The organism is Methanosarcina sp. 2.H.A.1B.4, assembly GCF_000979385.1.
Lineage (GTDB): Archaea > Halobacteriota > Methanosarcinia > Methanosarcinales > Methanosarcinaceae > Methanosarcina.
In genome coordinates this window covers 1-57671 of the sequence record NZ_JJOV01000078.1, presented here as the reverse complement: position 1 = coordinate 57671, position 57671 = coordinate 1, and the positions used below count along the sequence as shown (strand labels likewise).

Genomic DNA, 57671 nt, shown 5'->3' with positions numbered 1-57671 from the left:
TAAATCCAGTACTTTACCGGGATTATTATTGCCCCGTATAATAAAGCGTTTTGAAACTTTAGCTCTTGTTGTATACACCTCTGCATTAAAGGAGTGGTTATCAACACATCTTCAATATAAAATTTTAATCTAAAAATGGAAAATCTCTTTAGATAAAAATCATATCAATTATATTACGAGCATTATATTTAAAGTATGATTCTGATCAGCATAACACAAACTACAGATATTATATTTAAATTATCAGAATAAGCAAAAAATCAAAAGATATAAAGCAAACGTCAGAGATATTCTAATGTTTTCAGCATAACTGAGAAACAAAATATCTGTTTTCACACCGAATAATATAAATGCCATGGGCTCAAAAGGGCGGACCAGCCGGCGGGACAGCATCTGTGATCTTTCAATCTGTATTTTCCCGATAATTACCCTCAAATTTTCAATACCCCTCATTTTTATGTGCCCCCATAATATTCAATGGCTTTTATTATTCAAGGGGAAGGAATTTTCCATCCCCCGGTAAAAATCTCATGTTTGCAAAAAGGCTGTGAACTTAAAAGGTAAAGATACAACAAATTTCCCCGGACCCTGAAATAAGAAGCCCGATAAAAATCAGGCCCATACAAAATATGGGGAAAACTATATTTTATCGGAAGAGAAAAAATTGACACTGGACTAAAAAGCACTGTCGGTTAAGCTATATACCATTGAGTTAATCTGTCAATAGTGACCATTTAAACCTGAAATGAAAGAATAACCTGGACTAAATTCAGGTGAAATTCCAGCCTGTACCGCGGCCGGAAGATTCTGATTTTCAGGAAAAATGGCCATATTGTGAATTAAGGAGTATATTATTGGATTTAGGGAATTGACGGGCTGTGGAACCCGTTAAGGATCTAAGTAAAAGTAGATAGAGATCCGGAAAAGCAGGACGAAAACTGGCTATCTGGGTCCGTCACTAAAAAAAAGGAGATTTTTCAATGGCAAAAGAAGATATTCTGAACGCTTTAGCTGATGCTGTCGTTGAAGGCGACGACGAACTTGCAGAAGAATTCGCACAGAAAGTCCTTGATGAAGACCTCGACGCATATGAAGCAATCGTTGACGGCCTTGCAAAAGGCATGAAGATTATCAGTGATATGTACGAGAAGGGAGAAGCCTTTGTCCCCAGCCTTCTGCTCGCAGCAGATGCAATGTATGCCGGAATGGACATCCTTACCCCTTACATTAAATTAGACGGAACCTCAGTCCCCAGAAATGTTATTATCGGTACCGTTGAAGGAGACGTACACGATATTGGCAAGAACCTTGTCAAGACCATGATGACCGCAGCCGGCTTCAACATGATCGACCTCGGCTGTGACGTGCCCCTTGACAAGTTCGCAGAAGCAGCAAAGGAAAACAAGGCAACTGCAATCTCAATGAGCACTCTGATGACCACAACAATGGGTGGCATGGAAACCGTTATCGAGCAGCTCCAGGAAGGGGGCATAAGAGACTCCCTCGTTGTCATGGTAGGCGGTGCACCTGTTTCCAAGACCTTTGCAGACAGCATTGGTGCAGACGGCACAGCCCTTGATGCAAGCGCGGCAGTTGAGACTCTTTCCTCTCTTGTAAGCGAGCTTCCTACCGATTTATGGAGCGATTCCTCAATTGCAGCAAGCAAGATGAAATACAAGGAATCCCTCGCACAGAAAGGCGGCAGGGAAAAGATCGATGTAGGTCTCATAACCGCTGAAAAAGTCAAAGCCGAATTCGACTCAGTGGTCCCGAAGTTCAAGGAAACCATGACCAAAGCAGAGAGATTTGGCTCTGCCTTCCAGGACAAGAAGGTCGACAGGCTCCCTGTAGCACCTCTCGCCTGCGGTGTATCCAGAAAGTTCGTGCCCTGCTCTTACAAGGACTACTCAACAAGTGCAGAAAAGTACGCAGACTGTGTCGAAGCAGGTATAAAGTACTTCAACATGGACACCTTCGTCGGCCTGACCGACCTCTGTGTCGACGCAGCAGACTTCGGTGCAACAATCAGGTACCCTGAGGAAGATACCCCTGCAGCAATCGGGCACCTCGAAGACTACGAGAAGCTTGAAATCCCCGAACTTAAGGAAGGCACCCGTGCATACAACCTTATCCAGGGCAACAAGATTGCAACAGAGAAGGCACATGCCCTCGGCGCACCCATGACTGCCCTGATCGAAGGCCCAATGGTCGCTCTGACCCAGATCATGGGAGCAACCCGCATCCTTTCCGACCTAAGGACCAACCCTGATGTCGTCCTCAAGGCCCTTGACAAGACCACAACCTACGTAGAAGAAATCATGAAGGGCATGTTCGAGGAAGCTCAGCCGGACAACCTCTGTATGGTTACCCTCTGGACCAACAACGTCATCCTCGGCGCTGACGAGTACATGAAGTCCGAAGGCCAGGTCATGCAGAACAGGATCGCTCCACTGTACAAGAAGTACAACAAGCCAGTCGTTATCCACAACTGTTCCGATGCCCCACACTGGGACCTCATCGACAAGTGGAACACGGAGTACTACAGCTACACCTTCTACCCCGACGAGGTCAACAAGGGTTCCAAGGACCACAAGTACCTGATCAGCACCCACGGAAAGGAAACCATGTTCGGTGGAGAGGTCAGCCCAATATTGTTCCTAGACAACAGCCCTGAAGGCATCAGTAAGATGAAGGCAGATACCATGGCTCTCCAGGAAAGCGTCCTGAACACTCTCAAAGAGAACGGTATGCAGTCCAAGTACATGATTTCAACAGGCTGTGAAGTGCCACCAGGCGCACCCTGTGACACCATCACCGCCCAGACATATACCGTGGCAGAGAAGGGTCCGGAACTCTACAAAAAGATCATGGGATAAACCTGCTGAAGCCATTTCCTGAGAAAAAGGTAAACATGGACTTGCCAGGTAGAGGATGGGCTTTCGGCCCATCCTCTTTTTATTTTATCACAATAAAAAATTCGGGTTCTCACTATTTCCTGTACCCTTTGCCTCAAAAAGTGCAAGCGAACTAAAAACGGTAGAAAAAGCATTGGGAAGGAAGAAAAACGAGAATAAAAAACGAATAAAAACACATTTGGGCCGAAAAACGTAAAAATTTCCGCAGAAGATGGCAGAGAACCTTTTCAATTATTCTGGTAAAAGAGGTGAAACCGGATGAGATATCAGAAAGTACCCGGAAATGATGAAAAAAGGTTTTATTCTAGTCCTGTACACCCTGCACCCTATAAGCTGGAGTTGAACCATTCATCTCAGAGGTTCCTCTTCCATTACTCAGTTATTGAAATAAGTCCTGTGAACTATGAATCGAGCTTAGCCCCGGGATCGATAGAATATACAGATGAATATACAGATATATACGCGGACTCCAGATGTTCCGATCTACCCGCAGATGTGGACCTTACAATGGAAGATCCTGATATCTATCTCGAATACACAGGAAGGCTCTCCGAATCATCAAAAATTCACAATTAGTATTAGTAGTAGAATTAATATAAATACTAATATTAATAATGCTTTATGAATATCAACCGCAGCAAATGGGAAAAACATGGCAAGCGAATTAAAAACACCTGACCTGGAAAGCCAGGATGGAATGGCAAAACTGGCCCGGACTATAAAAGACAAGATCCTCATTGACGAACCGGTAAAAGAAGGTGAGCTGGTAGACCAGCTCGAAAGAGCAGCCATAGAAATTGATGAGCTGCTGGGTTCATCTCTCGGGCCTAAGGGCATGAACAAGATAATAGTAAACCCTGTAGGGGACATTTTTGTTACTAGCGACGGGAAGGTAATTTTAAAGGAAATGGATGTACTCCACCCGATAGTAACTACCCTCAAAAAGCTTGCCGAATCAATGGATAAAGCCTGCGGAGACGGCACAAAGACAGCTGTTATTTTTGCAAGCAACCTTATAAAAAACGCAATCCAGCTTATAAGAGCAGGGATACACCCTACAACAGTTATAGAGGGGTATGAGCTTGCCCTTCAAAAAGCGTATGAAATGCTCCAGTACAGCATAAAGCAGGCCGGAGAAGAAGACGTACGCACGACAATTATGTGCTCTGCAACGGGAAAAGGAGTCGAAAGGTATCAGGCAGAGGCAATAACTGAAGTTGTCCTGAAAGTTGTAAGACATTTGAGCGAAAAACAGGACGGAAGAATTGACCTTAACAGGAACGTCAAAATCCTCAAAAAGAAAGGCGGACCGGAAATCGTTGCAATAGAAGGTCTGATCATGGATGAAAACCCGGCAAGGGAGGATATGCCGAAAAGTTTCCAGAACCCTGCCGTCCTGATCATAAATTATGACCTCAAGATTAAAAGCGGATACTTAAACCCTCAGCACAACCTGAAAATGGACTCGGTACAGACGGCGCTCCTGTATGAGGAGAGAAAGAAGGAGATGTGCAGGGAAATTGCCCACAAGATCATTGATTCGGGAGCAAACGTCCTTTTCTGTGAGGGAGATATCGACCCTTATATCGAAACTCTGCTCCGGGACAATGATATGCTGGCTTTCAAGAAACTGAAAGCGAAAGACCTCGATAAACTTGCAGAAGCAACAGGCACAACCCTGAAAGTATTTCAGGATGAGATTCTCCCTTACGACCTCGGAAAGGCAGACAGCATAAAGGTTGAAAGAAGGAACGGAGAAAACTTTGTTTTCATCGCCGTGAAAGAGAAGGCAATAGCCACCATCCTGATCTGGGAACCTGTCAAATATGGGCTTGACAAGGTCGAAGAAGCGATAGACGATGCCCTGAATAATGCGGCATTCCTTATGAAAAACAGGGAAATCGTGAATGGAGGAGGAGCAATAGAGTTTGAACTGGCGCACATGGTCAGGCTGTTTGCGGCAACACAGACCGGAAAGAAACAGCTTGCAATCCAGGCGTATGCAGAAGCCCTCGAAAAAATCCCCACGATTCTTGCCAGAAATATGGGAATGAATGCAATTGATGCAATGGCGCAGATGAGGAATTCATATTCAAGAGGGATAGAGGCAAGGATAGACCTCTCACGAAAGGTAACTGATAAGGGGCCGAAAGTATACGATTCTGCAACGGTCAAGAAACTCGCCATTATCGCAGGTACAGAAACGGCAAGAAACGTACTAAGAATTGATGAAATCATCCCGAAGAGATGATATCACACTGATTGCAATGCCTCACCCTCTCTTCTTGGCATTGTTATCATACCCAAAAAAGAAGTTAGACCTTCAATGTCTTTCCGGAAGACACAGATTTGCCATTTTAAATGTGCCTCCCGGAAAAAACCTATATCAAAAAATCCAAAAAAGGCGGCTGAGACCTGGTTTTGCCATTCTCCGGTCAAATGTCAGCCAAAAATCAGAAAATATGGTTCGGTGCTCCCAACTTCAAGCCTTATGGTAAGTAAAAGAGTACCGTAAGAATCAGGAAAAAGGTACTTTTCAGACCCTTTTTGCCATTTAAAGGGTTTAAGAGAAAAGACTTTAAAACCTGAGACCAGTAAGATCGGTATGCCCCCATGCCTGAATCATCATGGCAGGAAGGGGGCAGTCTTCCGATCATGTACAATAAGCCTTAAGAAAATTGGTAAACGAGAGAGAGTGTGATTTATTCGCCCTCATTACATTGATAAAAAAACTAATTCAATAGAGCAGGATGTGGAAGTTGACGCATTCCTTCCCTGAGCTAAAGACTCCGGGGTTTCCTGCTGAGGTTTTATGAAGTGCATGATAATCGGCGGCTTCCTTGGAAGCGGCAAGACTACTACAATAAGAAAACTTATCGAATACCTTGGAGCACAGGGGCAGCGAACAGCAATTATTGTTAATGAGATCGGAGAGATAGGGATAGACGGGGACACGATCTCGGAAGGTGGAGTGGAAACCAGAGAAATTACAAGCGGATGCGTTTGCTGTACTCTCAGAATCAGCATGGAGCACACCATAAAAAGCCTTAGAAATTCCTACCGTCCGGATACTATAATAATAGAGCCTACAGGGATAGCCTTTCCGAGACAGCTCAAAAGCAATATAGAAAGCATGGATCTGCCGGGGATAACCTTCGCTCCCATAGCGAACCTCGTAGATGCCAGCCGTCTGGGCTCCGACCCGGAAGACATCCCCAATTTCATGAAAAACCAGATAGAAGACGCAGAGATCCTTGGCATCAACAAAGTTGATCTCATCGGACCTGAGAAGCTCCTTGAGGTCTGCAGACTCCTGCGCAAACTGAACCCGAAATCAAGGATGGTTCATTTCTCAGCCAGGCAGGGAGGAGAAAACTTTGACAAACTGCTGGAACTGCTTGGAGGAGACAGCCAGGAAAAAACAGTTCCTGAAGCGAAAAACTCAATCGAGATGTCCGGAGTTTCGGCATATTCCTCCGAATTTGAGATCACTTCACAGGAAATTCCCCTTGAAACCGCGGTTTCTGTTTCCGAGCAGATCCTGGAGAATATAAGAAACAGAGCAAAAGAACTGAACCCCGAATTCGTAGGGCACATAAAACTTTCCTTTACCCACAACGGAACCTTTGTAAAGGGAAGTGTGACCTCAGCGCATGAAAACCCTGCAATAGAAGTGCTTAAAAAAGAAGGAAATCCCAGGTCAAGGATAAAAGTACTTTCGGCAATAACGTCCGTACCCAGGGAAGAACTGGTTAAAGCCGTGGATGTGGCAGTAACCGGGCAACTGGAAAACAGGCAACTTTCATATGTAAAGATGGAAAAAAGAGACCACGGACATCACCAGGCCACAATAAGCCCCTTTAAGCAGAGTAACCTCTGACGGAAATACGTTTCAGGTCAAGGGAAGCCTTGACCGGACATACAACAACTTTATATAGGATCGAATTGTCCTCGATCCTTACCCGAAAGAAACCCCTTATATAGAGAGGTAAAGTACTCTTTCAGCCGTCCGGAAAAACCTGGCTTCTGGAGGGCAATAAATTTACCGAAAATATTTGGAAGTTAGCATAAGAAGAAATTAAAAACAGAGATGCAATAACTTACCAGGGTAAAGTTCGCCCACATTTTAAAAAACGGCGGAAAAAAGGCAAAAAATAGGATTTAACCAGATTCAGGAACAATTTAAAGACCTGAACTTTGAAAATCCAGATATATATTGGGAAGAAAATAAAATATATCGAAAATGAAGAAAAACAATTGAGCATGTAAACTATACTTGCATGCGCTCAAGATAAAATCCAGAAGAACCTGATTTTGCCTTATTAAATATCCCAGAAAAATCAAATCCACTTGATTAACTTCCATAGCTCAAATAAAAGTCTGTATATCTTCAATATCCGCAATCAGAGATATCCCTGAAAAGAGGATAATTGCTCTATAAATTTTGATACCATTGATCAAATCAATGGAAACAAAAAAACAATCCTTTTTTATAAAATCATTTGCGGAGAAAATTGGAGTGACAACTATAAAATTATAGCTGCGCAAAAATTAGCATAGATGAAGGTATATGCGAGGAAATCTAACTTTAAATTGCAAGTGAATTCCCGAATAGTAAAGGGAGTACACCTTTCATAAGTTAACTGGGAAAAAAGGTCTACTGGCACCGGAAAAATAGGAACTGGAAATCCGGAAATCCGGGAAATCAGTAACATTCCTAAGGAGCCTGAAAAACAGGAAAATTGACCTGTAATTCAGCACTTTTGTGCAACCAGTACACCATCAAGAGGTTATCCATACCCCCGCAATGGAAAGAATTCGATCTGGAGGTTTTCGAATTCATTTACATTGTTTCAGAAAGTATTTCGGAAGAAATACCTGAAAGTTCAGGAAGATGCAACTTGCAGGATCGAAGATCTGAGCAATCTGAGATCTCTTCATTATAAAATGGAGGTTAAAATATGTTGGATTTGAAACTGGAAGACATCGATGGCATATTAGTACGCTACAACGTCGCCCTCGAAAAGGAAATGACTCCTGACGAAGCAGCAGAAGAGCTTTACCCGAAGGATGAACTCATCTACCCGATTGCAAAATCAATCTATGAGGGAGAAGAAGACGACGTGGTTGACGGACTCAAAGCCGCAATCGCTGCAGGCAAGAAACCAATCGACCTTATCAATGATGCTCTGATGGTAGGCATGGGTGTTGTATCCAAGCTCTACGACGATGGTATCATTTTCCTCCCCAATGTTATGATGTCTGCTGATGCAATGCTGAATGGTATTGAATTCTGCAAATCCCAGACCACCGAAGTACCCGAGCCCAAGGGCACAGTTGTCTGCCATGTTGCAGAAGGTGACGTGCATGACATCGGAAAGAACATTGTTGCTGCCCTCCTGAGAGCAGCCGGCTATGACGTAACTGACCTGGGCAGAGATGTCCCTGTTGACGAAGTCATTGAAGCTGTTGTAAAAGATAAACCAATACTGCTTACAGGTACTGCTCTCATGACAACCACCATGTATGCATTCAAGGAAATCAATGACAAGCTCCTTGAAAAGGGATTAAAACTGCCCTTTGCATGTGGTGGCGGTGCTGTGAACCAGGACTTCGTTGCACAATATGACCTCGGAGTTTATGGTGAAGAAGCTTCAGACGCTGTGAAGATTGCTGATGCAATCCTTGCCAGTGGGAACGACATAGAGAAGTTAAGAGCAGAATTCCACAAGCACTAAGGGAGGGAGCAAAATGGTAAAGAAATACACTTCAATGGCTTACGCTAAAGCAGATGACATGCTTTTCGGGAACTCAAAATACCCCGTAAAGGCAGGCCTTGGCCTCGAGATCGGTGCTGGATACACAACTCCTGAACTGAACTATGCCCCGAGACCTCAGGCAGGCAAATCTAAAGACAAACTCATTAAAGAATACGAAAGGATTACCACCGACGCAATGGCAAGAATGGTCCAGATCGGTGCACCTTCAATCGTACTCGAAACCGAACACGTCGAGCAGATGTCCAACAACCCCGACTGGGGAGGCGCTGTTGCACATGCCCAGAAGACCATCATGGAAGAATACCACGATGAATACGGCATAAAGTGCGCACTCCGCCACACAATCGGTGACATCCGTGAAGACCGTGACTATCTCCAGCTCAGAGGAGACAAGTACACAACCTTTATGGAAGCCTTTGAACAGTGTGCCCAGAACGGTGCTGACATGCTTTCCGTAGAGAGCATGGGTGGTAAGGAAGTATTCGACTACTCTATCCTCAGGAACGACACTGCAGGTATCCTCTTCGGTATCGGTGTGCTCGGCAGCATGGACATGGAAATGATCTGGTCCGACATTGCAGACATTGCAAAGAAGAACGGAGTAGTTGCAGCCGGTGACACAGACTGTGCCCAGGCAAACACTGCAATGTTCATCGCAGGCGGTCTGCTTGACAAGAACCTTGCCCACACAACTGCAATCGTTGCAAGGGCAATATCTGCATCAAGGTCCCTCTGTGCATATGAAGCAGGCGCAACTGGCCCCGGGAAGGACTGCGGATACGAAAACACCATCATAAAATCCATCTCTGGTGTCCCAATTGCTCAGGAAGGTAAGACTTCCACCTGCGCCCACTCTGACGTAATGGGTAACCTGACCATGCAGTGCTGTGACCTCTGGTCCAACGAATCCGTTGAATACCACGGTGAATTCGGCGGTACCACAGTTCAGTGCTGGTCCGAGACTCTTGCATACGACTGTTCCATGATGAACACCGCTCTGAAACTCGGAAAAGGAAAGGACCTCAGGGACATCCTCACACTCTCTGACAAGTACAGAGACCCACAGGGATATGTCCTCGCCTATGACAACGCCTACAAGGTAGGCCAGGCAATTGCAAAGGACGGAAACAACAACTACCTCCGTTCCAAGAACGCTGCAATTGAGTGCTGTAACATTGTAGAAGAAGGCATCAACTCCGGCAAGCTCAGACTTACAAGGTTCGAAACCAATGCTCTTGCAAAGGTTAAAGCCGACCTTGTAGCCCTTACCGATGATGCTGACAAGTTCATGAGTGAAAGCCTGACTAAATACAAACAGGAAGTTGCAGTTTTCAGACCTGAAAACTACGGGCTCTAAGCCCTAAACTTCTTTTTTTAATTTTTTAAAAAATGGCTTCAGGGGAATGATCATGAGCGAAAACGTAGGAACTTCTACCATAATAATCGACAAAACTGCAAATGCCGCCCCTCTCGGCTTTACCGGCCTGGGCCTCGCTGCAGTCCTGTTGAGTCTGAGCTACATCGGCGTATACCCTGTGGAGTCAATGATTGTCTCCATGGCAATATTCCTGGGAGGATTTGCCCAGGTGTTTGCAGGAATCATGTCCTGGAAGAAAGGAGATATTTTTGCAGGAACTGCATTTTCGGCATTCGGCCTTTTCTGGTTCTCACTGGCCGGACTGCTTGTAATGCCTGCAATGGGCTGGGCGGAAGCCTCTTCTGGAACCGCTATGGCCGCATATCTCTTCATCTGGGGTGTGTACACCTTTGTTATGTTGATCATTACAATGAAGATCGGAGTCAGAGCCCTTCAGTTTGTATTTGTGACATTATTTATACTATTTATGCTGCTTGCCGTTGTAAACGCAACCGGAAGTGCCGGGCTGCTTGTAGTGGCTGGATACGTTGGACTTATTATGGGTCTTGGATCTCTGTATACGGCTCTTGCCATGGTAATGAATGAAGTTCATGGAAAGACAGTTGCTCCACTCTGAAGATAAAGTAATGATAACATTACACCCTCAGTAAAATGAAAAACGGAATTGAGGAAAAAACCTACACCAACCTCGAAGACCTACAAAACCCATAAAAACGACAGGGCAAAAACAGGACAGAAAGCCCGAAAAAAATTTTCAACCCTTGAAAACACAGGTAATAAATCTGTGTTTTCAAGATACACACCCTCTCCGAGATATATTGATTATAGTGGCTGAAAATACTGTGTCATGTGCCGCGGCAGGGAAAATGTAGGCCTTCGAGGTCCTATTAAATTTTTAAAATTATTTCAATAATAAAGCAATCTCTTTTCAACCCGGTCAAATAGGCCCGCTTTATGAAGGAGGATTAAAACAATCATTACGGGGAATTTCGGATGAAAGCGGACAAAAATTTGAATAAACTCCGGAACATATCATATACCGGGCTTTTTTTTAGTCTCGTACTAACTTTTGTTAAATTGATTGCAGGACTGTTGGGAAACAGCACAGCACTTCTTGCGGATGCAATCCGTTCCTTTTCAGAGTTAATCGGCGAATCCGTAAAACTTCTGGAACATTTTATCACCAGCAAACCCGAAGACTGGAACCATAATTATGGATATGGAAAAATTACGACCCTCTTTACAGGAGCGGGAGCATGTGTGCTTCTTTTTACTGGAGTACAATCATTTACTCTAGCTTCAGGAGAGCTACTTATGTTTATACAGGGAAGAGGGACAGAAACCCCTGAAATGTTTGCACTCTACGCAGCTGCTTTTACCCTTGTATCAAAAGAAATTATTCATTTTTTTAATAGGAGAGCCGGAAAGCAAACTGAGGGTATTTCCTCAGAAATTGACTCTTATACCAGAAAAACTCACATTAGAAGTCTATTTTTTTCATGTTTTGTTACTCTGGGCATAGGATGCACGTTTCTCCCCGGAAAAAATTGGGCTATAGCTGATTCTCTTATTGCAGTTCTTTTAAGCCTTTACCTTCTCGGAACCTCGAGCAAGCTCCTCTACGGTACTGCCAACGAACTCATAGAAGCTTCCCTTGATGAAGAAAACAATCGGAAGATCAGGGAGATAATAAACAGAACCGAAGGAGTACTGGATTCTGGCGAGCTTAAAACAAGGAGGATAGGAAACGGGATAGCAATTAATGCTTGTATTACTGTAAATAACTCTCTGAACATTCAGGAAGTTGCAGAGATTGCAGACCTGGTAGAAACGAGACTGAAAACAGCCTATGGGTAGGGCATATATACCCTTATAAAAGCAGAACCTGCCCTTGAGAGAAATTGTTTTTTCCAGAAAAAGATAAGAAGTTCTGAAATCAGATATCCATTTAGCTACTACATGTTTAACAACTATTCAGATTAAAATAATAATAACAAGCTTTAACCAGCCGGAATCTAACCATGAGCCAGAGCCCAAAAACTGGCCAGGTTGTTTTAATAGTATCTTAACAGAAACATTACTAGAAACTAATAACTTTCCGAAACGCCTGAAGAAGCCGCTATCCAATTCACAAAAGAGGTAAGTAAGAAAATGCACTTCAGTCTTGGAATCGATGCAGGGGGCACCTATACTGATGCCGTTATCATAAGGGATTCTGATGGAGAAGTAGTTGAGGCGAGCAAAGCTCTGACGACCTACCCCGATCCCCTGCCGGGAATGAAAAATGCAATCGACAGACTGGACCCCGGCTATCTTAAAGACATAAAGCTCGTATCCGTCTCCACCACCCTGTCCACAAATACGATTCTGGAAAACACCGGATTTCCGGTAGGGCTGATCATGATCGGAGACTATGTGATCCCGGAGAACCTGCCAACAGACTACTGGGTAGCAGTCTCAGGTGGGCATAACAGCGATGGAGAAGAACTAAAAGCCCTGGACCTTGGTTCCGTAGAAGAATTCGCCCTCAAAGTACAGAATAAAGTTTCTGCTTTTGCGGTTTCTTCGTATTTCAGCAACCGAAATCCCGAGCACGAGCTTGCCGTCAAAAAAGCTGTAAAGGAACTTACCGGGCACCCGGTTGTTTGCGGCCATGAGCTATCCCAGGATCTTGGAGCCTATGAAAGGGCCATAACTGCTTTTCTGAACGCTCAGCTAATCCCGATTACCCATAAGTTTATCCAGTCAATAATCAAAGAATTTGAAAGCCGCGGGATCAGCGCAAACATGCTGATGCTAAAATGCGACGGGTCAGTAGTTGGAATCGAAGAGGCTCTGGAAAAACCCATTGAAACTATCTTTTCAGGGCCTGCCGCGAGCCTTGTGGGGGCCTCTCACCTCAGCAGGCTTGACACATGCGCTGTTATTGATGTTGGGGGCACGAGTACGGACGTAGCCATGATGCAGAACGGGCTCCCACAACTCAGTAGCGCAGGTGCGGTAGTCGGAGGCTGGCAGACCCGTGTAAAAGCTATCCGTATGGAGACCTCAGCAACCGGAGGAGACAGCCATATATGGCTTAAGGGCGACCGGATAAACTTAGGTCCCCGCCGGGTTATTCCTCTCTGCAGGGCTTCTGCCATATATCCCGAATTCAGGGAGAAACTTAAGCATAACAGGGTAGCAAAAGGTTATCTCTGTGAAAACATCCAGGTAACGAAATTTTTTGTTCGTACGGATTTCAGGCCTATTGAGCTGAAAGCAGGAGAACGTGAGATATACAGGCATATCGGAAAAGAGCCTGTTTCCTTCGGAGACCTGCTAATAGCACTGAAAAAACGCCCCTCGCCTTCAATGCTCGATTCACTGATACAGAAAAGGCTGATTCAGGCTATAGGTTTTACACCCACCGATGCCCTGCATGTCCTTGGGGAATATACCGAATGGGATATGGAAGCTGCAAGGATAGGGGCTTACATACTCGGGAGGTCACTGAAGCTAAGCCCGGAGGCTTTCAGTGCTGAAGTAAAGCGCAGGGTTGCGCACAACATTGCCGAAGACCTTATCGCATATCTGATAGAGGGAATGCCCAGAAACGAGATTGACAGAGTACTTATAGGAAAGAACTTTACGCGGTTTAGAATAGAAATTCCTGTGGTCCTTCTAGGAGGGCCTGCATGGGCATATGTGGAAGAACTGAGTAGACTGATTAATGCCGGGTTCATAGTTCCCGAACATGCTGATGTTGGCAATGCAGTTGGCGCCCTTGTTGGGAAAGGAATCAAAAGGGTAGAGATTCTCATAAAAACAAGACTTGTTTCCAGGTCCGGGGAAGAAAAACCTGAAGATGATGAGGAATACGGCATAGCTCCGGAGAGTGAAATTATAGAAAGTGCTCTTCGGCAAGAAAAGAAAAACGAGTTTATTGTATTTTCCCCTTCAGAAAGGAAGAAATTTGAAATATACGGCGAAGCTCTGGAATATGCAGAAAAGCTGGGGAAACAGCTTGTCATGGATTACATGATCAGTGCAGGGCTTGAAAAAGAGGACATAAAGATAGATGTCAGCAGGAAGCACCTGGCGCCCAGCGGCTGGACAGATGTGCCTCTGGAAACAAAACTTGTTTTTGTAGGGGTCGGCGTTCCGAAAAACACAGTAACAGGCTGAAAGGAAAAGAATAAAACAAACTTTCGTGATAGAAATTTATAAGCAGGGATATATATATCTGAAGCAATATCTTAATACATCCGGCTAAAAAGAGAAATGAATACAGCTAAAAAAAGATATAGATCACTTAAAATATAGTAAAAAATGGGGCTGTTTTGACAATGCAATATAGTCTGGGTATTGACGCAGGTGGAACATACACTGATGCGGTTATCTTAAGGGATTCGGATAGCCGGGTCCTTGATACAAGCAAAGCGGTTACCACCTATCCGGACCTTATGACCGGAATTCGAAATGCAATGGATAAGTTGAATCCGGAATACCTGAAGAAAGTAAAACTTGTGTCGGTTTCCACAACTCTTTCAACAAACACCATCCTGGAAAGGACAGGGTATCCTGTGGGCCTGATCCTTGTAGGAGATTACACAATCCCCAAGGAACTCCCAGCCGACTACTGCATTACGGTTAGAGGCGGACATGATAGCAACGGAGAGGAACTCCACCCGCTTGACATAACTGCGGTAGAACAGTTTGCTGTGAGTATGAAAAAGAAAGTCTCTGCATTTGCCGTTTCTTCCTATTTCAGTACCAGAAACCCGGAACATGAGCTCAAGATAAAGAATGTAATCCTTAAACTGACAGGGCATCCTGTGGTCTGCGGGCATGACCTATCCCAGGAACTGGGAGCCTACGAAAGGGCAGCAACCGCGGTCCTGAACGCCCAGTTAATTCCCATAACCTATCAGTTTATCCATTCAATTATCGCCGAAGTAAAGGAAAGAGATCTTGATGCGAAGGTCCTCATGCTGAAATGTGACGGCTCAGTCATAGACATAAAAGGAGCAAAACTGCGCCCCATCGAAACGATATTTTCAGGCCCTGCTGCAAGTATTATGGGAGCCTCACACCTTTCAGGACTTGACACATGTGCCGTAATCGATGTAGGCGGGACAAGCACCGATGTATCTATAATAGAAAACGGAATCCCTAAACTTTGTGAGAGAGGCGCCATCGTGGGAGGCTGGCAGACCCGGGTAAAGGCTATCAAAATGGAAAGCTCTGCAAACGGGGGAGACAGCCATGTATGGTTCAAGAAGTGCGTGAGGATAGGCCCAAGGAGAGTCATGCCCCTCTGCTTTGCTGCAGTAAAGTACCCCAATTTCAAGGAGAAACTTGAAAAAAACCCGGTACCCCTTAGAACCATGCTCAATGAGCATATCCAGCCAACAAAGTTCTTTGTCAGCACCGGTGTTACACCCATCAACCCCACCGAAAGTGAGAAGAAATTACTGGAAGTTATAGGAAACGAACCTCTTTCCATTCATGATATCCTAAATAAAATGAAACGTTTCCCCTCTCCTGCAGTTCTCGACTCACTGATGCAACAGCGGCTGATCCATGCAATAGGCTTCACACCTACGGATGCCCTCCATGTCCTTGGGGAATATACGGAATGGGATGTCGAAACCGCACAGATAGGAGCCAAAAAACTTTCCCGCTTTACTCAGATGGGGGTCCATGCTTTCTGCAAAAAAGTGAAGCAGCAGGTTGCCAGAAACATGGCTTACAGCCTGATGTCCTTTATTATGGAAGGAAGGGGAAAAGACGGAATAAAGAAGATGCTGGAGGGAGAAGTCCCCGCCCAGTATAAGATAAATATCCCCATCGTCCTGCTGGGAGGGCCGGTAAAAGCCTATCATGAAGAACTGAAGACTCTGATTGATGCAGAAATCATAGTCCCTGAACAGGCTAGAGTAGGCAATGCGGTTGGAGCCCTTGTGGGAAAAGGAATCAAAAGAATTGAAATAACTATAAGGCCCAATTTAATGGAAAATCCGGACCAGAATTTTCTGGTGTTTACCCCGGCTGGAAGGAAAAAATTCGAGCAGTACAGGGGAGCAGTGGAATACGCTCACAAGGTCGGAGAAGAACTTATTCTGGATTCAATGAAAGATTTCGGGCTTCCGGCCAGCTCAATAAAGATAGACACCAGCATAGAGTATCTCTCTCCACCCGGCTGGAAGCATACGCCAATGGAGACAAAGATGACCTTTGTAGGAGTCTGTGCACCTGGTTTTTCAAAGGATTAAAATTGACAATTCTGTATCCCCGTGTAAAAATGATTGACTTGAAAAACTCCGGAGAAATGCGGAAGTTGACATTGAACAGCCAAGAAGCAGCCTGCCGGGAAAAAGGATCGGCGGCATATAGCAAGATAGTACACCACAGGAAGTAAGGAGATATGGAATCTTCACTTATTGATCTTGTTTTCCGCTCCGATAAAAGAAAAAACCTTCTTATACTGCTGGATGGAGGCTCAAAAAGCATTGATGAGGTCAGGACAGAACTTGATGTTACCGCCACGTCGATTCTTCCACAGATAAAGAAACTCATAGACAGTGACCTTATAGTGCAGGAAGACAGGATGTACAAACTCACAGTGCTGGGAGAGTTTATCATCAAGAAGGTAAAGCCACTGATAAGTGCCCTTGAAGTCGTGGAAAAAAATAACTGTTACTGGACAAACCACGACCTGAACTCAATCCCCCGCCATCTTCTGGAGCGAATATCCGAGCTTGGAGATTGTATCCTTGTCGAACCCGACCTGAATCACATATATGAACCATCTCCGAAAATAATAGATAGTATGGTCAATGCAAAGCGAGCTTCGACCCTTGCTTCTTATTTCAATCCTGCCTATCTACCCCTGTATGTTGAACTCGGAAGAAAAGATGCCGAGATTTCTCTGAATTTCACACCGTCAGTCTGGGACCATCTCTCAAACGAGCACTCAAATATGATAAAAGAAGTAATGGGCATGGATAATGTAAGTCTGTATGTTTCCAAAGAAGGAGTAAAAATTACAGAAATTACAGTAACTGACAGAATAATGCTCCTGGGGCTCTTCGATAAGAATGGAAAATTTGACCAGCAATTTATTATGAGCTTTGAGCCCAGCGCTCTTCGGTGGGGCCAGGAATTATTCGATTATTTCAAAAGGCTTTCCAGGCAGGTAAAAGAGATCTGATCTGAAGAAGACCCATAAAAGAGAAAATATGCAGATGAACCCTACAACTAATAAAGATAATGAAAAATAATTATATTAGTAATCCGTTGCATAAAAAAATGGCAATTTTCGATCTGTCCCCGCGCTCATGCTCTGAAAGCCAATCTATGGAAAGAATATCAATTTTGCGAGTAAAGCATGACAGGTGCACAGATTCTGGGTATAGAGATATATACAATGTTAGATATAATAAGATGAAAAATAAGAGAGGGAATTAGATGGAGTCATCATTACTGGATGTTCTCTTTCTTTCAGAAAAAAGGAAAAACCTCCTTCTACTGCTTCTGGACGGACCAAAGAACATCGAAGAGATTAAAAATACACTCGATGTGCGCTCAAGCCCCATAATGACCCAGATAAAGATCCTGATGAAGCAGGACTTAATTGTCGAAAACGACCGGCTCTACAAACTTTCCAGTATCGGAGAGATTCTTGTCCCCAAGATGAGAGCAATCCTTGAAACTTTTAATGTCTTCGATAAAAACCACGATTACTGGATAAACCAGGATATGACGTCAATTCCTCCTGAATTCCTGGATAGTATCGGAAAGCTTGGAGATTATAGTGAAGTAAACCCTGACCGAAACCATGTGTTCGAGTACCCAAAAGAAGTCGTAAAACACCTTTCCGAATCCGAGAAGGTAATGATCTCATCTTCATTTTTCCTTCCGATTTATCCTTCGCTCTGTATAGAGCTTGCAGCAAAGGGTACGGATATTACACTTGTATTCACGGAGTATGTTTATGACAGGATGCTCAACGACTACAAAAAAGAGCTTGAACATTTCCTGAACTTAAAATACACTAAACTCTATGTCTGCAACAACAATAATATGAAAATCGCATCAAGCATAGTTACAGAGAAATTTATGGCCCTATCCCTCTTTTGCAATAGCGGGATCTATTACAACCATAACCTGGTAAGTTTTGACGACAGCGCACTTAAATGGGGAAAAGAACTTTTTGACCATTATAAAGGCATGGCAAGGCCGATTACAAGGGTCTGAGAGGAATCTCACCTCCATTAAAATTCCAGATTAAATAACTCTTTAAACAGATCAGCGTTTAAACAGATCAGCTCTTAAAAGGTACTGCCCCCGCAAGCAGTAGAAGGCTCCTTTTCCGAAGAGAGCTTTAAGAGAGCTTTATTAAAACAATCCTCTAATGCTTTTTTTCATATGGGTTCATAAAAAGCCTGATACTTCGGCCTGTGAACGGGTAGTATGACGGTCATTCATCTGTAATTATTACTGGTTAATCCTGAAACTCTGCCTCATAAAACTTTGCCCGACCGCGCAGAAGACGGATATCAATAGAAAAAAAGCGGTGTTTTTAAAATAAGGGAGAACAGAGGTTCTCAGTTCACCCTGATAGTTACGTTCATTTCCGGAGTGTCTTTTACAGTGAAAAGGTAGGTTCCAGGTTCATTAAAGGTATAGCTGTAAGGGGCTCTGTAAGCAAGTTTCTGATCTGGAAAGAGATCTTCTTCACTTACCAGAACATAAGACCCCTGTCTTTTCTTGCTCCACCAGGAGACTGTATCCCCTGCCGAAATATCCAGTTCTGAACGCGTTACTGATTGCATTGTCGCATTATAATATTCAAGGTAGATAATATTATTATTTCCAGACCCTGAAGCAACATTTTCCTGCGACATATTTTCTTGCGTTTCTGCTGCGGCTTCCGAAGCATCGGATTCTTCAGTCGCAGACCCCGAGTCCTCCTCGGCACAACCGGAGGCAAACAAAAACACAAACACCAGAAGTAAAACCAGAATTTTCCCTTTCATGAATATCACCATCTTTTAGCCTTTATTTATAAGGGAACTGATATTCATTATCTTTTTGATAGACTTAAGAAATTAGTGAGAAAGAAGCGGGAAAAACAAGGAATAAGATCAAAAATTAGATAGAAAGTAAGGGAATTTCAGGAGTTTTAAACCAAAAAATTCGGTACAAAAGATAAAAGAAAAAATACAGGGTGCAGGGCTCCCACCTTCAATACCACATTCCCCAAAGACTGCGCCAAGAACAATTGCACGACCGATTTCAAGGGTACCGGATTCGGGTTCGATGCTGGCAGGAGAGAGGAGATACTCGTCTTCGGAGTCGGAAAGCCCGTCCCCGTCAGTATCTTCAGAGAAGGGGTTCGTTCCAAGTTCATATTCTTCCAGGTCGTCAAGGAAATCATCATCGCTATGTTCTGTGGTCGGATCGCTGAATAGTTGGAAGTATTGTTTGCCGTCACAATTGGCGAGTTTACCGGCTTCCTCCCCGTCAAGCAGTCCGTCCCCGTCAGTATCAGGATTCTCAGGATCAGTGGTGTACCAGTTGCCAAAGCCGTCCCTGAAACCGGTGGTTTCGGTGATGTCGGGAATGCCATCATCATCTGTATCTGTTGGCTCGATTTCTTCAGAGATCGTCCGGAAGACGTCAGGCAGGTCTTCGGCAGTCGAAACGGAGAAATACTGTCCGCCTGTGGCCGTTGCAATGCCTGTGAGTAAAGCGGTGTCCACATCGCTACCAAGGCCGACGGTGTAGACGGTGATGTTGTTAGCGATTGCCTGCTGGGTGTAGGAATCACTGTAGGAGCACTACTTATCTGGTGTGAATAAAAAAGAGATTGCAGATCCAATTTCAATTGAAGTTGAATCTGTTTGTTCAATTTGCAATACATAGGCTTTTAGTCGTGAAGTTGGCCCGAAAGTGCCTGAAATCCGAAGGTCCTTACAAAACTCTTTTTTAAATCAAAATATCAGTTTTCCTTTTTGACTTTACGAGCATCCAGACGCCCTTCAGCTTTTACATAGTCACCAATTTTGAGATCCGATTTTTTGGGGATTTGTACTGCGACAAAAATCCCGCAATCGACGATTCCATGCTTGTAACCTGTTGCCTCTTCATCGTACCAAATACCGTCCTTATAATACTTGTAAATTATTGGGAAAAACTCCTTTATTTCTCCTGACAACCTGCAATGAGCTTCAAAATGCTCTGTAGAAACAATATTTTTTTCTCCACAATTTATTATATCAAGTTCAGTTGTCATTAATGACAATTGTATCTCCGTCATTTCTCCTTTCACAAAATCTCCTTCAGTAAGGTAATCAGAAATGAAACAATTCAGTTTAAAGGTATTTATTCCAATTACGATTTCCTCTTCATAGGTTTCTTCATTTTTATCCACTTGAAAAATTTTTACATTCACTCCATATTGTTTCATAGTAATTATCCACCATATTTTCTTCCTGGATTCCCAAAATTTAAGCGCATGTATCTATTCTATAAGCATATTAACTCGATGTCAATAGAATTTTTGCACCTAAAAAGGGGCAGAAGTTAGGTTTATCGTGTAATTAATCATCTGCGTGCGCAGTCATTACTCTACCAGGGCTTATACCAGTTGACCTATCACTTACACCTACACTAAACGGTGCTAATACTCCATTTTTATCGGGGAATTCTTTTGTATATGTTATGCGATCTCCGGGGACATATTTGGTGACCTGCCCATCTTTCATTGTCTCATAAATCATTTGTTCAACCTTTTCTAGTGGTACTGGTCCAAATTTATCTCTTATTTGCTGCAATCGTTTCTCTCTAATAATATGCAACCACCCCCATGAATTTTCAAGTCCTTCTCCAAGCCATGCAAGTCTTCCATCGCAAGCCCTCAAAACACCCATAGTTTTTTGTAAGTCGACTCCTCGTTCAGCTAATACTATCAAATCATCTACATGTGCCCCAAGGTTCAAATTCAGTAATCTCGTAGCTGCATTGTCAAACAGAACATCAAGAATAACCTTTTTCGCCTGATTCAGTGGCACATACTTAAGAAGTGGGACCACTACTTTCTGGACGTCATTGAGCTTCGAAGAATACTTCCCGAGGAAAAGAGTGAGTGCTGCCCCTGTTTTTACTCCATCTCCTATACCTGATAAAGCACCTGCCGCATTCAGGGCTGCACCAAGCTCGTCACCATTAATTAGAGCCTGTACTGCATCCCGTAGCGTACTTTTAATAAAATGATATACACCGGGTAAGGGTAAACAGAATATTTTCTGTAACCCACAATCATCAATTTATATGCAGCCACCAATATTTGGCAGGGGCAAATGGTTCATAAGAAGGGTATTCGTCAAGACCCATACATTTTAAAATGTCATCAAGGTCCTTTTTGAAAATATTATCCATTTCTTGGACTTTGTTCTTTAATCCTTCAATGTTGAGTTTTCCATCCAAATATTCAAATAATATTTCTATATACGTTCTAACGCTAATTAGTATGTCAAATTCATACTCATCAGCAAAAAATAGTCCTTTATTCCTATTGAGAAAATATTCTTTATATAATGGATCGAGTTCTTCGTTTGCCCTAAAAATATCTTTATATTTTTGAAAATCCGAGAAATATTCTTCGTACGTACCAATTAAGCCCTTTAAATCATTGTAAAGAGGATTTAAAAAATCCTCTTTATAGTCTTTCTCATAAGCCTTAAACTCTTCATCTATTTTTGATACTTCTCTCTCAAATTGGCTTGTGTTACATCCTATTTTCCCAAGAGAATCTAATATCCAGAATATTCCTTTTCTATTGTATAATGGAAAAAATGGAGTTTTAACTCCATAGGGTCCCACTTTTTTTGGATCTGTTTTCATTTCAGTTATAGAATCCCGATAATACTCTAGATATCGTCTAAGCGCATCTAAGAGATACTTTTTGTCCATTTATTCACCTTCATATAAGCCGAATAAATCTGTTTGGATTGTTATCTATTTCCTTGGCAGCTCTTATAAACAGGGTTGCAATCTGGCCGTCTTTATTTCCTGCTACGAATTTTCCCGTGGAACGTTCGTACACCCCTAATGTGCCATGCAAAGTATCATAGTATTTTTCCACACCGACTTGTTCATTGATCAGTGCCATCGCCATATCAACATACTGTTGTTTCCCAACTAGATCAGACGGATTTCCGCTTAAACTGAGTTTTTGCCCATGTTTTGCAAAATGATAATCCAGATTCGCAGCTGATCCTATATTTCCAGGTGACCAAACACCTGTATACACTTTTTCCAGTAAAGTTCGGACTTTATTCAGGTCCACGCCTTTATCGAAAAGTTTTATGAGCGTATCGACTGAAACGCTGTGAGCAGTATGCAAAGCAGAAGCTGCATCATCACACAGGGAATCCATTACTTTTAATGCAGTATAGGGCGGCAAATCATCAAGAACTTTACTCAGTACTTTACAGACCTCAAAGATTTTTGTGGGATATTTAGAAACGAAGAGACTGATGGCTGCACCTGTTTTCACCCCGTCTCCTACACCTGACAATGCACCTGCGGCATTCAGGGCAGCGCCCAATTCGTCACCGTTGATGAGAGCCTGCACAGCATCTCTTGCATCAGCTACAGCCCCGGCAACCGGAACCAGTGAAAAGCCAATCCAGCCCACAAGGTAGTATGCAGAAGATGCGATCTCACTATCAACAAACCCAGCTAAACTTCCGCCTTCAATGCCGCATTCCCCGAAGACTGCGCCAAGAACGATTGCGCGGCCGATTTCAAGAACTCCGATTTCGGGTTCGATGCTGGAAGGGGAGAGGGGATACTCGTCTTCAGAGTCGGAAAGCCCGTCCCCATCCGTATCTTCAGAGAAGGGGTTCGTACCTAGTTCATATTCTTCCAGGTCGTCAAGGAAATCACCATCGCTATGTTCTGTAGTCGGATCACTGAATAGTTGGAAGTATTGTTTGCCGTCACAATTGGCGAGTTTACCGGCTTCCTCCCCGTCAAGCAGTCCGTCCCCGTCAGTATCAGGATTCTCAGGATCAGTGGTGTACCAATTACCAAAGCCGTCCCTGAAACCGGTGGTTTCGGTGATATCGGGGATGCCGTCTCCGTCGGTGTCGGTTGGCTCGATTTCTTCAGAGATCGTCCGGAAGACATCAGGAAGGTCTTCGGCAGTTGAAACGGAGAAATACTGGCCACCTGTGGCAGTTGCAATACCTGTGAGCAGAGCGGTGTCCACATCGCTACCAAGGCCGACGGTGTAGACGGTGATGTTGTTGTTTATTGCCTGCTGGGTGTAGGTATTGCTGTAGGTGCCCTGACCGTCGGTGAGCAGGATTACCATCCAGGCGTGTTCGGAATCCCCGGAATTGATAAGGTGGCTGTTTGCGGTGTTCATACCGGCGCCGATGTTCGTTCCGCCGGAGGCATCAAGGCTGTTTATGGAAGAATTTACGGCATCGAAGTCGCTGGTAAGGGGACGGATAAGCCTTGAATAAGAGTCAAAGTCGACGACTCCTGCCCGGTCCCCGGGGAGGAGAGCCCCAACGAAATCCTTTGCAGCGGTTTTCCGGTAACCGTAGGGGTCGTTCCAGCTCATGCTGCCCGAACTGTCCATTGCAAACATGACGTCCACATAGACCACATCGACTCCACCGCCTCCTCCCCTGCCAAGGTTCATCTCGGCGTCGAAAAGGGCGTTCCAGGTAGGGACATAGAAGATCGCAAAGGTAGAGAAGTGGGACGTGAGACCTGTTACGGTGTGGTTTGCCGGGTCAACCGTGGATTCCACGGGCTCGAAAGTGCCGGCGCTTTCATTGAAGTAAAATACGGACAGGTTTCCCGGGTCAGGCACTTTTGCAGGGTCGTAGGGGATTGTTACCTGTGCATTCTCAAAAGTCCTGTTCTCCAGGCTCAAGTCCACAACAGGGCTCACAAGTGCCGAAACGTTGGTAAACAGTTCCGAGGTTTCCTCGTATATGACAACTTCTTTTGCAAGGTCTCCAGTGCCCTCTATTTCGACCATGACTCCGAGTTCGTCATCAGTCAGGGAGGAGACATAAGTTTCATTCCCGTCAGGTATCCCATCCCCATCGCTGTCAGGGTTCAGGGGATCGGTCCCGAGGCGCAATTCACTGTCGTCGGAAAGCCCGTCGTTGTCAGTATCCGGTAAAAGCGGATCTGTACCCGAGGAATTTATCTCAAAGCCGTCGGAAAGCGTGTCTTCGTCGCTGTCCGGGTTCAGGGGATCGGTTCCGTACTCCTGCTCTTCCAGGTTAGTAAGGCCGTCCGAATCAGGGTCTTCCTGCGCATCAGACACTCCGTCTCCGTTTGAGTCCCCTAAATTTACATCTGTCAGGAGACCCAGTTTCATAAGTTCGAAATAATCTGAAAGCCCGTCGGAGTCCGTATCCTCTTCAAAGGGGGAAGCTCCTATACGGGACTTTACAAACGCAGGTAGCTGGCCGCCAAGCATTTCCATCCCGTCAGAAATCCCGTTTCCGGCCTCGTTTTCAGGGGTCATGGTTGAGTCGGAGTCGGGGTTCAGGGGGTCAAAGCCCAGCAGGTATTCATAAGATTCCGGCAGCATGTCCCCATCAAGCAGGAGAGTTGCCGAGTGCACCCGGCCAGCGAGATCGCTTCCTGAAACAGTAATATTAGCGGGGCCTGTAAGGTTCAGTTCGGTAGAGAAATTCCCGTTTTCCAGAGGAAGAACAGAAGTTATTCCATTGAAGGTGAGACTAATATCGGAAGTTATTAGAGTGTCAACAAAACCCGAAACATCAACAGTTCCGGAGGAAAACGTGTCATCGGAAGGAGAATTAATCGTAATAAAAGGAGATTCGTCTTCTATCCAGAGCGTAATCTGGCTTCCGGGAACACTCCGCATTTCAACTTCAATATTAATGTCGTTTTCAGGTTCAAGAGATATACTCTTCTGGATCAAGTCTACGTTCTGGTTGAAGTCTGCCGGCCCGACTACGGGGACCCCGTTCAAAAAAATAAAAGAACTGCTGCTTGTATTTATTGCTCCGTCACCGTTTCTGATACAGAGGGTATAATTCTCATGAACATGATCCAGTGAAAAACTATCGTTTACTCTAACGGGTTTTCCATCCTCTCGTTCAAATTGTGCAGGCCCGTAGACTGTTGAAGCCATTACTGCGGGACTGAAAATAGAAACCATTATTATCGCTGCTAGTGCCAGCGCAGAGAACGCATTGGGTTTCATTCTTGTTGCTCCGGTTATACAAAAAAATCTTATAGTATTGAGAACTGCTGCAGAGACTGTTTTATGAAATTTACATCAAATCTCGAAAAGTTTTATATGTTTTAAGCATAAAAAGTATCGTCAGATATTTTAAATAAAAATAGTTTTTGTTAATAAAAAGAAAAATAATCACCATTTAAGCAATTTTTATAAAAAAATAACACGGATTTGTTCAAAAAAGATAAATACTTAGATAAATAGAAGTAAATACCGTCTTAAAATTCAAACAAATTTTACAATTGAATAACTGGTGACGTTGATTTTAAATTCAAACCGTAAATCATTTCGAAATCCATGCACATATAATCTTAAGGAACTCCCTGATTAATTGGCAGGTACTATTCCGAAATGACTGCAAATATGATCTCACGTTTTATCTCGCCCTCAGCGCAAGGTTTCCCTCGCCTGCGTACAGTTGAAAAAAAAACTCAATAATCTTGCTGGGAGCTTTAATACCGAGATATCAACTACATAGCGAAGACGACCAAATCAAAAGATCCGGTAAAAAAGTAGTAAAAAGAATAGCAGGGTACAAAAAGTCATAAGAGACAAAAATCCAGATGAACATGCGGTGAATAATCAAAGAAGAATAAATGAAAATAAGAATTTACGTCCCGACTGAGACTTGAACTCAGGTCTAAGGCTCCGCAGGCCTCAAGGATATCCACTACCCTATCGGGACGCAAGCGAGTACCATTGATAAGCACATTCTAGCATATAAACTTTGTTACTCAAGATACGGCTGAATCTGCAACACATCTGTCTGTTTTCCCAGAAAATTGAGGAAAAAACCCTGTTTCTAAGGCTTCAATATCAATAAAGATTAAATGCAACAAGTTCGTTTTTATAATTTATGTCGATGACCATAGGCCTTGCAGGAAAGCCCAATGCGGGCAAATCCACCGTCTTCAAAGCAGCTACCCTCGCAGATGTTGAGATTGCAAATTATCCCTTCACAACTATAAACGCCAACCACGGTGTCACATATGTTCAGGCTGAGTGCCCCTGTAAAGAGAAGGAAAAAACATGCGGAAAGTGTGTGGACGGAATCAGACATGTTCCGATTGATATCATTGACGTTGCAGGGCTTGTGCCGGACGCATGCAAAGGGAGAGGACTTGGAAACACTTTCCTGGACGAGCTCCGGCAGGCTCAGGCAATAATTCATGTTGTAGATGCCTCGGGCGGGACAGACGCTGAGGGCAACCCTGTAGAAATAGGAGACCATGACCCTCTTGAGGATGTAGCTTTCCTGAACAGGGAAATTACCATGTGGCTCTATGGAATTCTGGAAAGGAACTGGGTGAAGCTTTCCAGGAAGATCCAGGCAGAAGGGTTAAAGCTTGAAATCGTAATTTCAGAACAGCTTGCGGGGGCAGGGATAAAGGAATCTCACGTAAATGCTGCCTTAATTGACACCGGGCTTGCAAGGGTGGATCATATAAAATGGACTGAAGAAGATATGATCCGGCTCTGTGATACAATGAGAGAGTTCAGTAAACCCCTGCTTATCGCTGCAAATAAGGCAGATATTGCCCCAGGAGAAAACCTGAAAAAACTCAAAGAACTTGACAGGATAGTAGTACCTACGAGTGCAGCAGCCGAACTGGCTTTGAAATCCGCTGCAAAAAATGGAATAATCAAGTACACGCCAGGAAATGGAGACTTCGAGGTGCTTACGGAAGATCTTACAAATACCCAGAAGAAAGGGCTTGAAGCCATCCATAAAGTAGTTGAACGGCTTGGCACCACCGGGGTTCAGGAGTGCATAAACAGGACTGTCTTTGAACTTCTGGACCTTATTGTAGTATATCCCGTAGAAGACGAAGGAAAATGGTCCGACAAAGTAGGGAATATGCTGCCAGATGCTTACCTTATGAAAAGAGGTTCTACCTGCCACGACCTTGCATACCAGATCCATACCGAGATAGGAGATCGTTTCCTGTATGCTGTGGATGCAAGGACGAGACTCAGACTTGGTGAAAAACACGAGCTGAAAAATGGGGATGTAATCAAAATCGTCTCTACTGCAAAATAACTGGTTGTAAAACGAGCCTAAAAAACTGCATACCTGAGAAAAACCTGAAACCGGATAAAAACAATGAGAAATAAATACCAGGCCATTTAAGGCTTTTTTAGGATGAATACTCGATGGATCTGCTTTCTTTTGGTTATCCCCTCTATGAGAGGTACCTGGCCTGGCAAATAACGAGGTCAACTACAAAGACCCCGGCGCATGTGGCTATCATACTCAAGGAAACCGATCTCCTTGACCCTAAAGGGATGGAAAAACTTCTGGCCACGCTTCTCACGTTTAAAAAGTTTAAGGTCGAACTCGTGAGCATTTATGTTGATATTCTTAAGACTGATCAGCCGGTGAAAACCGAGCTTGCGTCAACACTTGGAACCAGATTGGAAGAAAGTTTCATAGATCTTCTTTCCGGAACAGGTTATGAAATATATGGCCTTGAAGGGGAAATACAGAGCAGCCGGCGGGGCAAGGATTTTTTTGTATATGTATCACTTGGTTTTGGAGGAAGAGGGGAAATCACCAGGTCTGTACTTTCTATACTTGAGGAGATCAAGGCGGGAAGTATCAGACCGGAAGAAGTAGACGAAAAAATGCTTGAATCACACCTCCTTGTCAAGCATGAACCTGATATAATGATCCGTTCAGGAGGGCAGAAACTTTCGGATTTCCTTGTATGGCAATCCGTATATTCGGAACTCTATTTTACGGATGTCAACTGGGAAGATGTACGAAAAATAGACCTTATGAGAGTGATAAGGGATTTTCAGAAAAGGCAGAGAAGGTACGGAAGGTGAGAAGAGATGGAGTTTGGAGAAAACCCCGGAGACTCCCGTTATGTTGTGGTAGTGTGCCCTAAATGCAGGCAGAATGCCCAGATAACAGAGACCGGGAAGAAAACCCTTAGATGCCAGCACTGCGGAGCCCTCCTGCAGGCGCGAAAACTCAGAATATTTGGCTCTTTCGAAGAATTATCCGAAGCTGTAGACTTCAGAACTCGCTTGCAGGCTGAACTTTCCGGAAACGGAAAAGAAACTTTTTCCCTGAAAACCTTTCCGAAAGAAGCCGGAAACTCAAACCCCGGAGGCCAGGCCCTGAAAGGAACAGCTCAACCGGGACCCGGAACTTCTTCTGGAAGCACAGCCGCGAAAAAAGACCAGAAATCGATCCTCAATGAGATCCTTAAGGTTTCGGATGGGAAAATCGGAATTGAAGAGTTTTGTGAGAAAGCTATGGAAAAAGGGATAAGTCAGGAGAAATTTGATTTAATTCTGAAGAAACTTCTGGAAACAGGAGAGCTTTATTCGCCCGAACCTGGAATTGTAAAGCTGGTGTGAACTACCCGCTAAATCTAAAGATTTAACGGGCTTCCGGGTTCATACTTCCGGCCAATTGCCAGTAAATCCCCAGGCTCATCCCCTACCTGCCACATCTCGTAAACCGGATATGCTGAGGAAAAGGGGTCTTCCCACCTTAGAGATAAAAAAAAGTTAATAAAGAGATTGTCAAAGAACTTTTTGTTGTCCGGAAAATTATCTTTTCCGAGATTCTCAGCAGCAGTTATTGTCAACTACCCGCTAAATCAAAAGATTTAACGGGTTTCCTGCTGAGGTTTTATGAAGTTGAATAAGACAAACTTATATTAAGTACGAAAAGATTTACTATATTTGAGTATTTAAAAGCAGGATTGAATCCGTTTGGAGCAAGCGAGAAATAGCCAATTAGATTCAAAAATAATTATACTGAACCGGAACTCACTGAAAAACTCATTGAGGCGTCCCGGAAAACTACTTACTGAAACTTCTACTGAAACCACTTAAATTTACTCATTGAGACCACTCACAAAATGCTTCAATATGTGGTCTTTGTGGTTTTATCACGATTATCCGTAAAGTTCACGGAATTGATACAGGGTATAACGGTGTTATAGACATGATGGATCCGCAAATAGAGCGAAAACTCATTGAAATCATGAGGGTGATTCACGAAAGTGACAAACCCATAGGTGCCCGGGCCATAGCTGACGAACTGAACAACCGGGGCTATGATATAGGAGAACGGGCTGTCCGCTACCACCTGAGGATCCTGGATGAGAGAGGGTTTACACACAAACACGGATATGCCGGGCGTACACTTACGGACCTTGGAGAAAATGAGATGAATGATGCCCTCATAGGGGATCGTTTTGGTTTTGTAATCTCCAGGATCGAAGAAATGGCATTCAGGACCACTTATAACCCCGAAACAGATACAGGGGATGTAGTGGCAAATATTTCTTATTTTGACAAAGACGATTTCGAAACTGTTATTGATTTGATTTCGTATACAGCCCACTCCGGGTACATGATAAGCCCGAGGGTCAGAATCTTCGAAGAGGATTCAGGACCTGAAATACCTCTCCCTCCGGGGAAAATAGGAATAGCTACCGTATGTAGCGTCACTTTTGATGGGCTTCTCCTGAAAGCAGGTATTCCTGTAGAACCCGCCTATGGAGGGATCCTCCAGATAGAAAACAGGAACCCAGCACGTTTTCTTGAACTGATCTCCTACAGCGGGACTTCCATTGACCCGATAAAGATTTTCATGAATAGAGCTCCTACCTCAGTCCTTGAGGTGCTTGAAAAAGGAGAAGGAAAAATCCTTGCCAATATGCGGCAGATAAATTCTTCGGCCTATGAGAAGGCAGGAGAAATTATGAAAAGGGCAGCAAAGGTGGGTTTGGCAGGATGCATCACTACAGGAGAAATTGATGAGTTTCTACTTGGAGCTCCGGTTGAAACAGGAAAGTTCGGGGTTGCAGTAGTGGGAGGAATTAACGGGATCTGTGCCCTTGAGGAAACGGGAATTGAAATTGAAACAAACCCGATTTCCACTGTACTGGATTACCGAACAATGTCAGAAATATGACCGGATATGTTTAGAAACATAATAATAAGAATATTCAAAATTTGAGGCAGGCAGATGCTCAGGCTAACAGTGCTGTATGATAATGAAGCATACCCTGGTTTTACAGGAAGCTGGGGATTTTCGGCTCTACTTGAAACAGGCAGAGAAATCCTCCTTTTCGATACTGGATGGGACGGAACTCTGCTTCTCAAGCATATGGAGAAAATTGGCATCAGTCCTGCCTGTATAAGTAAACTGGTCCTTTCCCATCAGCACTGGGACCATATAGGGGGTCTGCCCGAGATCCTTCAAGCAAATCCCGGACTCACTGTTTATGTACCTTCATCTTTTTCAGAGAAACTCAAAAGGGAAATTAAGAAGAGAGCTGACCTTGTAGAGGTAAAGGAAGCCTTAGAGATATCTAATGGGATCTGGAGCACAGGAGAACTGGGAGATAAAATAAAAGAACAGTCCCTTGTTCTTGGTACAGAAAACGGCTCCTATGTACTTACAGGCTGTGCTCATCCGGGAATTGATGCAATTATGGATGCTGCTCTTTGTTATGGGGATACTAAAGGAATTATTGGAGGGCTGCATGATAGTGATAGGTTCGAGAGGCTTAAAGATATGGAATTGATAGCAGCAGGGCACTGCACAACCCATAAGGAAAAAATAAAAGATGCTTTCCCCTCAAAATATATGGAAACTCGAGCTGGCATGCGCTTTGAACTTCAGTAAATGCGAATTAAAAGGAACATACTTATTTTTCAAACAATTACTTTCTTTTCAAACAATTACTTTCTTTTCAAACAATTACTTTCTTTTCAAACAATTACTTTCTTTTCAAACAATTACTTTCTTTTCAAACAATTACTTTCTTTTCAAACAATTACTTTCTTTTCAAACAATTACTTTCTTTTCAAACAATTACTTTCTTTTCAAACAATTACTTTCTTTTCAAAAAACCATTTCTGCTTAAGAGAAATTACTTTCGTTTTAATCCTATAGTAATCTCAATTTATTACATAATCCCTAACTGGCAGTGTCCATGAGTTATTGATTAAATCTGGAAAAACGGAAACATCTACCGTCTTTGTCCAGATTTGAGAACCGCCCCCTTGCTTGCGATGTTCAGTGACTGAACCCCACGCCCCCCTAACCTTAGCAATTTAATTGAAAAATCGGTTAAGGAGACGCTGAGAAAACATATGGTTAGAAATACAATGTCCTCCAACAGGAATAAAGGACTGTATGCAGATAACTGGAAATCAGATCGGACTGCCAGAACAATCTGATTTTATCGTTATTTCTGCCATACATAATATAATTCAAATAAACGCACTTTGAACGGCTACTTCTTGAGATACGGAAAAAGGAATCGGGGAAACCGTATCAAAAATGAGATTAAGGGAGAAACATCGATGCTGAAAATAGAAGACCTGACTGTAGAGGTCAACGGAAAAATTTTGCTTCATGACGTGAACCTCGAGGTTGAAAAAGGGTATACAAATGTACTTTTCGGACCAAACGGAGCCGGAAAGTCAGCCCTTATGAGGACAATCATGGGCTTTAGCGAGTACAGGATTGTGAAAGGCAGGATACTGTTCAATGGAGAAGATATTACCAATCTTCCAGTGGATGAAAGAGCCCGTCGCGGACTGGGTATCATGATGCAGCGTCCTCCGGACATGTCAGGAATTAAACTGAGGGACCTTGTAAAAGTAGCATCGAAAGGAAAAAAGGATCCTGAAAAACTTGCCGAAAACCTTGATATGAAGCGCTTTCTGGACAGGGATGTAAATGTGGGTTTTTCAGGCGGAGAGATCAAACGCTCTGAGCTTCTGCAGCTTGCAGCCCAGAATCCGAGCCTCTACCTTCTGGACGAGCCTGAGTCCGGAGTGGATCTTGTAAGCATCGAACAGGTCGGAATGACAATAAAAGGCCTTCTCGATGAAGGTATTGACTGCCCGGGTGAGAGGTGCAAAAAGGGAAAATCCGCCCTTATCATTACCCATACAGGCCAGGTTCTGGATTATGTGCAGGCAGACAAAGGGTATATTCTCTGTAATGGAACGGTCATGTGTTCAGGAAATCCCCTGAAAATGCTGGAAGAAATAAAAAACAAAGGGTACCAGGAGTGTATAACATGCAGACTGATGAAGTGAGCCTGAAGAAGAGAGCGGAGAGTGCAGCTGAGAAAAAGGCGACTTTCGGAGAGGATTTTGAACTGGCAAAATATGAGGACGGCTCTAAGGTCAGCAAGCCTATTGAAGATCTTCAAACTCTTGACGAGGAAAGCAAAAGAACCCTGCTTCAGGTAGGAGTAATCCCAAGCGAAGAAGGCAGATCCGGCAGTTTTCTGGTACTGGATAATGCAGTCTCGCACTCTTCTCTGAAAGATGAGAATGTGGAACTAATGTCCACGCATGAAGCCCTTGAAAAGTATGAATGGCTCAAAGATTACTCCTGGAAACTCGTGCAGGTGGATGCTGACAAGTACACGGCAAAAACCTACCTTGAAAATGCGGATGGTTACTTTATCCGTGCGCCTGCAGGAAAGAAATCTTCCATGCCTGTCCAGACCTGCCTTATGCTGGGAAGCAAAAAGGTATCCCAGACAGTGCATAATATCATAGTCGTCGAGGAAGGGGCAAGTCTTGATATTATCACAGGCTGTACCGCCAAAAAGGGAGTTGAAGAAGGCCTGCACCTTGGAATATCCGAGATGTATGTAAAAAAAGGCGCCACTCTGAATTTCACAATGATCCATAACTGGGCTGAACAGATAGGAGTCCGCCCGAGAACTGTTGTACACGTCGAAGAGGGTGGGACTTACGTAAGCAATTACATTTGCCTGAAACCCGTACGTTCCGTACAGACCTACCCAACTGTAATGCTCGAAGGGAAAGGAGCGGTGACAAGGCTCAATACTATAGCAATTGCCCACCCCGGCTCCGAACTTGACCTTGGAAGCAGGGCGATTTTCAACGCCCCGGATACGAGAGCAGAACTTATATCGAGGACAATCACAATCGGCGGGAGACTGATTGCACGAGGAGAAATGATAGGCAATGCAAAGGGTGCAAAAGGGCACCTGGAATGCAAAGGGCTTGTCCTTACCGACAAAGGCAGTCAACTAGCAATCCCTATCCTTGAGGCAAATGTAGACGATATAGAGCTTACTCATGAGGCAGCCGTGGGGAAAATTGCCAAAGACCAGGTGGAGTACCTGATGGCAAGAGGGCTTACAGAGGAAGAAGCCATTGGAATGATCATAAGAGGTTTCCTGGATGTTGGGATAAGGGGAATCCCGGAAGAACTGAAGGATGAAATCGAAAATACAATTATGCAGACGGCTCTTGGGATGTAAGTGCTGGCAGTCGGGGAAACTCCCGAGTTTCCCCTGTAAACTAATAGGGAAAAGATCTGCCTGCAGAAGGAAAAGTAGGGAGCCTGGGGAAAAGGTATGGAGAAGAATACAAATTTTTTTGAATCAAGTATACTTTAATTAAAAGAGGTGTTTGTATCCGGCAGGATAAAAGGAGAAACCTGCCGGTTTTTTGTGGAGTATATGTGGATATTAATGAGCAGAAAACATATTTTAGACCGGATTTCTTTGTGGAAAAAAAACCTCAAATCAAACAAGCTCATTAAACCGTAATTTGCAGATTGTAAAAGGAGTATAAAAATCTATCTCTATTGGGCAGTGGGCGGACACATTACCAGGCAAATTAGAGAAAATGCCCTGGAAAATAAGAGAAAATTCTACAAAAAGGAAAAAACATAAATATTCTGGAAAACGGAATATTATATGAAAGGAATGTTCTCTAAACACGACCAGAAATGAAATAGAAATAGGATTATTTTTAATCAGGTAAATTTGTTTTATTTAAGGCATATGGCTTATGCTGGGAACATGAGCTTAATTGACTGGAAACCTCTGAAAAAGAGCGAATAGATCAAAGAAATTCCGGTACTTCGTATTTTTGCCTGTAGTATGCCGTACTTGCCAGTATATAAATACTCCGGATATAATATTACAGTACTGTAGAAGAGAGGAGGGATTGGAATAATAGACTTTGCCTGCAAGGAATTCAAAGTAGAAGATGTGATCAAGTGCGCTCTCAGTCTTACAAAAGCTGATCTGAATGTAATGAAGCACTTCTTAAATGAACCAGAAAAATGGATTGATACTGACACCCTTTCCAGATCTCTGGACCTGGATATTTCTACGGTCCAGCGTTCCGTGAAAAAGCTGCACGAAAAAGGGATCCTCCAGAGGTCACAGCAGAACCTTGACGGAGGAGGCTATGTATTCATTTATAAAATCCATTCAAGAAACCAGATTAAAAATGTCATTCTAAAAATTGTACAATCCTGGGCCGACAGACTCGGACAGGAACTTGAACAATGGGAAAACGGAGGTTAATTTAAAATGCTCAAAATAACTCCCTACCTGGGAATCCTTGTACTTATTGTTTCCATAGGAGGGCTCTGGTACCCTGCACTCGGGTACTTTGTGTTGCTTATCTTTGCAGCAATCTTCCTTATAAGCCCCTTCAGAGGCAGATGGTTCTGCGGAAACCTCTGCCCCCGGGGAAGCCTTGCTGATTTCTGGATCAGTAAAATTTCAAAGAAAAGAAAGATTCCTGGCATCTTAAGGAGCCTATGGGTGCGCCTTCCGATCTTTCTCCTGATGATGGGCGTTATGGGCTACAGGATTTCAAGTGTCATCGGAACCCTGAACACCTTTGAAAAGATAGGGATGATCTTTGTCACCATATGCCTTGTGACAACCGCAATTGCAGTCCTTCTCGGCAGCTACCTGAGCCCGAGGACCTGGTGTTCCTTCTGTCCAATGGGAACAGCACAGAACCTGCTAGGAGGAAAGAGGTACCAGCTGCAACTTGAAAAAGACAAATGCATAAGCTGCAAGAAATGTGAAAAAGTCTGTCCCATGCAGCTTAAGGTATGCCAGATCGAGACAAAACCCGACTGTATCAAATGCGGGCGTTGTGTGAGTGTCTGTCCCAAAGATGCCCTGAAGTTCTGATTTATATTTTTTATTTTTTTGTTTATTATTTTTTATTTTCCGCAAAAACGGTAAAACGGCATATCTCACAAAACGAATATTTTTATTTTATAATTATATAATATAAACTATAGGGGAGCCAAAAAACATTTTCAGAATCTGGCTTTAATGCAACCATCTGCGCATACTGTAAAGTGTCCACAAATCAGTGTCCACAAATAGGCCATAATTCAGGAGGAGAAGAATATGACAGCAAGAAGTGTACCGGAACTTTCAGCAACCCAAAAAACAGAACTCTCCGAACTTTTCGGGGAATGCGTCAATCTTGACAAACGCGATCGCCACTATTATAACCACGATATAGGAGCCTTACCCCCACTTGTCAAGAAAGTAATAGGGAACACTGACCCTGCAGCTGTTGTAAAAATCCGGACGGAAGAAGATGCAGTAAAACTTCTGGAATTTGCAAACAGGCACCAGATTCCGATTGTTCCCCGTGCAGGGGCGTCCTCCGGGTATGGCGGAGTGATCCCTACAAAGGGAGGCATAGTTGCCGATGTCACATTAATGAATAAGATCATAAGCATCGACCCCGATGGGCAGAAAGCAGTGGTGCAGAGCGGGCTTATCTGGGAAAATTTAGATAGGAAGCTGAAAGAGAAAGGGCTTTCTGTCAGGGCGATCCCTTCAAGCGCTCCATCCTCGACCGTAGGGGGCTGGCTGGCTCAGAGCGGAGCCGGATATGGAAGTTATGAATTCGGCTGGGGCTACGAGAGCATGGAAAAGGCCCGGGTTGTCCTCCCCAACGGAAAAATAAGGGACTTTAACGGTCCCGAACTCAAGAAGTTAATAGGGACAATGGGGACCACGGGTATTATCACCGAAATTACCCTGAAAGTCCAGAAGCTCGAAGAGAGAAAAGCTGTTTCCGCCAGCTTCCCCGACGCTTCAGCCATGAAAAAAGCGGTAGAAACCATAAAGAAAAAGAACATACCCCTCTGGTCCATCTCATTCCTGAACCCCGAATGGGCGGACATGAAAAACAAATCGCCCCAAAAACTCCACTATGGGGAAATCGTGGACAAACACAGGCCAGTGTTGCCTGTTGCTTACGTCTGTACCTTCATGTACCCTGCCTCCAGGAACGTCTCCGGCCTCAAAGAAGCAATCGAGAGTGCAGGTGGAACGATCCTTCCCGAAGAGATTGCAAAGCACGAGACCGAGGAATGGTTCAAGTCCATGAAGGTTAAAAGGCTCGGCCCCTCCTTCATCCCTGCTGAGATCCTGGTGCCGCTTGAAAAGATGGATAGTGCTTTTGAAGAAATTGAAAAGAGGATAAAACTCCCGGTGCTCACCGAAGGGATGGTTATCAGTGACGGAAACGTTGTACTCCTTTGCTTCATGCGCCACTCCGAACGCTCCTTACTCTTCAATACGGCCTTTGCCCTTTCCCTGAGCATCCTGAAAATTGCAGAAGAAAACGGAGGCAGGGCCTATTCTTCCGGCCTATTCTTTGCCTCGAAGAAAAAGAGTGTCTTTGGAGACCGGCTTTCGGAAATAGAAGCCCTCAGGAAAGAATTCGACCCCAACGGAATCATGAACCCTGAGACTCTGGACGGGAAAGGGCTCCTGAACACCGCCGTGTCCCTCGGCTCTTCCTTCGAACCCATGGGAAGGCTTGTTGGAAATATGTCCGGGATCGGAGAAGTTTCCTTCAAAGACGAAAAGGACATCCCGGCAGACATTGTCGAACTTGCCTACTCCTGTTCCCAGTGCGGATACTGTGTGAGCGAGTGTGATCAGTACTACGGCAGGGGCTGGGAGGCTCAGTCGCCCCGGGGAAAATGGTTCTTCATCAAGGAATACCTGGCTGGTCGGGAAAAGCTTGACCAGAGGCAAACGAACACCTTCCTCGCCTGCACCACCTGCCAGATGTGCGACGCCCGCTGTGAGCTGGACATGCCAATCGAACATGCCTGGATGACAATGCGCGGAAAGCTGGTTGATGAAGAGAAAAAGATGACCTTCCCACCCTTTGAGATCATGGCTGCAAGCCTTCTGAAGGAGAGAAACATCTGGGCAAACCTCAGCAAAGACAGGGACAAATGGATTCCTGACGACATCAGGGCAAAAATGAAAGACAAAGCCGAGTATGCCTACTTTGCAGGCTGCACGGCGTCCTTTGTGGAAAAAGACGTAGCTGTCGGGGCTGTGCGTATGCTCGACGATGCAGGAATCGAGTTCACAGGGCTGGGAGACAAGGAGGCCTGCTGTGGAATTCCCATGCTCGTTGCCGGGAAGTGGGATGTATTTGAAAAGATCATGCGGATGAACGTCTCGAACATGAAAAAGAAAGGCGTAAAAACCGTGATCACTTCCTGCCCTGCCTGCTGGCTCATGTGGCACACAGTCTATCCACAGTGGGCGGAAAAACTGGGCATTGAATACGGGCTTGAGACAAAGCACTATTCAGAAGTCCTGGTTGAGCGCCTGGACGTGCTGAAGCCCAAATTCAAGAAACCTCTGAATAAAGTGGTTGCCTGGCATGACTCCTGCCACCTGGGAAGAGCCGGGGGCAAGGTATACGAACCCCCAAGGGAACTTTTGAAAGCCATCCCCGGCATCCAGTTCAGAGAACTTGAACACAACAGGGAACAGGCCCACTGCTGTGGATCGGTGGTGAGCCTTATTGCCGAACCTCCGGTTGCATATAAACTTGGAGGCATGAGGCTTCAGGAAGCTGTAGATGTAAACGCAGACATCATTGCGGCCCTGTGTCCCTGCTGTACGGTCCAGTTCCGTGTCGCCGCCGAGAAAAACAACATGAATATAGAATCCCAGGACCTCGGCGCCCTTGTGGCAAGAAGCCTCGGCTATGACATCCCGGACACGACAAACTACGCCCTGCAGTCATGGATGCCCTTTGAGAAGATGATCGCCCTCATGCAGCCCGAAAACATGACCGACCTGATGGTAGAACTCCTGCCCCAGATGATGGCCGCAATGCCAGCTCCCCTTCAGGCCATGATGAAGATGGTCAAGTATGTGCCCGGAATGGACGCCATGATGAAGCCCATGATGCCCATAATGATGCCAATGCTCATGCCTTCGGTCATGCCAAAAGTCATGCCGGATATGCTCAAGGCTGTTGAGAGACGGGTCCCGATGCCTGATTACATGAGAGAGCAACTCCCGGACCTCATGCCAAAGGCAATGGAAAATCTGATGCCGAACATGCTGCCCGAAATCATCCCCCTGCTGACCCCACGGATGATCGAGTACATAAAAACGCATTAAAAAAGCATCAAAAAAGCAGTGAGAATTCAACGTACAAAGCCCTGTACACAAAAAATCGGAGGAAAATTTTCGGGATTCCTTCGATCCAACCTTTTTTAAGAGAATTATTAGCATACTGCCATTAGCATACTGCCATTAGCATACTGCCTTTTTTTGAAAAATACAAAGAGCCCTGTATTTAATAAAATAAAAATCGTCCTCATGCAAGGGAAAAAATTCATACCTATAAACTTGGCTTCTAGAAACTCTTTTTTCAACCAATAGTTAAAAAATATCGGAATGAAGAAAAAAGAATAGTTGAGTCAGAAAAAGCAAAGAATGATAGCAAAAAAGCCTAGAAAGCCGGAAGAAAATAAAATACTCTAAGAAATACACCCGGATTTAAGATACCTTCAAAACCAACCAAAAAAAAGGTATTAAAAGGACCAGAAGACCCCATTTTAAAGATTCAAAACCTGACATCCAGAGGAATTCTTATATAGAAGTGCTTGCATTAAGAATATGAAAAATTACGCACAAAGATAACGTGCTCAGAAATACTACTGATAAAAATTCATAGAAATTCATATCATTATAAAGGAGATTAAATTTTGGCAGCACAACCGATTTTTATTTTGAGAGAAGGCAGCAAGAGAACCCACGGTTCCGACGCCCAGCACAACAACATCATGGCCGCAAAGGCAGTAGCTGAGGCAGTAAGGACCACTCTTGGACCGAAGGGTATGGACAAGATGCTTGTAGACTCCATGGGAGACGTCGTCATCACCAACGACGGAGCAACAATCCTCAAAGAAATGGACATCGAGCACCCAGGTGCAAAGATGATCGTAGAAGTCGCCAAGACCCAGGATGCCGAAGTAGGCGACGGAACAACCACCGCAGCTGTGCTCGCAGGAGAATTCCTGACAAAGGCAGAAGACCTGCTCGAAAGCGGCGTTCACCCCACCGTGATCGCAAGCGGCTACAGGCTTGCAGCAGACCAGGCTACAAAGATCCTGGAGACCATCACTGTCAGTGCATCTCCGGAAGACATCGAGACTCTTGTGAAAATAGCAGGCACAGCCATTACAGGAAAAGGCGCAGAGGCTCAAAAGGATCACCTTTCCAAACTTGCAGTCAAGGCCGTTAAATCAGTTGTTGAGGTAAGTGAAGATGGGAAGATCACTGTGGACATCGAGGACATCAAGATCGAAAAGAGGCCAGGAGGAAGCATCGCAGACTCCGAGATTATCGAAGGTGTAATCGTTGATAAAGAACGAGTCCACACCGGAATGCCGGAAATAGTGAAAGATGCAAAAGTCCTGCTCTTGAGCGTGCCCATTGAACTCAAGAAGACCGAAACAAAAGCCGAGATAAAGATCACCGCCCCTGACCAGATGCAGCTTTTCCTCGACCAGGAAGAATCCATGCTCAGGGAAATTGTGGAAAAAGTAATCAGGACAGGTGCAAATGTAGTCTTCTGCCAGAAGGGCATTGACGACCTTGCCCAGTACTACATGACAAAGGCAGGCATTTTCGCGATCCGCAGAATCAAGAAGAGTGACATGGACAAACTCTCCAGGGCAACAGGTGCAAAGGTAATCACAAGCATGGATGAAATCGAGGAGTCCGACCTCGGCTATGCAGGCCTTGTGGAAGAGAAGGACGTCACAGGTTCCAGAATGACCTTCGTCACAGGCTGCAAGGACAGCAAGACCACCTCAATTCTGCTTCGCGGCGGAACCGAGCATGTAGTTGAAGGAATTGAGAGAGCCCTTGAAGATGCCCTCAGAGTTGTGGGCGTTGCTCTCGAAGACCAGAAGATTGTTGTGGGCGGCGGCTCACCTGAAATCGAATTATCCCTCAGGCTCCAGGAATACGCAGCAACCCTTAAAGGCAGAGAACAGCTTGCAGTTAAGGTCTATGCCGAAGCTCTCGAAGTCATTCCGAAAACCCTTGCAGAAAACGCAGGGCTTGACCCAATCGACATGCTCGTGGAAATGCGCTCCCAGCACGAGAAAGGCAACAAGCGTGCAGGACTCAACGTCTACAGCGGAAAGATCGAGGATATGTTCGAAAACAACGTTGTCGAACCCCTCAGGATCAAGACCCAGGCAATCAACGCTGCTACCGAAGCTGCAATCATGATCCTCAGGATTGACGACGTAATCGCATCCTCAGGCATGAGAGCAGGTCCAGGCGCAGGTCCGGGCGGCGAAATGCCAGAAGATATGTAAATAATTCAAAAATATGAATCCAAGGTTACCGGAGAGAATTCCAACTTTCCGGAACCTTTCTTTTCCTTTCGTTTTTCCAATTTTCAAAAGAGTCTTCTTTCAGAGTAGAAGTATTTTTCAGAGCATTGGTGTTTTTCAGAACAGTGGCATTTTTCAGAACAGTGGCATTTATATCAGAGGGAAAGAATCCTTTTCTAGAAAAGAAGCATCAAAGGCCAGAAAATAATAGTCTCTTTAAAACACATAGGTATCGTCTGACATTGGAATGCCAGGAGAATAAGAAAAGCCGTTTTTGGAGCCATTTTTAAATAACTAACGTAATTAACGAAATTATTACCTGGCTTCGTAGCAGGAAATTTCTCTTGCGTCGACTCTCACTGGTTTTCCGAGTTCGTTTGAAACGACGCTTTTCACCCGTGCCATGCACCTGCACTCAAGCTGAATACGAGCTGACATTGCTTCTCGCTCTTCACAATAGATATCATTTGAGCTGACAATAGAATGAACAGAGATCTGCATCTGCACAATCTTTGCGATAAGAGCTGAAGTTCCATCTGTAAGGTCCTGAAGGCTCGCAGAAGTAAGGAGAACATTATCTCCTGCATTGAGCCCGAGTACTCCGAAGAAGTTCTGCGGAGTCCGGATCTCAAGAGTCCTGAGCTCATGTTTCTTCAGGACCTCGATCACGGAATCAGCAATTCCTGTTAACGCGATGTACTCCATGGAATCACCCGTACATTGGGAATTCCTTCTTTACTTCTCCTTTCTGCTCGGTAGTCTGAACGTCTTCAGCAAGCTTATGGAGCTCGATTTCTATGCGCTCAGCCTGTTCTATAAGCCTATCAGTGCTGACCGAAAGCCCGTAAAGTTCATTAAGGACTCCAATTACGGCAGAAGCGGCTCTCGGATCAGGGTTCTGGGTTTTTGTAGCCCCGAGTAGACTAATTGCAGGAATCCCGCGCAACAGGCATTCGGCCATTACGCTGCCTGAAATCCCGGAAATAGTCCCCATCTGGAAAATTTCTACCTTGTCCCTGATTTTATCCAGCATTTCCGACGTGGTTGCTGCCCCGAAAACCTTATGTCCCCCGTCCATAATGGCAATTCCTGCAATGGAAGCAACCTCCCTAACATTGATAGACTCAGCCCAGTCCACGAGAGCGTTGCTTACATCGTATGAGACCGAGTGACTGATCGGAATATCGGAGATGACTATAATGAGGTTGTGCTCCACGTTTTCGTAGATCCTTACAGGCATGTTTATAAGCCCCTCATAAAGCACCGCAATTGAAGGGAAATACCTGGACTCAATGGAGCCTATATACTCCATATTCATCTCTTCGATCATGTGCTGACTTGCTATATTCCCCACAAGCCCGATTCCGGGAAAACCTTCAATCAAAACAGGGTTTTTTGACTGCACAGGTTTGGTAATAATCTTCACGTCGTTGTTGTCATAGTCTGTAGTAGTTGACAAAAAAACCACCTCAATGAAATAAAACCCCTATGATTATATCTGCTAATCCTAAATAAACAAGTTTCTCGCCAGCCCGGGTCTGCGTGACCTTCTGCACAGACATCAATAAAAAAAATATCGACGAATCCGGGATTCCGAATGCCATAACCCTCTTTTTATTAAAAGAGAATCCTTTTAATATATATCTTTTCTCATGACAGAGAAAAAATAATTCAGATCAGAAGTGTTTATTCTAATTACGACGCATTCTCCGCTAAATGTTTGCTAAATGCAAACTGTATTGATGAAGGTAAGAAAAAGAGAGGGAAAAAAGTTTCATAGAAAAGAAAGAAGATACCAGAAAAAAGACGGAAAAGCGGACAGAAATAAACTTAAAAAGTTGACAAAATAATTAATGAAAGAAGTTCATAAAAGAAAATTAAAATCAAACATAGGAGGAAGTAATTTATGGAAAAACCAATTCTTTATCTGGACAGCGTAGGGGAAGCAAACACGGAAGCTGTTATTGAAGCTGCAGCAAAAAGGGCAGCAGAACTTGGAATATCCCACATTGTAGTTGCCAGTACCAGCGGGAAAACTGCTCTTAAAATGGCAGAGGCAGTAAAGGGCAGCGCCATAAAAGTAATTGGAGTAAGCCACCAGTACGGGCAGAAAGAGAAAGGCGAGTGGGAAGTAGAAGAAGAATACAAAAAGAAGCTCGAAGAACTTGGAGCAGTAATCACTACCCAATCACATATGTTTTCCGGAATAGAGCGTTCGGTCACAAAGAAGTTCGGAGGCTATTCAAGGATCGAAGTAATTGCAGATACCCTGCGTTCCCTTTTCGGAAAAGGCTTCAAGGTAGCGATAGAGGTTGCCATTATGGCAGCAGACTCAGGCCATATCCCGGTCTCAAACGATACTGAAATCATAGCCATAGGAGGTACAAGGTGGGGTGCAGATGTGGCTCTTGTACTAAGGCCGGCTCACAGCAATGATTTCTTCTCCCTTCAGGTAAGGGAAATAATTGCAATGCCGAGAGCAAAAGAAGACTGAAAAGAGAAGAAATAGAAGAGCACAGAAAATAAAAAGAGTATGGACCCCGGCCTCAAAAAGCCAGTCCATTTCTATTTTAAAAAAAATTAAGCCATCCCAAGCCTTTTGAGAATCTCCATCCGGTCTTCTTTGGTGAAGGACTCGCCCTGGAAGGTCTCAACCGCGTTCTTCAGGAGGGTCACTGCAAAGGACATCGAAGGTCCGCCGCCAAAAGAAACTGAAACCATGGCAGCCTGCATAATTTCCTCTTTTGTTGCTCCGGCCTCAAGGGCATTGAAGGCGTGCAGAGAGATGCAGTAAGGGCAGCGATGGTAGAGGGCAACACCTATAGCAATCAATTCCTTGGTTTTGAAGTCAAGAACCGAAGATTCAAAGCTTGCTCCGACCATGCCTATAAACGCTGCAGCCTGCTTTCCCTGAACTTCGGTTTCGGAAGCAAACTCACCAAGTCCGGCCGTAAAATCAAATAACAATTTTTTCGGGTCTTCAGTCATGTAATCACCTGTATGTATCTTGTATATAACCATGAATTCTTGAGATATATAACGGTTGTGCATGGATGACACCAAACTATACAATGGGGAAATGCCCGGACACGGCAGAAACTGAAATATTCCACAAAAACGAAAGGCACGGAAAAACAGAAAAAGGTCAACAATATTTGTAACTCAGTCCTCTTGAGCGCAGCGAAAAGGACCGCGTACTCCCGAGGCGCAATTCGGGGTCCCCAAAGATAAATATATCTGAGAGGCATCTATACCCCCGGCATGTCAGCGACATTTGAAATTCTCGACAAGGACGCAGGCGGCAGGATAGGTAAACTCAAGACCCCTCACGGGACTGTTGAAACACCTACTGTCATGCCTGTAGTAAATCCGAACATCCAGCTTATCTCCCCGAAAGAGATGAAAAGCTTCGGGGCAGAGATTCTGATCACCAATTCCTATATCATTTACCGGAAGGAAGAACTGCGAAGTGTCGCCCTTGAAAAAGGGCTGCACGGGCTCCTTGGCTTTGACGGGCCAATTATGACAGACTCGGGCTCTTTTCAACTTTCAGTATACGGGTCAGTGGAAGTTACAAACGAAGAGATCCTCGCTTTCCAGCAGAAAATCGGGAGCGACATCATAGTCCCACTTGATATCCCGACTCCTCCGGACGTTCACTACAGGAGGGCGGAAGAAGAACTTGTAATCACTACCGAACGCCTGGAAGCTGCCCGCAAATTCATTCAGGGCGAACAGCTCCTTGCAGGCCCGGTCCAGGGATCGACCTATCCCGAACTCAGGGAAAAGGCTGCATCCCACCTGAAAGACCTGAACTTTGATGTTTATCCCCTGGGAGCCGTTGTCCCGCTAATGGAATCCTATCGCTACGCAGAGCTTGTGGATGTAATTGCCGCAGCCAAAAAAGGTCTATCTCCAACTTCACCTGTACACCTTTTCGGGGCAGGGCACCCTATGATGTTTGCTCTTGCAGTCGCGCTTGGCTGTGACCTTTTTGACTCGGCGGCTTATGCCCTCTATGCCAAGGACGGGCGTTATATTACTGTAAACGGGACTTATCACATAGAAAAACTAAACTACCTGCCCTGTCCCTGTCCTATCTGTTCTAAATATACTGCAGATGAGTTGAAAAAAGCCAAAAATAAGGAAGAGCTTCTCGCAAGGCATAACCTTTATGCAACCTTTGCAGAAATCAGGCTGATCAAGCAGTCCATAAGGGATGGAAAACTGCTCGAGCTTGTTGAACACCGCTGCCGTGCCCATCCGAAACTTCTTGACGGGTTGAAAAAACTCTATACTCACTCTTCATGGCTGGAACAGTTAGACCCTGCCACCAAAAGCACCTTTTTCTACTGCGGACCCGAATCCGCCTCCCGCCCCGAAGTCCTGCGTTTCGGAAAGCGGCTGGAAAGGTTCAGCCTTGAAGGTTCGGCAATTATCCGCACAACTCCGGTGAAAGGGGAGAGAAGCTATGACCAGCTCCTTATCTTCAAAGCACCTTTCGGGGCATTCCCTGCAGAAATGGAAGAGGTATACCCATTCAATGCCGAGGTCTCAAAGTTTCCGGATTACGAAGCTCTCAGCACCGCCCTTTCAAATACCCTTAAACTGATAGAGCTTAACCCGAAAGCGAAGTTTACCTTTGTCTGTGAGCGGGCGTTCGAGCATCCCCTGCTCGAAAAAATAAAAGAAAAGGCTGAACTGGTCTACAGGGATGCCTGGAAAAAAGAATAAGTATCTCATAGCCCCTTAAAGGGGCCTGGATTTTTCATGGATTATTTAATTGTTCCAGGGGTTCTCATGCATCTCGTAAACCCCTCAGTTACCTTTTCATGGCAGGATTCTCCTGAAAAAGAGAAAAAGGAAACTTTTTTGAGATGCCAATGTTTATAGGACTAACTGTAAAAATCCCTGATAACACTAAAAACCTGACAATTCCCGAAATATAACCAACCCCCAATACAAACCAGAAAAGCACAGGTGAAAAGATTGTCCCTTACAGCAAGAATCGGGGAGCTCAGCCCCTACCTCCGATTGCTGAGACCCGAACTCTACTACATGGACCTGACCCTCCCCGCCGCAAGCGCGATCCTTGCTTCCTACCTGGCAACCGGAGGGCTGCCCTTACTTGTCCCCTTCTTGATTGCCGTGATAGGAGGCTTTGCGGCCATAACCAGTTCATATGTTTTCAATGACTGCTGCGATGTCGATATCGACACCATAAATATCCCGGACCGTCCCCTGCCTGCGTCGAGGGTCTCAAAGAACTCGGCAATGATGTACGCTCTCTTGCTTTTACTTATCGCAGGTGCCGCAGCCACGTACCTGAACCCGGAATCCCTTGCAGTCCTATTTGTCGCAGCTGCAACTATCACCATTTACTCAATCTTTGCAAAGCGCAGCACCTTCCTGAGCTTCCTGCCTGTCGGCATCTCCTACGGACTCGTACCTATCGGGGTATGGCTTGCATTTGACCCCGCAGGAATCCTGAAAGGCAGCGACGGAGTGATATTACCCCTTCCGGCAATCTGTTTCGGGCTCATGATGTGCGTTACGGACTGGGCTTTTACTCTGGGAGGCGTTGCCAGAGATGTGGAAGGGGACCGGCTAAAAGGGGCCCCTACACTGCCCGTAACCTTCGGAATTCCCTTTACCGCCAGGTTTGTGACATTCTGGTGGATTGTCGGAGTTATTGCTTCAGTTATAATAGGCTGGTCAGCCAGACTCGGCCCGGTATTTTTTGCAGGCGCTCTTGCCTCAGGGCTCTGGATGCTTGCCCAATGTTTTGATTTTATCAAACATCCAACTCCTGAGAGGGGCGGCGCGCTTTTCCTTAACGGCTCAAACTACAGAGCAATAATGTTCGGGTCAATGATCCTGGACGTGGTGCTCTGCATATATCTTGGATCTTATACCTCCATTATCTGGTGAAAAAAGGATAGAAAAAAATGGATGCGGATATTATTGTAATCGGGGCGTCCCCTGCAGGGCTCATGGCTGCCAGAAATGCCTGTGAAAAGGGTGCGGATGTCCTTTTGCTGGAAAAAAAGGAAGAGATAGGGAATCCGCCACACCCTGCAAACTCTTTTTTTAAGGGGATGCTTGACAGGTGCGGAGAAAAGGTAGACCCGTCTTATGTTGTGCATTACCTCAAGGGAATGAAGATTATCTCCCCGGAAGGACGCGAAGTTATAGTAGAAACACCTGGTTATTCTATCGATAAAGCTAGATTTGACAGATTTTATGCTGAAAAGGTAATAAAAACCGGTGTTGATCTCAGAACAGGGATAGGAGTAAACAGTATCCGGAAAGAAGGGGGAGAATTTGCGATCAGTACTTCGGCAGGGGTGTTCAGGTCGAGACTTGTAGTAATTTCCGACGGCATCAATTCAAAAATGGCATCCCTTCTAGGTCTGAAAACAATGAAACACCCCGAGGATATTGCCTGGGGAATTGAGCTGGACGTCAGGGCTCCTGGGCTCGGGAAGCCTGAAATGTTTGAGTACTATGTAGGAAACCATGCTCCCGGCTGGAAGACCACATATGCACCCAGAGGAGGCGATAATGCCGCGATTGGAGCTTACGTGCGCAGATGTGGGAAAGATGCTACTCCTTACCTGAATGCCTGGGTAGAGCGTTTCAAAAAGCTTAAAGGGCTCGAAGAACTTGAAGTTGTAAGAAAACTTTCCGGGGGGGACCCTATTGTTACTATCCCAGGTGAGTACATAACTGATGGGATAATGGTAGCTGGAGGAGCTGCAGGCCAGTCCGGGATAGGCTATGCTATGAGGGCAGGTCAGATATGCGGAGACGTGGCGGCAGATGCTGTAAAAAAGGGAGACGTCTCAAAAAGTGCTCTTTCGGAATACCGGAAAACCTGGGAAAAGGAGTTTAAGGTCGAGCATTACCTTGGCCGTATAGGGCTTGAGACCCTCAGGAAGATGACGGATAGAGAAATAAATGAAATGGTAAGGGTATTTGAAAAAGAAGACCTATCCTTCATCCACGGCAACGCCTTTGAACAGGCTATGCAGGTATTTATCTTCACTCTGAAAAAGAAACCCTCAGCTATGCTAAAATACAGAGCATTCTTGAGGGATAAGTAAACTGGAGACGAAAGGCAAACTGGAAAATATAAAACTGAAAAAACGGAAAAATAGAACGGAAAATAAAGAAAGGAAAATAAAGAAAAGAAAAAACTACCAGAAAGCCAGATGCAGGGAAAATATGCAGTACGAGTTTTATAAAAATCCCCTTTTCAGGGTTTATGCCGAAATTGAAGATGGGTGCTTGAAGATGAAAACCGGAGGAGTAGCCTCCCCACTCATGAAAAAAGCCCTTGCGGCAAACATCTCGATCTTTGACGGCGAAAAGCCTGCGAATGTAGAAGCTGACCGCCTGATCTATTCTACCTGGATGCCTCCGATTCCAAGTCCGGGCTTTGACCGGCTTGTGAAGAGCCAGTTATCATCAATGTTCGGAAAAAATATGCCTGACCAGGTAACAATCTCAATTACCGAGGACTGCCCCAACAACTGTATCCACTGTGCCCTCCCCGATACAAAGAACAGGGCAAAGCTTGCGCCCGAAACTGTTAAAGATGTAATTGATCAGGTGCTCGAAATGGGCACAACCTTTGTGATTTTTGATGGGGGAGAACCCCTGACCTACCCTGGTCTGGAAGCCCTGATAAGCTACGTTGCCCCTGAAAAAGCTATTACCGGGATGTTCACCTCAGGAGTCGGACTAACAGAAGAACGCGCACGGAGCCTTAAAGCTGCAGGGCTGTATTCCCTTACAGTTAGTTTTGACAGCGCATATGAGGAAAAGCATGATTATGTAAGGGGCAGGAAAGGAGTTTTCAAAAGCGCGGTTGAAGCAGTCAAAAACGGACTTGCGGCTGGGCTGCTTGTAAACATATATGTGGTGCTTTCAAGGGACAATGTCAATGAGCTTGATGAACTCTATACCCTTGCAACAGATCTTGGAATCCATGAACTCTCTTTCTATGAGATAGTGCCAACAGGCAGGTGGATGGACCATGCTTCCGAGATCATGACCCCAAAAGACCTCAGGAAATTTGACACTTTTGTGTCCCAGACCAGGGAAAAGGAAGGACCCAGAGTTTTTCCAATTCCACAGGTTATGAAGACCATGGGCTGTATGGCAGGCAGAAAATGGCTGCACATCACGCCTGAAGGAAATATTCACCCCTGTGCCTGTATCCCTATCCCCTATGGAAATGTCCATCGGGACAAAATAAAGGATGTCTGGAAAAAAATCAGGGATGATCCCGCATATAACGCAAAATGCTGCCTTATGAGAAACCCCGAGTTCAGGGAAAAATACCTGAAGCTTCCAGAGTGAGCTTCAGGTTTTTTTAAAGCATTTTTAAGATTTTTGAAGCAGGCAGACCTTAAAAATCATAATAGTTCTTTTTTTCCGTATGCTCTGTTAGGTGAGCTTGCCTGCACAACAGACAAAAGCGAAAGCACTAGCTGTGCGAAAGTACACTGCACGAAAATACACTAACAGAACTTCAACCATAACCAGGGAACGACGAAAAGAAAAAGCTTCTAGAAAAACCGCATATTCCTGGATAAAAACAACTGAGACAGCATAAGCAGGGGATATAAACAGGCAATAAACAGGCAACATTAAACAAACAGCGCAGTACTGCTCTGAGAACAGAAAAATAAGCTGGGAACAGAAAAATAAGCTGGAAACCGAAAAATGAGTGCAGGTAAAGGTTTGGGACCTTTACTTGCAACGGAAATTAAAAATCTAGCGAGCAAATATATTCGATGTGATTGATTAGACTAAACCAGACCGCTGAAGAGTCATCAGGTCTTCGGTAGTGAGTTTAGCTCCGCCCTTGAACTTATCGAAAATGGATTTGGCATCCTTCTGAAGTTCGGACTTGACGACACGGGACTTTCCGTCCTTGTCTTTCTTCTTGAGCTTGAAGACTTCTTTGTCGAGATCCCTGATTTCCTTCTGGGCATTGATGAAAATCTTGTGCTGTTCGTCAGCTGCTTCCTGGGCTTTTACAAAATCCCGGTGTGCAATGTCTGACTCTGCCCTGGTTCTGTCAGCTTCCTTGAAGGCATTAATCATCTTCTCGTGGTATTCCTGGGCCTGCCTGGCGTATTCGGCAAGCTCGTTGTGGAACTCCGAAGCTTCGTCCCTGATTTGCTGGGCTTCATCCAGGATATCTTTCAGTTCGAGGTTGCCCTCAAGCTGGACTTTTTTCTCGTGGTATTGTTTCTGAAGCTCTGCAATCTTGCTAACGAGTTCTCTTTCCTTGCTTGTGCTGAGAACTTCGGTCTGCTGGGTGAATTCAAGGCGATCGATGTCTTTCCTTAAGGCTTTGATTGAGGGTCCGCCAAGGTTGTTCTGCTTCCTGATGGAATCTGCCTTTGCGAACAAATCATTTGCTTTGGCGTTGGTGTCATCGCGCTTGTTCTTGTATTCACTGACCTTCTCGTTGATCTCGTCCCTGAGAACTTTTAGTTCCTGGGCTTCGTTGATAAGGTCTTTTGTCTTCTTGTTCAGGTCGTTGCGCTTTGCGGCAAGCGCGCTGGCCTCAGCGTTTAAAGTATTCCTTTTTTCCTTGGATTCTTCAGAAATGTCCTTCAAATCTGATCTTTTTTTCTGTAATTCCTTTAGCATCTCTTATTGTGCCTCCCGATCCAGCAAAAGAGCTGGCATTTTAGTAGTGTTCGATGTCGACATGCTGTGCCTGATTACAAAATTGATAAGAAAGAGAGTCAAGAACAGGGATCACGGCTCTCAGGTCTTTTATTGTTATGACCACGTCCGCATATTCCCTAAGTATGGGCTTTGGATTGAAAGCTATGGCAAACCCAGCTACCTCAAAAATGCAAGCATCGTTTGCGCCGTCCCCGACAACCACACATTGCTCAGGCCTGACATTGTAAAACCGAGCCAATTCCTCGAACACTTTTGCTTTGGAATCGCTTTGTGTGACAGGACCGACAACTTCGCCCGTGAGGCAGCCGTCTTCCATAAGCAGTTCGTTAGAGACGACGAAATCAATACCAAGCACTTTACCTACCATCTCGGCAGCTATGGTAAATCCACCGGAAATCATCGCAGTCTTATAACCCCGATTTTTAGCATACAGGACAAGTTCAGCTGCTCCCGGCATAAGATTAATCTGATTTACAGCATCAAGGGCAGTTTCAAGGGGAAGTCCCTTAAGAAGTCTGACCCTTTCTGCAAGCGCTTGCTCGAAATCGAGGTCTCCATACATCGCTCTCTTCGTAATCTCCTCTACTTTGCTTACAACACCTGCGGCCCTGGCGAGCTCATCGATGGTCTCAGCGTCTATAAGGGTACTATCCATATCAAAAACAATAAGTTTGTTTTCAGTAGAATTATGTATAGGACAGTTCACTCAATCAAAACCTGGACCTGAATAGCTATATATATAGCGGGACAATTCCCGAAAAAGGGCATGCCGCACGAAATACCGTTTTCAGGGTACCCCCGCAGCTTGATAGAATATATGTGCCCTGACATTAAAAGCCCACCAACGGATAAAGTTCTTCAAATTATAATGCGGGTTTCGCGAAAACAAAACCACAAAACAACAGCATTGATGTCAACGTTTTTGAGTGAAATAAATCACATCCCTTTTAAGCTTTTCGGAGGAGCAACAAAAGGTACCGAATAATAATTATAAATAGGGCAGATATATATAAAATAAGATGGATACGAAAGGGAGATTGCCAAAAGGATTATAAACCCTTTAGGAATTCCACTATTGAAGAAAAAGGTCAACACAGGATTTTGAGAAAAATGGTCAACATAGGCTTTATAAAATTGGGCAACCTGGGAATGAGCCAGGTTATCAATCTGATCCAGGATGAAATTGCAGCGCGAGAAGGAATTACTGTAAGGGTATGTGGTACTGGTGCCAAAATGGGCCCAGCCGATGCCGCGGACACTGAAAGCTTCAAGCAGTGGAATGCTGACTTCGTGGTAATTATCAGTCCGAATGCAGCAGCTCCAGGCCCTACCGCAGCCCGTGAACTCTGGAAAGATGTACCCTGTATCGTAGTTTCAGACGGTCCTACAAAAAAGGAAGCCCGTGAGGCTTTTGAGCAGGACGGTTTCGGATACATTATCCTTCCGGTAGACCCCCTTATCGGAGCAAAGAGGGAGTTCCTCGACCCCGTTGAGATGGCATCCTTCAATTCCGATGCTATGAAAGTCCTTTCCGTCTGTGGTGTTGTAAGACTTATCCAGGAAGAGCTCGACAGGGTAACCGAGCAGGTTGCTTCCGGAAAGTCAGGAAAGGAGCTTGAACTCCCGCATATCTTCGCAAAACCTGAGAAATGTGTAGAACACGCAGGATTTGCAAACCCATACGCAAAAGCAAAGGCTCTTGCCGCCCTTCACATGGCTGAGAAAGTTGCACAGGTTAACTTCCCTGCTTGCTTTATGTTAAAAGAAATCGACCAGGTATGCCTCACAGCCGCAGCCGGGCACGAGATCATGGGAGCTGCAGCGCAACTCGCAACCCAGGCAAGGGAAATCGAAAAGTCCAATGACACAGTCTTCAGACAGCCCCACGCAAAGAGTGGAGCCCTGTTGAAAAAGGTCAAATTATACGAAAAACCACAGTAATACCGGAAAACTTTTCCCGGTTTTAAAACTCAGACCCTGTATTTCATTCAGGACTGGAGGAATTGGAAAAATGTCCCTCTCAAACCTTGAAAAAGAGGTGGGGGACAAAATCCTCCAATAAAAATCAATTCGCTTTAAAAAAACAACTCGTTTTAAAAAGCAATTCGTTTTAAAAAGCAATTTGTTTTAAAAAGCAATTCGTTTTAAAAAGCAATTTGTTTTAAAAAGCAATTTGTTATTTCCTTTTCTTTATTAGAATGCTGCTTGTAACCTGCTTTGGCTTCATTTTTTTGCATCCTCGACTTCTTCCAGCACGGAAGTATATTCCTGAAAGACAGATGGAAGATCAATTGTAGCCAGAAGGTCCACAATCCCGAGAGCCGCGACAACCTTACCATCCTTTGAACGGATGGGAACAACTACCACATGTTTTCCACGGTACATGCCTTCTGCGGGAACTTCATGGGCAATTTTGTTAGTCTTTAACACCTCTTCGAGTACAGGTCCTGTATAGTCCCTGTCAAGGATTTTTCCCTTTTCCAGGCGAAGCCCTTTTCGTTTGAGGCTTCTAATAGTGGTAGGGAGTCCCATTAGTGAATGAACTGCGACTGCTATTGGCTCAAGGTCTTCGGGCCCTGAATCTTCTGAGATAGATAGGGAAATAATGTTTTCACCCCCAAAGGTATTTGGAAACCGGTACAGGCAAAAAACAGGAATTTCAGAAATTAAAAATTGGATCCCATTTTTCGGCCATATTTAGAATATATTTTTCCAAAGAATATATAATCACTCCTCATTCTCAAGCGCTTTTATGAGCGCCTGCTTGTGCAGTTCTGCAGACTCGTGAATACCTCCCATTTCGCCCCTGACCGCCCGGCAGGGATATTGCTGGACCAGCAGCCCGGCTTTCGGGGGGGCATCTTTTACTGGCACTCCAATAATTTCCTTTGCCATATGCCATGTACTTCCGCAGGGGGCACCTTTTATGACCTCAACTTTAGCTATTTTTCCGTTCTCAGTCTTGACTTTCAAAACGGGAGACCCGAAAATATCAGCAAACGGACGATTGAAGGAGGTGGGTTCGAGGGTGCAGCAAATTTCATCCACCTCGATGTCCATTCCGGAAGCTTCTGAAATTTTTTTAAGTTCGGGAACCGATGCTCTGGAAGGCCCTCCAGGGATAATCAAAGAGCGCACCCCGGCTTCTGCGGCAAGTTTTGCAATTGCCGAGGTAAGGTCAGGATGCAGGGAATAAGTAACTACAATCTCGGCAGAAAAGACACGCAGGTCGAAATTCAGTCTTTCCAGAAACTCATCAGGTTCCTCAATGAATATGGGCACGAACTCGGGCAGGTCGGCAGTTACAACTGAAAAATCACTGTGTTCCTTTACAATTTCAATAAGGCGGTGTCCGTACTTGCCCCGTGTGATAACTCCTATTACAGTCATTAATTTAAGTTATTTTTAATGTTTGCATAAATAGATACTCATTTTATCTGGAACTGCTGACCTGACCTATCAGCTATGTGTGACTCTCTATAGAGTATAAATACAGATAGTGCGTTTGAATGAAAACCTGTAAAGAAAGAAAATTAAAAAGGCGGTCCTTATGAGAGGTAAACTGATCACACTTGAGGGTATTGATGGTTCAGGCAAAAGTACGGTTGCAAAAAAACTTCAGAAAAACCATGAAATTCGTGCTTTTGAGCCGATCTTTACCAGAGAGCCGACAAGAGATACCCTTACTGGAAATGCTGTTGAAAAAGCAATCCAGTCGGATACCGACCAGCTTGCCGAACTATTCCTTTTTACAGCTGACCATGCTGAACATCTGGCAAAGCTTGTAAAGCCTGCACTTGAGAACGGGAAAACCGTGATTTCGGACCGTTATTCCGACAGCCGCTATGCTTACCAGGGAATAACTCTTAAAAACCGTATCGAGAACCCGCTTGAATGGGTAAGGAGCCTGCACAACGGCTGGACCGTTGTTCCGGACCTTACTTTTCTTTTTGATATTGAACCTGAAATCGCAGTTGAGCGCTGCGGGAAGCGGGGAGAACAAACCAAATTCGAAAAGATAGAATTTTTACATGGAGTCAGAGAGAATTTCCTCAGGCTTGCCTCAGAAGAGCCAGATCGGTTTATAGTAGTTGATGCGTCCTGCTCTCCAGAAAATGTGGAAAAAACAGTTGTCCAAAAAATTCTCGAGTTTGTTCAAAGGGATTGAATTGGATATTGACCGGGCATGAAGATTAAATCTTAAATTAAAATCAAAGAGTCTGGCAGGAGATTAACCCGAAGATTGATCCCGGCGAGTAAATTCGAAAATTAAAACTCGGATATAAATATAAAAATCAAAGTTGCGCTGGCGCACCCCGCAGCAGGCTAGCGGGGTATTCGACTGAAATAAAAAAAGAAAATGAAATGAAAGCCCGGTTAGAGCTTGTTGTCATCCGCAAATTTGATCAGGGCTTCCGCCAGCATCCGGACGTGCGAAGGGTTGAGATTGAAGCGGGACTTTTTCACGCCTCCACGTTCTTTTGCGAGCTCTACATATTCCTTTTCAAAACGGTCGCTGTGCGCCAGAGAGATGGTCATGTACCAGCCTCCCCCCATCTTGATCTCCGTGTACCCGTCTCCACTGTGTTCTCCTGCGCGCTCCTCTACTGGCTCTTCAATGCTCTCTTCAGTTACCTTTCTTGTTGCCATGCTGTAACCTCGTAAACTCTTTGTTTTGATGATGAAATCTGATGATCTGGATATAAATCTGCTAATTGGTTTATAAAGATACTCAATGCCTTATATACAGGAGGCATAAGACAGGACATAAATCCTTCCCGAGAATTCATTAATTGCCTTTCTTAATCATTTCAAGTCCCATGTCCATCACTTCCGGAGGGACCGAACCTGAGTGGATTGCAGTTGCTACCAGAGCGCCCCTTACGCCGATCCTCTCCAGAGCAAAAAGGTCGTCCATGCCCTTGACCCCGCCTGCAAGCAGTACACTGTGCTCAGAGGCTTCAGCCAGTTTGCGAAGGAATTCAGAATCAAAGCCAGAAGCCGTCCCAACCCTGTCGAGGTCGAGGAAGAGAAGGTCTTTTAAGGGGAGTCCGTTAAGCAGCTTTACGATTTCGAAGGGATCTTGCGGGATCTCAGGGTCCTGTTTAAGAAGCTTCCCGTGTTTTATATCAATGCTGACACTTATTTTTCCGGGGTATCGTAAAGCTGCTTCTTTGATCACTGCAAGTGTGCCTGTCTCTGTGCCTATGACTGCAGTTTGGGCGATGGAAAGCGCTTTGTCCACATCTTCAAGAGAAGCGATTCCAAAATCAAGCATTGTCTTTGCTCTAAAACTTACTTCCCGGATAATGCTGGCATTAGTCTCGAGGGGACCTTTCCCCTGCAGTACATTAAGATCGGCAATGTAGACTTCGCGAGGGTGCACAGATTCGAGTATATCAACAGGGTCCGAACTGCTGCATATAACACTTGAATCCGAAACCGGGCGGTAATTTTCCCTTACTCCTCCTTTTGCAAGAACAACGTTACGGTTAAATATATCCATCACAAAAATTACGCGGAACATACTTATCACATAGCTGCATCATCCTATAAAAAAATATAAAATAAGACCGATTGTATATAAATAAACAATATATATCATTGAAGATTTAACTTCATTCTTAATTAGAGGCTTTTTATGAAACTGCTTGTAAGTCCAATAAATAAAGAGGAAGCAATCATCGCTTCCAGAGGCGGCGCAGACATTGTAGATGTCAAAAACCCGAAAGAAGGTTCTCTTGGAGCCAATTTCCCCTGGGTAATCAGGGATATTAAAGAGGTTGTAAACGGTAGGCAGCCGATAAGCGCAACAATAGGAGATTTCAACTATAAACCCGGAACTGCTGCCCTTGCTGCCCTGGGAGCAGCAGCATCTGGAGCGGATTATATTAAAGTAGGCCTTTACGATATCCAGACCGAAGCACAGGCCCTTGAACTGCTCACAAAGATTACAAGAGCCGTAAAAGACTATGACCCATCAAAAAAGGTTGTTGCCTCAGGATATTCGGACTATAAACGTATTAATTCGATTTCTCCTATTTTACTCCCCGCTGTTGCCGCAGAGGCCGGAGTAGATGTGGTTATGGTAGATACAGGCATCAAGGACGGGAAATCTACCTTCGAATTCATGGATGAAAAAGAGCTGACAGAGTTTACTGACCTTGCTCATGAACACGGGCTTGAAAATGCAATTGCCGGTTCCCTGAAATTCGAAGACCTTCCGGTACTCGAAAGGATAGGACCCGACATAATTGGCGTCCGGGGTATGGTCTGCGGCGGAGACCGGAGGACTGCGATCAGGCAGGAACTTGTAGAAAAGCTTGTATCTGAGTGCCAGATCTGAAAAGTTTCGTACATCAGTAAAACGTCGGAACCCTTTGCTGGCCTGCCTTTCAGGCCGGCCGGCCAAAACATAATTATACGCAATCAACTTTTTTAATCTGATGTTTATTCTCGGGCATATAGGCATTACTCTGGGGATCTTCTATTCCCTGAACCGTTTATTTTCGAAAAAGAATATTCCGGTAGACTTTAAATGGATCGCTTTTGGGGCTCTCCTTCCGGACTTTATCGACAAACCCCTTGGCAGGATAATTCTTACTGAGACTATAGGAAGCGGAAGAATCTTTGCCCATACCCTTCTCTTCGGAGTCCTGCTGGGGCTGGTTGCAGGTTACACCTTCTACCGAAAGGGCTGGATGATACCCCTTATTGTTGCAGGCGCTTCATTCTGTCACCTGCTTGAGGACCAGATATGGAATTCACCTGAAGTCCTTTTCTGGCCACTTCTGGGATGGGAGTTTCCAAAAGATACGCTTTCCGGAGGTTTTATTGAGTACTTCATGAGAATCCTGAGTAATTCATACAATCCGGCGTATTCAGGCACATTTATCCCGGAAATAATAGGGTTAGGCATTATTCTCCTTTTTGCGGGCAGTTATATCAGGACAAAAATAGAAGAAAAAAATACAGCCCTCAAACAATGAAAGAGAAAGCAAAAGAGCAGGACTAGTGAACTACCACTCAGCTAAAGACTGAGTGGCTTCTTGGTTCATTCCTCCCTCTATTGAGGGCAAGTCCCCAAGCTCTTCCCCGCGTTCCGCAGGTG

49 protein-coding genes and 1 tRNA gene are annotated in these 57671 nt (G+C 44.7%); 33 read left to right on the top strand and 17 right to left on the bottom strand.

Annotation, left to right across the window (positions count from 1 at the left end):
* Positions 1 to 980: 980 nt before the first annotated feature.
* From EO92_RS12015 to EO92_RS11955, 13 genes are all read left to right on the top strand, one after another.
* Entirely contained in the window at positions 981 to 2876 is a 1896-nt protein-coding gene (locus EO92_RS12015) for a uroporphyrinogen decarboxylase family protein (RefSeq protein ID WP_048171866.1), read from the top strand.
* A gap of 297 nt (positions 2877 to 3173) precedes the next feature.
* Positions 3174 to 3491 carry a hypothetical protein gene (locus EO92_RS12005; protein ID WP_048171861.1) on the top strand — a complete coding sequence of 106 codons (318 nt, stop codon included), beginning with the start codon at positions 3174 to 3176 and terminating at the stop codon, positions 3489 to 3491.
* A gap of 76 nt (positions 3492 to 3567) precedes the next feature.
* Positions 3568 to 5166: a TCP-1/cpn60 chaperonin family protein gene (locus EO92_RS12000; protein WP_048171859.1), complete on the top strand. Its 1599-nt coding sequence runs from the start codon at positions 3568 to 3570 to the stop codon at positions 5164 to 5166.
* 561 nt (positions 5167 to 5727) lie between these two features.
* Positions 5728 to 6795: a GTP-binding protein gene (locus EO92_RS11995; RefSeq protein WP_048171857.1), complete on the top strand. Its 1068-nt coding sequence runs from the start codon at positions 5728 to 5730 to the stop codon at positions 6793 to 6795.
* A gap of 1081 nt (positions 6796 to 7876) precedes the next feature.
* Positions 7877 to 8653, top strand: a complete 777-nt coding sequence (gene mtaC, locus EO92_RS11990) for a methanol--corrinoid protein MtaC (RefSeq protein ID WP_048133545.1) — start codon at positions 7877 to 7879, stop codon at positions 8651 to 8653.
* Positions 8654 to 8666: 13 nt separating this feature from the next.
* On the top strand, positions 8667 to 10052 hold the full coding sequence (gene mtaB / locus EO92_RS11985; RefSeq protein WP_048137824.1) for a methanol--corrinoid protein co-methyltransferase MtaB: 1386 nt from the start codon (positions 8667 to 8669) through the stop codon (positions 10050 to 10052).
* A gap of 52 nt (positions 10053 to 10104) precedes the next feature.
* The gene (locus EO92_RS11980) at positions 10105 to 10689 is read left to right on the top strand and encodes an acetate uptake transporter (RefSeq protein WP_048171855.1); all 585 of its coding nucleotides are present in this window, start codon (positions 10105 to 10107) and stop codon (positions 10687 to 10689) included.
* A gap of 48 nt (positions 10690 to 10737) precedes the next feature.
* Entirely contained in the window at positions 10738 to 10908 is a 171-nt protein-coding gene (locus tag EO92_RS17855; protein ID WP_156165813.1) for a hypothetical protein, read from the top strand.
* A gap of 257 nt (positions 10909 to 11165) precedes the next feature.
* A complete protein-coding gene (locus EO92_RS11975) occupies positions 11166 to 11930 on the top strand; it encodes a cation diffusion facilitator family transporter (RefSeq protein WP_235283317.1) in 765 nt (254 codons plus the stop codon).
* A gap of 294 nt (positions 11931 to 12224) precedes the next feature.
* Positions 12225 to 14240, top strand: coding sequence for a hydantoinase/oxoprolinase family protein (locus EO92_RS11970; RefSeq protein WP_048171853.1), 2016 nt, complete (start codon positions 12225 to 12227; stop codon positions 14238 to 14240).
* A 161-nt stretch (positions 14241 to 14401) separates the two neighbouring features.
* Positions 14402 to 16330, top strand: a complete 1929-nt coding sequence (locus EO92_RS11965) for a hydantoinase/oxoprolinase N-terminal domain-containing protein (RefSeq protein ID WP_048171851.1) — start codon at positions 14402 to 14404, stop codon at positions 16328 to 16330.
* Positions 16331 to 16482: 152 nt separating this feature from the next.
* Positions 16483 to 17268: a winged helix-turn-helix domain-containing protein gene (locus EO92_RS11960; protein WP_048171849.1), complete on the top strand. Its 786-nt coding sequence runs from the start codon at positions 16483 to 16485 to the stop codon at positions 17266 to 17268.
* 257 nt (positions 17269 to 17525) lie between these two features.
* Positions 17526 to 18314: a winged helix-turn-helix domain-containing protein gene (locus EO92_RS11955; RefSeq protein WP_048133551.1), complete on the top strand. Its 789-nt coding sequence runs from the start codon at positions 17526 to 17528 to the stop codon at positions 18312 to 18314.
* 350 nt (positions 18315 to 18664) lie between these two features.
* Here EO92_RS11955 and EO92_RS11950 read toward each other — a convergent pair whose 3' ends face one another.
* The 7 genes from EO92_RS11950 to EO92_RS11920 all read right to left on the bottom strand — a co-directional run bounded on the left by EO92_RS11950 (position 18665) and on the right by EO92_RS11920 (position 26050).
* Positions 18665 to 19096 (bottom strand): cell surface lipoprotein, encoded by a 432-nt coding sequence (locus EO92_RS11950; RefSeq protein ID WP_048171847.1) that lies wholly within the window; start codon positions 19094 to 19096, stop codon positions 18665 to 18667.
* Positions 19097 to 19204: 108 nt separating this feature from the next.
* Entirely contained in the window at positions 19205 to 19822 is a 618-nt protein-coding gene (locus EO92_RS11945; RefSeq protein WP_048171845.1) for a hypothetical protein, read from the bottom strand.
* A gap of 239 nt (positions 19823 to 20061) precedes the next feature.
* On the bottom strand, positions 20062 to 20529 hold the full coding sequence (locus EO92_RS11940) for a hypothetical protein (RefSeq protein WP_048171843.1): 468 nt from the start codon (positions 20527 to 20529) through the stop codon (positions 20062 to 20064).
* A gap of 133 nt (positions 20530 to 20662) precedes the next feature.
* Positions 20663 to 21133 carry a hypothetical protein gene (locus EO92_RS11935; protein ID WP_156165811.1) on the bottom strand — a complete coding sequence of 157 codons (471 nt, stop codon included), beginning with the start codon at positions 21131 to 21133 and terminating at the stop codon, positions 20663 to 20665.
* Between the two features lie 250 nt (positions 21134 to 21383).
* Complete coding sequence (locus EO92_RS11930; protein WP_048133556.1) at positions 21384 to 22034, bottom strand: hypothetical protein; 651 nt, start codon at positions 22032 to 22034, stop codon at positions 21384 to 21386.
* A gap of 10 nt (positions 22035 to 22044) precedes the next feature.
* Entirely contained in the window at positions 22045 to 25329 is a 3285-nt protein-coding gene (locus tag EO92_RS16745; protein WP_052734350.1) for a VWA domain-containing protein, read from the bottom strand.
* A gap of 649 nt (positions 25330 to 25978) precedes the next feature.
* Positions 25979 to 26050, bottom strand: a tRNA-Arg gene (locus EO92_RS11920).
* Positions 26051 to 26221: 171 nt separating this feature from the next.
* Here EO92_RS11920 and EO92_RS11915 point away from each other — a divergent pair.
* The 11 genes from EO92_RS11915 to thsA all read left to right on the top strand — a co-directional run bounded on the left by EO92_RS11915 (position 26222) and on the right by thsA (position 40828).
* Complete coding sequence (locus tag EO92_RS11915; RefSeq protein WP_048171841.1) at positions 26222 to 27406, top strand: redox-regulated ATPase YchF; 1185 nt, start codon at positions 26222 to 26224, stop codon at positions 27404 to 27406.
* Between the two features lie 113 nt (positions 27407 to 27519).
* Positions 27520 to 28194, top strand: coding sequence for an undecaprenyl diphosphate synthase family protein (locus EO92_RS11910; RefSeq protein ID WP_048171838.1), 675 nt, complete (start codon positions 27520 to 27522; stop codon positions 28192 to 28194).
* Positions 28195 to 28200: 6 nt separating this feature from the next.
* Positions 28201 to 28734, top strand: coding sequence for a DUF5817 domain-containing protein (locus EO92_RS11905; protein ID WP_048171835.1), 534 nt, complete (start codon positions 28201 to 28203; stop codon positions 28732 to 28734).
* 595 nt (positions 28735 to 29329) lie between these two features.
* Positions 29330 to 30304 carry a DUF128 domain-containing protein gene (locus tag EO92_RS11895; protein ID WP_048171831.1) on the top strand — a complete coding sequence of 325 codons (975 nt, stop codon included), beginning with the start codon at positions 29330 to 29332 and terminating at the stop codon, positions 30302 to 30304.
* A 54-nt stretch (positions 30305 to 30358) separates the two neighbouring features.
* The gene (locus EO92_RS11890; protein ID WP_048171830.1) at positions 30359 to 31021 is read left to right on the top strand and encodes an MBL fold metallo-hydrolase; all 663 of its coding nucleotides are present in this window, start codon (positions 30359 to 30361) and stop codon (positions 31019 to 31021) included.
* 683 nt (positions 31022 to 31704) lie between these two features.
* Positions 31705 to 32448 carry an ABC transporter ATP-binding protein gene (locus tag EO92_RS11885; RefSeq protein ID WP_048171829.1) on the top strand — a complete coding sequence of 248 codons (744 nt, stop codon included), beginning with the start codon at positions 31705 to 31707 and terminating at the stop codon, positions 32446 to 32448.
* Positions 32430 to 33653, top strand: a complete 1224-nt coding sequence (locus tag EO92_RS11880) for a SufD family Fe-S cluster assembly protein (RefSeq protein ID WP_048171828.1) — start codon at positions 32430 to 32432, stop codon at positions 33651 to 33653. Before EO92_RS11885 ends, EO92_RS11880 begins: the two co-directional genes overlap by 19 nt.
* Before the next feature lie 699 nt (positions 33654 to 34352).
* Positions 34353 to 34712, top strand: a complete 360-nt coding sequence (locus tag EO92_RS11875) for a TrmB family transcriptional regulator (RefSeq protein ID WP_048171826.1) — start codon at positions 34353 to 34355, stop codon at positions 34710 to 34712.
* A gap of 6 nt (positions 34713 to 34718) precedes the next feature.
* On the top strand, positions 34719 to 35336 hold the full coding sequence (locus tag EO92_RS11870; protein ID WP_200896776.1) for a 4Fe-4S binding protein: 618 nt from the start codon (positions 34719 to 34721) through the stop codon (positions 35334 to 35336).
* A 225-nt stretch (positions 35337 to 35561) separates the two neighbouring features.
* A complete protein-coding gene (locus EO92_RS11865; RefSeq protein ID WP_048171824.1) occupies positions 35562 to 38612 on the top strand; it encodes an FAD-binding and (Fe-S)-binding domain-containing protein in 3051 nt (1016 codons plus the stop codon).
* 590 nt (positions 38613 to 39202) lie between these two features.
* Positions 39203 to 40828, top strand: a complete 1626-nt coding sequence (thsA, locus tag EO92_RS11860) for a thermosome subunit alpha (RefSeq protein WP_048171823.1) — start codon at positions 39203 to 39205, stop codon at positions 40826 to 40828.
* 333 nt (positions 40829 to 41161) lie between these two features.
* On the opposite strand, the gene EO92_RS11850 is transcribed toward thsA, so the two are convergent.
* Both EO92_RS11850 and EO92_RS11845 read right to left on the bottom strand, forming a co-directional pair.
* Entirely contained in the window at positions 41162 to 41551 is a 390-nt protein-coding gene (locus EO92_RS11850) for a DUF473 domain-containing protein (RefSeq protein WP_048137794.1), read from the bottom strand.
* 4 nt (positions 41552 to 41555) lie between these two features.
* Positions 41556 to 42305, bottom strand: a complete 750-nt coding sequence (locus EO92_RS11845; RefSeq protein WP_048133571.1) for a proteasome assembly chaperone family protein — start codon at positions 42303 to 42305, stop codon at positions 41556 to 41558.
* A gap of 447 nt (positions 42306 to 42752) precedes the next feature.
* Here EO92_RS11845 and EO92_RS11840 point away from each other — a divergent pair, with 447 nt between their 5' ends.
* A complete protein-coding gene (locus EO92_RS11840; RefSeq protein ID WP_048133572.1) occupies positions 42753 to 43340 on the top strand; it encodes a pyruvate kinase alpha/beta domain-containing protein in 588 nt (195 codons plus the stop codon).
* An 86-nt stretch (positions 43341 to 43426) separates the two neighbouring features.
* On the opposite strand, the gene EO92_RS11835 is transcribed toward EO92_RS11840, so the two are convergent.
* Positions 43427 to 43834, bottom strand: coding sequence for a carboxymuconolactone decarboxylase family protein (locus EO92_RS11835; RefSeq protein ID WP_048171819.1), 408 nt, complete (start codon positions 43832 to 43834; stop codon positions 43427 to 43429).
* 273 nt (positions 43835 to 44107) lie between these two features.
* Here EO92_RS11835 and tgtA point away from each other — a divergent pair, with 273 nt between their 5' ends.
* From tgtA to EO92_RS11815, 4 genes are all read left to right on the top strand, one after another.
* Positions 44108 to 45580, top strand: a complete 1473-nt coding sequence (gene tgtA, locus EO92_RS11830; RefSeq protein WP_048171818.1) for a tRNA guanosine(15) transglycosylase TgtA — start codon at positions 44108 to 44110, stop codon at positions 45578 to 45580.
* A 255-nt stretch (positions 45581 to 45835) separates the two neighbouring features.
* The gene (locus tag EO92_RS11825) at positions 45836 to 46777 is read left to right on the top strand and encodes a UbiA family prenyltransferase (RefSeq protein WP_048133575.1); all 942 of its coding nucleotides are present in this window, start codon (positions 45836 to 45838) and stop codon (positions 46775 to 46777) included.
* 17 nt (positions 46778 to 46794) lie between these two features.
* Positions 46795 to 47952: an NAD(P)/FAD-dependent oxidoreductase gene (locus EO92_RS11820; protein ID WP_048171816.1), complete on the top strand. Its 1158-nt coding sequence runs from the start codon at positions 46795 to 46797 to the stop codon at positions 47950 to 47952.
* A gap of 121 nt (positions 47953 to 48073) precedes the next feature.
* The gene (locus EO92_RS11815) at positions 48074 to 49213 is read left to right on the top strand and encodes a radical SAM protein (protein WP_048171813.1); all 1140 of its coding nucleotides are present in this window, start codon (positions 48074 to 48076) and stop codon (positions 49211 to 49213) included.
* A gap of 447 nt (positions 49214 to 49660) precedes the next feature.
* Here the strand turns inward: EO92_RS11815 and EO92_RS11810 are convergent, their stop codons facing one another.
* Genes EO92_RS11810 through EO92_RS18830 form a run of 3 tightly spaced genes read right to left on the bottom strand, consistent with a single transcriptional unit; the run spans position 49661 to position 51391 of the window.
* Complete coding sequence (locus EO92_RS11810) at positions 49661 to 50518, bottom strand: coiled-coil protein (protein ID WP_048133578.1); 858 nt, start codon at positions 50516 to 50518, stop codon at positions 49661 to 49663.
* Between the two features lie 40 nt (positions 50519 to 50558).
* Entirely contained in the window at positions 50559 to 51266 is a 708-nt protein-coding gene (gene serB, locus EO92_RS11805; RefSeq protein ID WP_048133579.1) for a phosphoserine phosphatase SerB, read from the bottom strand.
* Positions 51263 to 51391, bottom strand: a complete 129-nt coding sequence (locus EO92_RS18830; protein ID WP_255350183.1) for a hypothetical protein — start codon at positions 51389 to 51391, stop codon at positions 51263 to 51265. Before EO92_RS18830 ends, serB begins: the two co-directional genes overlap by 4 nt.
* Positions 51392 to 51670: 279 nt before the next feature.
* Here EO92_RS18830 and EO92_RS11800 point away from each other — a divergent pair, with 279 nt between their 5' ends.
* Complete coding sequence (locus EO92_RS11800; protein WP_048171811.1) at positions 51671 to 52501, top strand: F420-dependent methylenetetrahydromethanopterin dehydrogenase; 831 nt, start codon at positions 51671 to 51673, stop codon at positions 52499 to 52501.
* Positions 52502 to 52783: 282 nt separating this feature from the next.
* Here EO92_RS11800 and EO92_RS11795 read toward each other — a convergent pair whose 3' ends face one another.
* On the bottom strand, positions 52784 to 53092 hold the full coding sequence (locus tag EO92_RS11795; protein WP_327037149.1) for a DUF2111 domain-containing protein: 309 nt from the start codon (positions 53090 to 53092) through the stop codon (positions 52784 to 52786).
* Positions 53093 to 53287: 195 nt separating this feature from the next.
* On the bottom strand, positions 53288 to 53950 hold the full coding sequence (locus EO92_RS11790; protein WP_048133582.1) for a DUF166 domain-containing protein: 663 nt from the start codon (positions 53948 to 53950) through the stop codon (positions 53288 to 53290).
* A 160-nt stretch (positions 53951 to 54110) separates the two neighbouring features.
* Here EO92_RS11790 and tmk point away from each other — a divergent pair, with 160 nt between their 5' ends.
* On the top strand, positions 54111 to 54728 hold the full coding sequence (gene tmk / locus EO92_RS11785) for a dTMP kinase (protein ID WP_048171809.1): 618 nt from the start codon (positions 54111 to 54113) through the stop codon (positions 54726 to 54728).
* A 209-nt stretch (positions 54729 to 54937) separates the two neighbouring features.
* Here tmk and EO92_RS11780 read toward each other — a convergent pair whose 3' ends face one another.
* Together EO92_RS11780 and EO92_RS11775 are read right to left on the bottom strand one after the other, a co-directional pair.
* Entirely contained in the window at positions 54938 to 55210 is a 273-nt protein-coding gene (locus EO92_RS11780) for a hypothetical protein (protein ID WP_048171807.1), read from the bottom strand.
* 139 nt (positions 55211 to 55349) lie between these two features.
* Positions 55350 to 56087: a HisA/HisF-related TIM barrel protein gene (locus tag EO92_RS11775; RefSeq protein WP_048171805.1), complete on the bottom strand. Its 738-nt coding sequence runs from the start codon at positions 56085 to 56087 to the stop codon at positions 55350 to 55352.
* Between the two features lie 114 nt (positions 56088 to 56201).
* On the opposite strand from EO92_RS11775, the gene EO92_RS11770 reads away from it, so the two are divergent.
* Both EO92_RS11770 and EO92_RS11765 read left to right on the top strand, forming a co-directional pair.
* Entirely contained in the window at positions 56202 to 56906 is a 705-nt protein-coding gene (locus tag EO92_RS11770) for a (5-formylfuran-3-yl)methyl phosphate synthase (RefSeq protein WP_048133586.1), read from the top strand.
* Between the two features lie 100 nt (positions 56907 to 57006).
* Positions 57007 to 57549, top strand: coding sequence for a metal-dependent hydrolase (locus EO92_RS11765; RefSeq protein ID WP_048171803.1), 543 nt, complete (start codon positions 57007 to 57009; stop codon positions 57547 to 57549).
* The last annotated feature ends 122 nt before the right edge of the window (positions 57550 to 57671 follow it).

Coding starts and splice junctions, on each gene's coding strand:
- EO92_RS11930 (WP_048133556.1), bottom strand. CDS start 22,034: ATGGACAAAAAGTATCTCTTAGATGCGCTTAGACGATATCTAGAGTAT.
- EO92_RS11960 (WP_048171849.1), top strand. CDS start 16,483: ATGGAATCTTCACTTATTGATCTTGTTTTCCGCTCCGATAAAAGAAAA.
- EO92_RS11995 (WP_048171857.1), top strand. CDS start 5,728: ATGAAGTGCATGATAATCGGCGGCTTCCTTGGAAGCGGCAAGACTACT.
- EO92_RS11775 (WP_048171805.1), bottom strand. CDS start 56,087: ATGTTCCGCGTAATTTTTGTGATGGATATATTTAACCGTAACGTTGTT.
- mtaB (WP_048137824.1), top strand. CDS start 8,667: ATGGTAAAGAAATACACTTCAATGGCTTACGCTAAAGCAGATGACATG.
- EO92_RS11790 (WP_048133582.1), bottom strand. CDS start 53,950: ATGACTGTAATAGGAGTTATCACACGGGGCAAGTACGGACACCGCCTT.
- EO92_RS11770 (WP_048133586.1), top strand. CDS start 56,202: ATGAAACTGCTTGTAAGTCCAATAAATAAAGAGGAAGCAATCATCGCT.
- EO92_RS12000 (WP_048171859.1), top strand. CDS start 3,568: ATGGCAAGCGAATTAAAAACACCTGACCTGGAAAGCCAGGATGGAATG.
- EO92_RS11885 (WP_048171829.1), top strand. CDS start 31,705: ATGCTGAAAATAGAAGACCTGACTGTAGAGGTCAACGGAAAAATTTTG.
- EO92_RS11870 (WP_200896776.1), top strand. CDS start 34,719: ATGCTCAAAATAACTCCCTACCTGGGAATCCTTGTACTTATTGTTTCC.
- EO92_RS11910 (WP_048171838.1), top strand. CDS start 27,520: ATGGATCTGCTTTCTTTTGGTTATCCCCTCTATGAGAGGTACCTGGCC.
- tgtA (WP_048171818.1), top strand. CDS start 44,108: ATGTCAGCGACATTTGAAATTCTCGACAAGGACGCAGGCGGCAGGATA.
- EO92_RS11965 (WP_048171851.1), top strand. CDS start 14,402: ATGCAATATAGTCTGGGTATTGACGCAGGTGGAACATACACTGATGCG.
- EO92_RS11980 (WP_048171855.1), top strand. CDS start 10,105: ATGAGCGAAAACGTAGGAACTTCTACCATAATAATCGACAAAACTGCA.
- EO92_RS11865 (WP_048171824.1), top strand. CDS start 35,562: ATGACAGCAAGAAGTGTACCGGAACTTTCAGCAACCCAAAAAACAGAA.
- EO92_RS11850 (WP_048137794.1), bottom strand. CDS start 41,551: ATGGAGTACATCGCGTTAACAGGAATTGCTGATTCCGTGATCGAGGTC.
- EO92_RS12015 (WP_048171866.1), top strand. CDS start 981: ATGGCAAAAGAAGATATTCTGAACGCTTTAGCTGATGCTGTCGTTGAA.
- EO92_RS11820 (WP_048171816.1), top strand. CDS start 46,795: ATGGATGCGGATATTATTGTAATCGGGGCGTCCCCTGCAGGGCTCATG.
- mtaC (WP_048133545.1), top strand. CDS start 7,877: ATGTTGGATTTGAAACTGGAAGACATCGATGGCATATTAGTACGCTAC.
- tmk (WP_048171809.1), top strand. CDS start 54,111: ATGAGAGGTAAACTGATCACACTTGAGGGTATTGATGGTTCAGGCAAA.
- EO92_RS11815 (WP_048171813.1), top strand. CDS start 48,074: ATGCAGTACGAGTTTTATAAAAATCCCCTTTTCAGGGTTTATGCCGAA.
- EO92_RS11890 (WP_048171830.1), top strand. CDS start 30,359: ATGCTCAGGCTAACAGTGCTGTATGATAATGAAGCATACCCTGGTTTT.
- EO92_RS12005 (WP_048171861.1), top strand. CDS start 3,174: ATGAGATATCAGAAAGTACCCGGAAATGATGAAAAAAGGTTTTATTCT.
- EO92_RS11840 (WP_048133572.1), top strand. CDS start 42,753: ATGGAAAAACCAATTCTTTATCTGGACAGCGTAGGGGAAGCAAACACG.
- EO92_RS11795 (WP_327037149.1), bottom strand. CDS start 53,092: ATGGGACTCCCTACCACTATTAGAAGCCTCAAACGAAAAGGGCTTCGC.
- EO92_RS11955 (WP_048133551.1), top strand. CDS start 17,526: ATGGAGTCATCATTACTGGATGTTCTCTTTCTTTCAGAAAAAAGGAAA.
- EO92_RS11950 (WP_048171847.1), bottom strand. CDS start 19,096: ATGAAAGGGAAAATTCTGGTTTTACTTCTGGTGTTTGTGTTTTTGTTT.
- EO92_RS16745 (WP_052734350.1), bottom strand. CDS start 25,329: ATGAAACCCAATGCGTTCTCTGCGCTGGCACTAGCAGCGATAATAATG.
- EO92_RS18830 (WP_255350183.1), bottom strand. CDS start 51,391: ATGTCAGGGCACATATATTCTATCAAGCTGCGGGGGTACCCTGAAAAC.
- EO92_RS11970 (WP_048171853.1), top strand. CDS start 12,225: ATGCACTTCAGTCTTGGAATCGATGCAGGGGGCACCTATACTGATGCC.
- EO92_RS11915 (WP_048171841.1), top strand. CDS start 26,222: ATGTCGATGACCATAGGCCTTGCAGGAAAGCCCAATGCGGGCAAATCC.
- EO92_RS11780 (WP_048171807.1), bottom strand. CDS start 55,210: ATGGCAACAAGAAAGGTAACTGAAGAGAGCATTGAAGAGCCAGTAGAG.
- EO92_RS11880 (WP_048171828.1), top strand. CDS start 32,430: ATGCAGACTGATGAAGTGAGCCTGAAGAAGAGAGCGGAGAGTGCAGCT.
- EO92_RS11940 (WP_048171843.1), bottom strand. CDS start 20,529: ATGAAACAATATGGAGTGAATGTAAAAATTTTTCAAGTGGATAAAAAT.
- EO92_RS11800 (WP_048171811.1), top strand. CDS start 51,671: ATGGTCAACATAGGCTTTATAAAATTGGGCAACCTGGGAATGAGCCAG.
- EO92_RS11905 (WP_048171835.1), top strand. CDS start 28,201: ATGGAGTTTGGAGAAAACCCCGGAGACTCCCGTTATGTTGTGGTAGTG.
- EO92_RS11895 (WP_048171831.1), top strand. CDS start 29,330: ATGATGGATCCGCAAATAGAGCGAAAACTCATTGAAATCATGAGGGTG.
- EO92_RS11835 (WP_048171819.1), bottom strand. CDS start 43,834: ATGACTGAAGACCCGAAAAAATTGTTATTTGATTTTACGGCCGGACTT.
- EO92_RS11765 (WP_048171803.1), top strand. CDS start 57,007: ATGTTTATTCTCGGGCATATAGGCATTACTCTGGGGATCTTCTATTCC.
- EO92_RS11810 (WP_048133578.1), bottom strand. CDS start 50,518: ATGCTAAAGGAATTACAGAAAAAAAGATCAGATTTGAAGGACATTTCT.